Consider the following 53,981-nt stretch of genomic DNA (forward strand, 5'->3'; position numbering starts at 1 on the left):
AATCAAACAAAAAGAACCGTCCCCCTATCTTTCCATGCAAGACAAATGAAACGTCCGAGACCAGTGAAAAAGTCTGATTTTTTAATTTTTTATATCTACAAATCCGCATTTTTGCTGGAGTAATTTTTAAAAATAACAACTTTATCACTGGTCTCGAAACGTACCCCTGTCTTTTAAAAATTCTTCAGATATTCAGCCACGGACCGATTCATCTCCAAAGCAAAATCAGACATATATTTACGATTGCAGAGGTCTTTAATAATTTCATTACTTCCTTGTTTCTTGTACATATCAAGAAGTTCTTGCGATTTCATTTCTCTATAACAATTTTCATGAAGAATGTGGCTTCGATCAAAACGAGGCGGTTTTTTCCTGCTGAGCTGTTGTTCAGTAGGATAACCGTAAACAACTAAGGCTATGGGTACCGTATAAGCCGGCAATTTAAGAAGTTCTCTTATCTGTTCGCAATTTTCAAGAATATCACCTATATAGCAGGAACCCAAACCTAGCGAATGGGCAGCCACAACGGTATTTTGAGCAGCAATCAATGCGTCTGCGCAAGCAAGGAAAAGATCCCCCGCCGACGGTTTTCTTGGAGAGGCATCGGCTGCAATATATGTTTTGTACCATCTTTCACAATCGGCCAAGAAAACAAGCATAAGGGGTGCTTTAGCGATAAAAGGCTGGTTATCGCAAAGTATTGATAATCTGTCTTTAATCTTTGGATCCGTCACGTCAATTATGGTGTAAAACATCATATTGCCGGCAGTGGGAGCTTCAAAAGCCGCCCCAATCACTTCATCCTTAACCGTAGCAGGAATATCCTTCTCCTCAAATATACGTACGGATTTTCTTTCTTTAAGCTGTTTTAAAACTTCATTCATATTCCATACCTCCAATGTACTTAATAATATATTTAAATAATAACATATGAAAACTATAATTGGTAAAATTTTTAAATTAAAATACAAAAAATTAAGAAAAACTTAAGATATTAATAAGTATTTCTTTAAACACCGCTTATTTAGTTCTGTTATATTAAAAATACCAAACAAATGAGCTTTAACATTTTAACAAAGGAGATCAGCAAGATGAAAAGAAGAAGAATAACGGAAATATTTCCGTTTTTATTACCCCTCCGAAGGGCACAGCGAAGGTTCTGTTTTTACATCAAAATGTTTTTCGACAAAAATCATTATGTAAAAACAAAAAATGAAGAACCTCTTCCTTTTTCAATATATGAATCTAAGTCCACCCTTCTAAATGAAAAAACGGGATTCGATATGAAATATCAGGAAAATAAGGTATTCAACCTTCATTTAGCCGCAGAGACTGTCAATAAAATATTGATCAGGCCCGAAGAAACTTTTTCATTTTGGCAGCTTGTAAGATACGCTGAAAAATACGAAAAATATAAGGACGGTCTATGCGTTATAAATGACAATCTTGTCACAGTCCCAGGGGGAGGACTATGTCAGCTTAGCAATATGCTGTTTTGGCTATTTCTTCATACCCCTCTCACAATTATAGAACGCCATCCTCACAAAATAATGACCTTCCCATATCCGGACCCTGATGAGCCAGAGGGTATAGATGCTACGGTAAGTGAAGGCTGGCTGGATTTAAAAGTAAAAAATGAAACCAATATCACATTTCAAATTTTAATATCCTTTGATGATTCATATATCTACGGCCGTATTTTGACTGACATGGATACTGACTATAAGTATGAAATCACCAATCGAGACAAAATATTTTATAAAGAACATGATAAGATTTATGAACAGGTTTCAATATATCAGCAAAAAATTGATAAAAACACGAATGAGATTATAGCGGAATCCAAGCTATATACAAACCTATGCGAAATAGGTTATTCATTACCGAAAGATATCGAAATTATTAACAAAGGAGAATAAGATAATATGAAAAAGAAAAAAGTTTTAGTTTTATTTGGCGGATGTTCTTCAGAATATGATATTTCTCTGCAATCCGCCTATTCTGTTGTCACCAATTTAAATCCAAAAAATTATGAAATAATCCTGATCGGAATCACCCGAGACGGAAATTGGATGAGATACTATGGTCCTTATGAACAAATCGCAGATGATACATGGCTAAACAACGGTCCTTGCGTTCCGGCCATTATTTCACCCAGCCGTGATATTCACGGAATAATTGAATTCCATGGAAACACTATAAAAAATACTAAAATTGATGTGGTATTTCCGGTACTTCATGGGAAAAACGGAGAAGACGGGACAGTACAGGGATTACTTGAACTGGCTTATATTCCTTTTGTGGGATGTAATACTTTGAGTTCTGCTCTATGCATGGATAAAGATATGGCCCACAAAATTGTTGAATCGGCCGGAGTAAAAACCCCTTCTTCCGTAGCAATACAATACGAAATATCAGAAGAGGAAATAATAGACAAAACAAAATTTCTAAACTATCCTTTATTTGTTAAGCCAGCAAAGGCCGGTTCTTCTCTCGGTATCACCAAAATTCTCGGTGAGGATGAGCTCCTCAACGCAATTGCCGCTGCTTTTCAATATGATAACAAAGTAGTTATCGAAGAAGCCATTGAAGGCTCTGAAGTAGGTTGTGCTATTCTCGGCACCAATAATCTGACCGTCGGTGAAGTAGATGAAATAAAACTGTCACAAACCAAAGGTTTTTTCGATTATACCGAAAAATATGCCGGTAAAACATATAAAATTCATATGCCTGCCCCCATTGATAAAGATATCTCCATGGCTATTAAGCAAACTGCCGTTGCCATCTATCGCGCTCTCGGATGTTCCGGCCTTGCAAGAGTCGATATGTTTCTGACCCCAAACAAGGAAATTATCTTCAATGAGGTCAATACCATTCCGGGCTTTACTATCCGCAGCAGATATCCCAATATGCTGAAAGGCATCGGAATGACTTTTGAACAGATTTTAGATTCTCTGATAGAACTTGCAATAAATGTATAAAATGGCGGAAATCTTTTGATAATCTGATCAAAATGTAACAGAATCCATAAACAAAGGAATATGTAACGGATAAAAAGTAAAATATATAAAAAGTATCCCTATTATAATCATAGCCAACAGTCCCACAAAATTTAATTTGCCGGATACATCTTTTTTCATGATACTTAAGCTAATTATTCCTCCAAGAAATACCCCTGTACCATAGAAAATTATATCCGCCCATAATTGAGAACTGCCGAATGCTGTGATAAAAATATAATGTCCTAATCCGAAAATTAAATCCAATATGAGTATCTCAGCAAATTTCCCAATAAAAAATCCATTAGTTTCTTTTTTTATACAGTGGTATTCAATTAATGAAAATAATACAACGCTCCAATAACTTATTTTTAAATATTCCCAAAGGCTTTTATTAATAGGGCTTATAATTCCGACTATCCAACAATTTCCCGACAATTCAAAAGCAAAATAAAGGAGAAAACCCAAAATAATAGTCCATATGATTCCCCATGATTCCCATTTTTTAATCTTTCTTGTATTTTTAAACATCTTCTCGGGATACTCCCTTCCCTCCTCAAAAATTATTTTAATATTAACTTTTGTTTAATAATAGTGGAATTCCATCTAAAAATTTTTATTACCTAACTCTATAATACAACATCCCTATAATAATTACAAAAACATAAATTATACATCAAATCATATAATTTATGTATATTAATTCAGCTCCTATATATCATCCTATGTTAAATGAGTAACATATAAAAAACATAATTAACCCTGTACTTAGGTAAACTATATCATCATATACAAGATATTATTTTACATCATGGACAATACAAAATAAATATTTATGTATTTTTAACAAGCATATTATAACATTATAACTTTAATTCTATAATTATACTTAAAAATAATTCTTAAAAGTAACGTAATAATTAAATAATCCTTGATATCTTGAAGGTATCAAGGATTATTTAATAGACTCTTTCAAAGTATGCCATGAAAGAACAGCACATTTAACTCTTGCAGGCATATTTGAAATATTTTTAAATGCAATTGCATCTTCCAATTTTTCTAATTCTTTTTCATCTGTTATTTCCTTTTTTATCATCTTTATAAACATATCCGCTAACTTTGATGCTTCTTCTTTGGTTTTACCCTTTATAGTATCTATCATTATAGATGTTGAAGCTTGAGATATGGCACATCCGTGACCTGTAAAGGAAGCATCCTCTATTATGTCTCCGTTAAACTTCAATTCCAAAGATATCTCATCTCCGCAACTGGGATTATGTCCTAATTCCACGTGGTCAGGATGATCTAAATGTTTTTTGTTGGGACTATGCTGGTTGTGCTCTATTATGAGTTCCGTATATATGTCATTAAGACTCATATCCAAGCCATCTCCTTACGTCTTTGATACTCCTGATAAATATATCCACATCTTCCTTTGTATTATAGAAATAAAAGCTTATTCTGCAAGTAGCATTAAGATTTAAATAGGTCATTAAAGGCTGGGCACAATGATGTCCTGACCTTAAAGCCACTCCATAATTGCTGTCTACTATAGTTGCCACATCATGAGGATGTACATCCTTAATATTAAATGAGATTACTCCTGCTCTATCCTTCATATTTAAAGGGCCATATACAGTTACATATGGAATCTTCCCCATTTCATCCAGGGCATATTCGGTCAACTGATTTTCAACTTCCCTTATAAAATCAAAGCCTAAATTCTCTATATAATCTATTGCTGCAGAAAGCCCTGCGACTCCCTCTACATATTGAGTACCTGCTTCAAATTTAAAGGGAAGTTCTGCAAAAGTAGCATCCTGCTCCGATACATATTCTATCATATCTCCTCCCAATAAGAAAGGGGGCATCTTTTCCAAAATATTTTCTTTTCCGTACAACACCCCTATGCCCATGGGAGATAACATTTTATGACCTGAAAAAACCATGAAATCCGCATCAAGTTTCTGTACATCTTCAGCCATATGAGGAACACTTTGAGCAGCATCTACCACTACTATTGCACCTTTTTTATGCGCATAATCAATGATTTTTTCTATTGGATATACTACTCCTAAAGTATTTGTAACATGAGCTATAGATACTAACTTGGTTTTTTCCGTAATCTTTGATCTTATTTCCTCATCCGTTAGTCTGCCTTCGTCATCTATATACATATACTTCAATACAGCACCCTTTGTCTTTGCCACTCTTTGCCATGGTATTAAATTACTGTGATGTTCCGATATGGGTATCACTATTTCATCATCTTTATTAATAAAATTCATTCCGTAGGAATTAGCAATTAAATTAAGGGCTTCAGTAGAATTTTTAGTAAAGATTATTTCCTTGGTACTTTTAGCATTAATGAACTTTCTTACTTTTTCTCTTCCGTCTTCATATACCTTTGTCGCTCTTATACTTAAAGCATGGGCACCTCTGTGAGGATTGGCATTAGAAGTATCATAATAATTTTCAACTGCTTTTATAACGCTCTCCGGCCTCTGAGTGGTAGCGGCATTATCCAAATAGACAATCTTTTTCCCATTTATCTTTTGAGAAAAAACTTTAAAATCCTTTCTAATTTTTTCTATCTGTGCATCATCTATTCTATTCATTGGTTAATCTCCTTTGAATTTCATCAAGAATCTTTTCTCTCAAATCATCTTCTACGATTTCATCAATTATAGGTCTGAAAGAAGCCTCTATTATAAGTTTTCTTGCATCCTTTTCATTAAATCCTCTACTCATAATATAAAACAATTTGTTTTCATCTATTCTTCCCGCACTGGCAGCATGAGCCCCGTCGACATCGTCCTCTTGGCACAGTAACAGAGGCGCAGCATCTGCTTTAACTGTCGGATCCAATAATATAGCATATTCCTCTTCCGCTCCCTTTGATTTCGAAGCTCCCTTTTTAAAATCTATTGTAGCTTTAAATGTTTTCTTGGCCCTGTCCTTTAAAACTCCTCTTGTTTCTATATTGCTTCGGCTTCTTCTTCCTCTCTGGTTCATCAAATAATTTATATCTTTTATTTCATCACCTCGCCCCAAATATATGGATTTTATTTGGGACTTGGATTCGGTACCGTTTAAATTATTTACATAATTAGTAATACTTGCTTTTCCTCCTATTTCCACAGAAATATAATTTACCTCTCCGTTATATCCTATGATCGACATATTAGAATCAAAATGGTTGGACTCTTCATTCATATTTTGAACCTTTATTATATTGATTTTAGCTCCATCCTTAGCATAAATTCTTGTGATACCATTATGGAAAGCTCTAACGTTCTTTTCTGTGTTATACTCCATGATTACCGTTATCTCACTGTCTTCTTCTCCGATTATTATATTATTATCAATCAAATTAGGATTTTTATTATCCATCATATGGTAAATTTTAATAGGATCTTTCAGCACTTCTCCTTTAGGCGCATGAATTAAAAGAGAACTGTTATAATGTTTCTTTGCAAAATTAACCAAATCCTCAGATACTCCGTAATCCTTTCCTTCATCTTTCAAAGGACAGAAAGATTCCATATTCTTTATTTCGGTTTTTATCTCTATATTTCCATGGGAAGTTGATTTCAAATAAGGATATTCATATTCCTTTATTTCGGGAATGATTAAATTATCCAAATATAATTCATTGACCTTCACCCATCTCCATGTTATAGACGGAAGTCTATTTACAGCATTTATATATTCAGCCATGAGTTCATCCTCCTATCCTATTGTTCCTTCTAATTCCAGCTTAATCAGATTATTCATCTCAACCGCATATTCCAGCGGAAGTTCTTTTGAAATCGGCTCCACGAATCCTCTTACTATCATCGCTCTTGCTTCTTCCTCGCTTAATCCCCTGCTCATAAGGTAAAAAATCGATTCATCGCTTATTCTTCCTATCTTTGCCTCATGACCTAAATCCACCTCATCATTTAATATATCCATAACAGGTATGGTATCGGATCTTGATATATTATCCAGCATCAAGGACTCACAAGACACCGTGGATTTGGAATGATGGGCCTCCTTATTTATCTTAATTACATCTCTATATATGGCTACTCCTCCACTCTTGGAAATAGATTTGGAGTTAACATTGGAATAAGTATGAGGAGCCGCATGAACGACTTTACATCCTGTATCAAGGTACTGACCCTTTCCGGCAAAAGTAATTCCTGTAAACTCACATTTTGCTCCTTCTCCTTTTAATACACTCATTGGATAAAGCATAGATACTTTCGAACCAAAAGAACCGGTAACCCATTCTATAGTTCCGTTTTTCTCAACTAAAGCACGCTTAGTATTTAAATTATACATATTCTTAGACCAATTTTCTATGGTACTGTACCTTAAAGTAGCTCCCTCTCCTATGAACAGCTCCACACAGCCGGCGTGAAGATTATTTACATTATATTTAGGTGCGGAACATCCTTCTATAAAATGAACCCGTGCACCTTTCTCCACTATTATCAGAGTATGTTCAAACTGTCCTATTCCCGGTGCATTCATCCTGAAATAAGATTGAAGAGGAATATCAACCTGTACTCCTTCTGGAACATATACGAAAGAACCTCCCGACCATACTGCCCCGTGAAGAGCGACAAATTTATGATCAGTCGGCGGAACACATTTCATGAAATGTGCCTTGACTATATCTTCATAATCTCTGACTGCAGTTTCCATATCAGTATATATTACTCCTTGTTTTACCAGCTCTTCTTTTATATTATGGTACACCACTTCAGAATCGTATTGAGCTCCCACTCCGGCAAGAGACTCCTTTTCCGCTTCAGGTATTCCAAGTAAATCAAAAGTACGTTTTATATCTTTCGGCACCTGATCCCAACTGCTTTTCATATCCGTATCAGGCCTTATATAAGTAACTATATTATCCATATCAAGGTCACTTAAATCCGGTCCCCAAGGAGGCAATTCCATATTGTTATATATCTCAAGAGATTTAAGTCTAAAATCTGTCATCCATTTAGGTTCATTCTTTTCTTTTGAAATCTCCCGCACAATTTTTTCCGTCAACCCGTTCTCTACCTTGTAACTGTACCTAACCTTATTTTTTATATCATAAATACCTCTGTCTATATCATCCACATATGTTTTCTTTTTAGTCTCCATCTATACAAACACCACCTCAAAGTTGATAAACTTCTTCTTTATATTTTTCATATCCGTTATTTTCGATATCCTTTGCAATACTCATATCTCCTGTTTTAATTATCTTTCCGTCTATCAAAACATGTACGTAATCCGGATGAAGATATTGCAGTATTTTATTATGATGAGTTATTATAATTATGGATTTTTCCCCATCGGCTAAAAGTTTAACTCCCTCCGATACTACCTTTACCGCATCTACATCAAGACCAGAATCTGTCTCATCAAGGATGGAAAGCTTCGGTTCAAGTATAGCCATTTGAAGAATCTCATTTTTCTTCTTTTCCCCTCCGGAAAATCCTACGTTTAAATATCTCCTAGCATAAGATTTATCAATATCCAAAAGTCTCATGCTTTCCTCCAGCCTTTTTCTAAAGGTCAGTATTTTTAAAGGTTCTCCCGTTAAGGCCATTTTTGCAGTTCTTAAAAAACTCTCTACAGTAACGCCGGCTACTTCCTCGGGATATTGAAATGACAAGAACATTCCTCTTTTTGCCCTTTCGTCTGTCTTTAAATCATTTATCCTTTCTCCTTCAAAATAAATATCTCCTTTAGAAATTTTATATTTAGGATGGTTCATTAAAGTATTGGCAAGAGTGGATTTTCCTCCACCGTTAGGTCCCATTATTACATGAACTTCCCCTTTATTAATATCTAAATTAATCCCTTTAAGTATTTCCTTGCCATCAACTTCTACATGAAGATCTTTTATATTCAATAGTTTTTCCACTATTTTCTCATCTCCTTATATATATTATATCACCTTTTAACATCTATATCATACTATTTTAGTAGGAATTAGTCAACAAATAATCTCAATTTAGATAAAATCATCCCTATATATTTTATACCATCCCTATTATATTTACACTTATTTATTACAATTAAATCAAAATTAAATATAAATAAAAGACAAAAAATAATAAATAGGCAGCAAAGGGAAAACGCCCTGCTGCCTATTTATTACTATCCATATATATACCTTCTTCTGAGCAATTCCGAAATAAGTATTATTGAAATAATGTCTCTTGCTAATCTTCCTCTTCCATAATAAGGTCTCTGAATTCTATATCTTGAAGATCTTATTTTTCGTTCACCTGGATCTTCCTGCATTTCAGGACATTCCTGTATCATTTCTCTATATACTTCTTCTACCATATTATTCAATTGCTCATCTGTCAACTCTGTATCCGCTGAAATTATAGATAAGTTTTTGTTGATAACATCAATTACTTTGGGATATATCCTATAGTAAAGTTCCGGATATAATAGATTATCCATAAAACCCCCCCTTCCACATAATTCATTAACATTATATGTGGAAATAAGTTTTTTTGGAACTTGTACTATTCGGTCATTAAGTCTTTGAATTGAGATTTATACAATTCGGAGTATACTCCTCCTCTATCCAAAAGCTCCTGATGTCTGCCCCTCTCAATAATTCCCTGATTAGTTAAAACTACAATTTCATCTGCATTTTTTATAGTGGAAAGCCTATGAGCTATTATTAAGGTTGTTCTCCCATAAGACAATTTTTTCAGAGATTCTTGTATTGCAATTTCTGTTGCATTGTCTAAAGAGGAAGTAGCCTCATCCAATATCAATATAGGCGGATTTTTTAGGAATACTCTGGCTATGGATATTCTTTGTTTTTGACCACCGGACAATTTAATGCCCTTCTCTCCTATGTAGGTATCATAGTCTTCTGGTAAACTCATAATATAATCATGAATACTTGCATTTCGGGCAGCTTCAATTATTTCCTCTTCCGTTGCTTGAGGATTTCCATAAAGTATATTATCTTTTATAGTTCCTGTGAAAAGAAATACATCTTGCTGAACAAGTCCTATATTTTGTCTTAAAGATTTAAGTTTTATATTCTTTATATCTATATCATCTATTGTTATTTCTCCGCTATTGGTTTCATAAAACCTGGGTATAAGATGACATAAAGTTGTTTTTCCTGCCCCGGAAGGTCCTACAATAGCTATTGTTTCCCCCGGTTCTATTGTCAGATTTATATTGGAAAGAACGGTATTTTCTCCGTTTGTATAACTAAAAGATACGTTATTGAATCTAATTTTTCCCTTTACATTTTTTAAATCAACAGCTCCCTCTCTATCTACTATATCCGGTTTTATATCCATTATTTCCATAAATCTTTTAAACCCTGTCATTCCATCTTCGTATTGCTGAGTAAATTCAGTAAGCCTACGTATAGGCTGAAGAAAAAATCCTATAAATAAAATATATGCCACTAAATCTCCGATATTGATAATTCCTTTGTACACAAATATTCCGCCTAAACTTAGGGCCACAAGATTTAAAATATTCGAAACAAATATAATCCCTGATGAAAAATCTGCCATATATTTAAATGCAGATTCTCTTGAAATCTTAAACTTTTTGTTGCCTCCGTTAAACTTTTCCATTTCATACTGTTCGTTGGTAAAAGATTTAGCAACTCTGATTCCGGAAATGCTGTTTTCCAGCTGAGAATTTACATTGGCAATAGTCATTTTTACATCTTTAAAAGCATTTTCTAATTTTACTCTTTTCTTTATCGCAAACAATATCATAAACGGAACAAAGGCAAATATGACTAAAGTCAGCCTCCACTCAATTCCAAATAAGATAATAAAAGATCCTACTATCATTATAAAAGAAATAAATATATCTTCCGGACCGTGATGAGCCAATTCGGAAATCTCTCTCAAATCATTTATCATTCTTGACATAATATGTCCCGTTTTATTATTATCAAAATAGCTAAAAGATAAAGTTTGCAAATGAGCAAATAAATCCCTTCTCATATCATACTCTATTCTTACACCTACAACATGTCCCCAGTAAGTAACCACATAATTGCATATATATCTTAAAATATATAAAAGGAACAATACAATTGACCATTTGTATAGCAAATGCATCTTCCCGTTAGGAATAATATCGTTGATAAAGTTTCTTGAAACTATGGGGAAAACCAAGTCCAATGCAGAAATAATAAAGGCACATAACATATCTATAAAGAATAGCTTTCTATGAGGCTTATAATAAGAAATAAACTTTTTTATCAATCTAGCAATCACCTCTTCCCTGAATTCAATAAGACACTTTAATATTTAGCCACACGAATATTATATAATTAGTCAAAGTTTTTTTCAACATTGAAAATGAAAAAGAAAACAGCTTCTTTTTCGTATAATCAGAAGCTGCCTTCCTAATATCCTATTTTATTCCCAAAACATTTATGCCATGAATTTGAATGGCCTTAGGTCCCGAAAAATTGTTTTCCTTTTCTATTTCTTTAGACAAAGTTAAATTCTTTTCGACCTCTATAATATTACCGGAAATTGAGCCTCCCGTTACAGGAACAGTATTTTCCCCATCAAAATAAAATCCGAGTCTTATTTCTCCCCCAAAATCTCCTGTCAATCCGTCCATTTGGAAATCAGAAAAACTTATAAGCTCCAAATAGGGCTCTTTTTTCATTTCATCAACAGATTTACTTCCGCCGGCAAAGAATACATTCCCGATATTACCTGTAGGTTCGGCATTAAGATAATAAGAGTGTCTGACATCTCCCCAATATCTTAAAAGCACTCCGTCTTTTATTATATCAATCTTCTCTAACTTAAATCCATCTTCATCGTAGGGAGTACTTTCTGTAGAATTTTCCATAAACGGATTCAATGACATATTAATTAAATCTCCCTTTACTTCATTGCCTTGAACTTTACTTCCCTTTTTAAATGTTGATATACCATCGTATACTCCCTTGGCATTTGATTTCGAATAATAATATCCCAAAAATTCTTTAACCGATTTTCCTGTAAGTAAAATATTTTCTTTATTTAAACTGGGTGTAGGTAAAGCTTTTGCTCTGTCTTCAGATAAAAGCAACTGTTTTCTGATTTCCTCTCTAATCATTTTATCATCATAATCCGCGAATCTGATACTATTGTATAACTCTATTTCACCCTTATCCCCTTCCCAGCTTGTTACCACTTGAACCATACCTTTATATTGGCTGAATGAAACATCAAGACCTTTAGAATTTAAAATTCTCGTACATATCCTGTCTAAAAATAATTCCGAAGAATTTATAAAACCTTTTTCATATATATTTTCCTTATATAATGAATAAGACAATTTTTCTATCCAATCCGAAATATTCCCCTCACAGAAATTACTTTTTGTTTTTGAAAATTTCTCCGCATTTCCTTCTGGTATGGGATAATATTCATTTTTAACAAAACCTGCGGAAAAAGAAGCATCATCTATACAGCTTTTTATTTCTTCCATGCTCATTGTAGGATGGATATTGATTATGGAAGAACCCCTGTATTTTTTGTTATCTTCTTCAAAATCCCTATATAGAGTCACTTTATAATGAAGTACATCTTTCCCTCTGTTCATTTGAATTTTGTCCTTTATAAAAAATACTTCCTTGGAAGAAATTTTATTTTCGACGATCTTCCATTCATTTATTTCTTTTGAACCTTCTAATATCCTCTTTATATTATCTATCATTATCCTAACCTCACTTTTGCTTTAATATATGGACCTCCGTCAGAAACTTTAACAAATTCCCTATATCCTTTGCCGCACATTCCTGTTCCGGAAAGTTCCACCTTATCGGACACCATTGAAATGGACTGAAGCAAATCGGGTACATATCCTGTAAGCACTATTGGAGAAACAATCTTTCCCGTAAATTTCCCATTCCTTATTTCTCTTCCGATAAGAACCATACATTGTATACCCCAATTTTTAGGATCTTCCATGCCGCTCATTCCCACATCTATAAGATATCCATAATCAATAGATGATACCATATCCTCAAGTTTAGAACTTCCCTTCTCAAAAAACGTATTAGTCATTCGGGCATATGCTTTTCTCTCAAAGGACTCTCTTTTGCCGTTTCCCGTAGGCTTAGTGCCCAATTTCAATGCTGAAAGCAAATCGGATATCCCCGTCTTTAATATTCCCTTGTCGATTATTGTTGTATCGCTTCCTATTACTCCTTCGTCATCAAATAAATAAGATGAAACCTCTACCGCACTTGCCGCTCCGTCGTGCATAGTAACTAATTCGGAGGCTACTGGTTTTTTGAGATATTCCACAGCCTTAGCCCTGTTCTTTACAAACATGTCCATTTCAACCCCGTGACCAAAAGCTTCATGAGCTATCAACCCCGAAATCTCAGGAGTACATATTACATCATACTCTCCGGGACGTACCTTGTCGCTATTTAAAAGCTCAATTGTTTCATCAATCAAACTTTTGACCCCTTCATTCATTTCGTTAAGGATTTCCACTCCTTTAAGTCCTGAATATCCTTTGTAGTCAAATTTAGTATTTCCATTTCTTCTTACAATGGCTACAAGTTGTCCGTTAGTCCATATATAAGACTGAACCAGCTTTTTATTGCGGGATAAAAATATTTTTGAAACATGAACTTCTTCATAGCTGACCCTGCAGTCCACCAATTCATCAGAATATTTAAACCCTTCATCCTTTATTCTCTGCAGTCTTTCCACTTTTTCTCTTGAACTCATTTTTTCCGGTAAAATTTCAACTTCTCCCAAAAAACTCTTTTCCGCATTTTCTTCCTGTATTAAGGGATACTCCATAAACTCCAAAGAAGAAGATTTCAGCTTATTCAAATCTTCCTTAGAAATTCCCCTTATTTTCTCAACTATTGGCGATAAATCTTCCGGCAATTCATTAAACGAGTATTCGGAATAGTTGATTCCATTAAATACCCTTATTACAAATCCTCTTTCTGTCCACATGGAATCCCCTATATCTACCCCTGTTTTCTTTACGGAATATGTCTTTCCCTTTACATCTGTCCCAAGAATAGATACATATTTGTAATCCTTCAAAAGCATATCCAACAATTCTTCTAACTTAGTCTTCTTATCTGTTAAAAATTCAGACATTTTAACTTTTTCCATGTTAACACCTCCCGTTATTAACGTAAAATATGTTATAAATCATAAGATCTTATATCTGCATCCATTAGGGATATTAAAAAATAACCCACCATAAATATAGATGAAATAATTCCCGTATCATTTATAAGAAGTGATATAGCTCCGATTACCATAAATATTAAATATTCCTTATATACATCGGGCCTTATATCCTTAATACGGTTTATTTGAATATTATCCTTAAACAAGCTCCTTACAGATAATACTTGACTTACTGCCACTATACACCAAGGAGGAGTAATGGTAAACCAAATCAATTCCTTCAATTTCAATTTAACCATATCCCAAAGTTCTTTACTGCCCAAAAACTCTATTCTATATAATAAATCTCCTGCGTGACTTCTGTCGAAACTGTGTAAATCCAAATATACATTAATAAACATAATCAAAAATCCTACAATAAATAACCCTAAGATACTCTTCCATGTAAGGTTTCTTTCAAATATCTCTTCATATATCATTATTAAAAACAAAATTATGCTGGCTAAAAAGCCTCCGGTATTGGCACCAACTCTTGAAGATAAAGCAATTATGTTTAAAGAAAAATATAAAATCAGAAGTATATTCTTATAAAGCTTATCTTTAATCATATTCTTTACCGAGAAATAACTGATGATAGAACAAGCTAAAAGCACTCCCATTGCACCATTATTAAATCCATAGTATCTAAAGCCGAAAACTATATTGTTAAATCCTACAAAGGAATTATATATAACCTCAGGAAAGAAAATTATACCCAGCACCATAAATAAATATGTAACCGTAGAAAAAAAGAATGCCGTGTTCATTTTTCTTTGCCTGAAAAAATATGATATGGGATAACTAATCATCAGTACTAAAAGGATATATACAATCGGATATCCTTGCATATTAAAAAAACCTAAGAGAAATGAAACAAAAATAATTACCGCAATAAAATCAAAATAAAGGGCAGCATTCTTATATTTATCATATCTCCTCTTTACTATAAAATAAGCAAAATAGCAAAATGTATAATATATAATCCCATGGAAAAAATAAGTACTCCATAGTTGCCCCATTGTATTATCAAATACCTTTTTTACAGCAGCCATAGGCTGTTTTTCAACAGGAGATATATTAAAACTCTTTCCTATAGCAGTCTTACTTTCTAATCCGTAAATGGACAACACATGAGGGAAAATATCCAACAGAGTGACTATTCCTTCTCTTTTCGTTGATAAACTTGTCAATATGCCATTTTCTCCGCCTTCAGATTTATATATTATTAAAGAGAGCCACTTGTTTAACATCCCTTTCATATTATCCGCTACATTTCTTGAAACCAATATTACATTTAAATCCTTATATTCATTTAAATACGACTTCAATATTTCAATTCCGTCATTTTCCTCATATATGTCATAATCCATTATTAAAATATTTTCTTTTTTTAATATATTATTCGTTTTATCTACAAGCCAATCTAAATCATAATTTATATATGTTTCCCCAGATCCAATATTTCCTTTTTTATCACAAGCAATTAATGATGAAGGACCATTGCCAATATAACCTATCCCTTGATTTTTCAATTTTTCTCCAAAAAAATCAACTTCCGAAACAAAATTTGAATACTTATCATTTAACGACTTTACTATCCTATCATAACCCATTACTTTAATGCTTCCATCCCTATTTTTATGCAATCCTTTAAAATTACTTTCATCTATTCCCACTTTTCTTCCTGTTGCTACGCTCAAAGAAAAACTTACAGGATTATATGGAGTTACAGTTTTGGTATTTATAAGACCTCCCGCATAATTTTCTCCCATTATTTTTTCTCCCGCTTCCATAGGCATCTGGTCTACAACTATAAAAATGGTTTTTTCGTAACCTTGAGAATAGCCGCAGGAATTTATTACAGTAAGTATTAAAAAAATTAGAATCAAAGTTTTTTTCATATAATTAACACCCTTTAATAAATAATATAGCTTAATATACTGAATATCCCTAATACAATAGCAAAAATACCTATGAACACCGTATATTTATAATACCCGTCTTTTTCAACCTTATCTTTTTTCTGAACTTGCATTCCTCCATCACTTCTTTTTAAACTATACCTGTTCCGAAATATCATATAAAAGCCTAATATTAATAATAAGATCCCTCCTACTAACATATAAACACCTCTTTATAGATAGATTATCCCATTTATAGTATAGAACAATTATTTAACTTTGTCGATATAACAATTCCCTTAAATAAGGTAATTTAAAATATTTTCTTACCTGTTACATATTCTATAAAAATTACAGTGTTGATAGCAATCTTTATTTCTGCTATATTTTTCTATTTCATCGTTTCCAGAAACAAAATGAATAAAATCCTTTATCTTACCCATATTTTCTTTTAAAGCATTCTCCGATACATCTATATCTTCAAATTCTCCCGATTCCAGTAAAAAGAGCTTTGCTCTTATTACTTCTATATTGTAAATATCGTGAAGGGCCTTGGCATATAATTGAAGCTGAGGCCTATATCTGTCAATCAGAGATATTTTATCTTCTGTCCTGTTCGTTTTAAAATCCCATATTTCCCCCTTACCTCCTATAATATTTATCCTATCGATAATTCCATATATAAAGTTATTCTCCATATTATAATAAAATCTCTTTTCTCTATAAATTTTATCATATTCTTCATTATAATATTTTAAATAATTATCTATATACGGATATAATTCATTAAAAACATTCTTAGACATCCCCACTCCGTAATATTCAGCTATATTACCTATTAATTCGTCGATATCCTTATTCTTTGAATATAATTCACAAAACTTATGGACGATTTCTCCCCTTAACGTAGGACTAATAATGTGCCCGTTTCCAGAATTAATATTGAAATTTCTGTTATTCAGCGGTAATTTTCTGTAATAACTCATATAAAACTTTCTTTTGCATTCCCTGAAGCTTAAATATTGAGAAACAGAATAATAATTGAAAACTCTTTTATCCGAATCCTGAGGAGAAATATAAATATTATCCTGGTTGAGACTTTTCTTTTCAATCACTTCTTCTTCATTCTGATTTTCGTCATTTGTCTCAACAGAACCGTATTTATCATATTGTACTAAATTTAGAAATTCACTAAGAAATCTTTTAAATCCCTCGTTTTTCCCCTGCATCCCCAATATGAGCTTTTTTTCTCCCCGCGTCAGGGCTACATATAATATTCTCTTATTTTCCTCTTCTTCTTTTTTTCTCTCCACCTTTTTCAAATGATCATAAAAAGGTGAAACTTCTTCGTCTTTAATCCCTATTCCATATCTTTTATCAAATAAAATTTTTGAACTATCTTCCATAAACTTTTTAGCCAGCTGCGGAATGACTACCACCTTAAATTCCAACCCTTTTGATTTATGTATGGTAAGCAGTTTAACTTCATTTTCTTCCTGAGATCGAATTTGAGCTTGGGATTCATCCATTCCTCTTTCTTTTAAGTAATCAATATAATCTATAAAATCCTCTAAAGTTCCTTCTTCTTTTTCATAAAATTTCCTCGACATTTCAATAAATTTATATATATTTCCTACTCTTTGTTCTCCCCCTCTTAAAAATTTTAACCCTTCTGCATAATAAGTACTTTTCACTATATCTTCTACCAGAAGATTCAGTTGTACTAAATTTTTCTTTCTAATAAAAGATGACAGAGTACTATAAGCATAATTAATCTTTTCCCTTTCGTCAAAAGAAATATTATTCAAACCATCCTTCATGGCATCTAAAATGGACTTTTTGCCTTGCCTTAAAAGCCAATATATACTTTCATCAGATAAACCAAACATTGGGCTTCTTAGCACTCCTGTTAAAGAAATATTATCAAAAGGATTGCTTATTCCTTTGATACAGTTCATCAGATCAATTATTTCCTTCTGTTTGAAGAATCCTTTACCTCCCAAATTATAGTATGGTATGCCATATTCTCTCAAGGCTTCTTCATATATGTAATCGTCTGTAGTACTTCTGAAAAGTACGGCAAAGTCTCCGTAAGTATATTTTCCGCTTTTAACCAATTCCTTTATTCTTTTACTTATAATTCTGCTTTCATATACTTTATTATAATAGGAATCCGACTCTCCCAACGGGATTTCCAAATCTTCACATTCAAGAATTTCTACATCTACTTGATTTTCAGATATATGGGTAAAATTTAGTTCATTATATTTATCTCCCATAATATTTTTGAACATCTCATTTATAAATTTCAAAATCGTATTCACAGTTCTGTAATTTTCTTTTAATACAATAGGCTCAATCTCCGATACTCTTTTTATATCTTCCATTGCATCATAAAATACCTGAACGTCAGCTCCCCTGAATCCATATATGGACTGTTTGGGGTCTCCTACTATAAATAAATTTTGTCTGTCCAAATCGGATTTCTCAGTAGCTAATTTGTATATGATATTTTTCTGAAGTTCATTGACATCCTGAAATTCGTCTACCATAATATATTTATATTTATTTTGATATTTTCTAAGTATGGTTTCCTTGTTAAGGAGGTTTAAAGCCTCTATTTGAAGGTCTTCATAATCAAGAACGCCTTCTTCCTTTTTTCTGCCGGAATATCTGTTGTCTATATCAATTAAACAATCCAGTACAATTTCATAAAGCCATCTTCTGTCCTTTTCTTTTATCATTACTGCTTTGTCCACATTATCCTTCAGCCTTTCGATCCTTTCCTCTTCACCCTTCATATTTCCTATAAATTCTTTAAGATATATCAAAGCATCCGCAATATTTTCGTTTTCCCTTGAAGACTTAAAATTATTCCATACTTCATCATTTTTTAGCTTGGCATATTTGGAATTAGCTCTTCCCTTTTCTATAAGATACAAAAAATCATCCTTAATCTTCTCAATCAAATTTTTGTCCAATGATATTTCGTCAATATTCCTCAAAGTAATTTCCCTTAAATCCTTAAAAGTCATACCGGCATTTCGAACTTCATTATAAATTTTTATAAGAATTTCTGCAATTTCATTAATATTATAGACATTGAATTCTGAGATAAACCTATATACCCTATCATCTTTTTCTACATTTTCTATAAGATAACCGTATACGGTTTCATATAAAAGCCTGTCCTGTCCCTCTTCGTCCAAAATTTCAAAGGAAGGATCAACGGCAGCTTCTACCGGATTCTCCCTCAGCATCTTTGAGCATAAACCATGGATTGTAGATATACTTCCCCTTTCCAAGTCTCTGTACAGCCTCCTCCATTTTTCGCCTTGAGAAAATCTCTCTTTAATCAGCCCCCTTATTCTTTCTTTCATCTCTCCGGCTGCTTTTTTGGTAAATGTAATAGCAAGGATAGATTCTATTTCTTTTCCCTCTTCCAGATCTCCATTCTCAAGTATATAAACATATCTTTCGGTAAGAACTTTGGTCTTCCCTGAACCAGCCCCTGCATTTACGGAGACATTTCTGCCTATGGTTTCCACCGCTTTCTTCTGAGCTTCATTCAAGCCCATTTTTTCACCTTCTCTCAATATCTGCATATTTCCCTGTATGGACAGTAATCATCACATTCCCTTGGATTTATAGAAAAATCCCCTTCCTCCATATTATTTAAATAATTATTCATATTTTCAATTTCCGTATTCATAATACTTGTCCACTCTTCCGGTTTTAAAATTCCACTCCTCCTTTTCGGACCAAATAATTTTCTCCCCTCTTCCTTAACTATTTGAAATCTCACGTTTCCATTGGATATAATTATATAAGCTCCCGCCACAATATTTTTGTTTTTCTGACTCATAATATAAACGGGTAATTGAAAAGAAATGCCTTTCGTTATATCATCAATATTTCTAATTCCATAAGAGCTGGTCTTATAATCGTATATGACATACTTTTCATCTCCGTAAAATTTATCCAGCCTATCTATTTTCCCCATTATATTGATTATTCTGTCTTTTAAATTCAAAGGAAAATCATAATCCTTACCAAATTCCACTTCAAAATCATAAGGAAGAAGCTTTTCCCCTCCCTGAACAATTCTTTTCAAATCCGAATCGATCAATTTAATAATAGAGTCAGCAATGGAATTTATTCTGATCTGCCAAACTTTATTTATATTTTTAACTCCGTTACTTTTTAAAATACTTACAACTCTTTTTTCTATCTCCGATGGAATACTGTTCATGTCAAATGCCTTTTCTCCCGATACATGTTTCTCAAAATCCTTTTTATGGGAAATATAATATTCCTTCAATACCTGATGAAAAATATTCCCCTTGTCCAATGGGGTAAATTCTTTTATATCCCTTTCCATTCCCTGAATATTTAAAATATAGTCCATCAGAAATCTATAAGGGCATTTTCCATAGGTTTCAAAAAAGGTAACGGAATACTTTTTATTTCTGAGAAATCCCTCAATATCATTTTGGATTTCATTACTATCGATAAAACCATTGTATTCATTAAATTTACCTTTCTCCCTTTCAATTTCACATTTTATATTCTTTCCGATTCTTCCTTCATCAGCCGTACATCCTCCAAAGGGCAGTTCAAATAAATAATTCATATCTACAGAAATTATATTTATTTTTTCTTCTATTTTGTCTCCTTTAAATAAATTCAAAAATTCATCCAAAAATATGGATGGAATACTCCCTTCATCTTCCGAACTTTCACAATAGCTTAAATACAGTCTTTCTCTGCATCTTGTAATCCCAAGTACAAATAAAAAGCCTTCCTTGTCCATTTTCTCATTATAATTTTTAACATCTATTCCTATATCTTTTAAATTCCAATAATTTTCCTCGGAAAAGAAAAAATTTTCATCTCTTAAATCGGGATAATTTTCTTGGGAAAGGCCGGCCATAAATACCGTATTATAATCAGTTCCTTCTAAAGTCAGCGGAGTAAGTATATTTATCCCATCCTTATCTCCAATAGTTTCAACTATGTTTTCATCGTCTAAATAATTTTTGAATATCCGAAAAAATTTTTCAAAAGAAATGTTCTCATAAACCATGGGGATATTCTCTTTCATTTTCATAAGAATATCTGCCATTTTCGAATAGGAAATAAAATCTCTGTAGAATATATCATAATCTCCCGTTTCATTATAAATATCAAGTATTTTTTCTTCTAATCCATATTTTTCTATTATCTCCATGACAGAACATATCATTTCATCTATATTTCCCTGATCAGGAATGGAATCTGCCTCTTTTCTCATCCCAATTATGGCTTCATATAAAATCCCTATCTCCTTGAAGTTGTCCTTCATATCATCTCTACCTTTTTTGATAAAATCGGAAAATATATTTTTTTCTTCTTCAATGGCCAAAATCAAATCGTCAATATCTTTAAATTTAAATTTTCTTAACAAAAATTCTCCTTTGCTTCCTTCTTCCGCAAGATTAAAATAATAACTTTTTATTCTGTTGATGATGCTTTTTCTGTCAAATTTATTTATCTTTAAAATAAGTATATTAAGAATATCCCTTATTAGAGGAATTTCGGAAAGCTTTCTTTCTTCATTAATTGAAAATTTGATTTTTTCCTCTTTAAATACCTTAAAAACCACATTTAAATATTCATTTGAACACAATATCAATCCTATGTCATTCAATTTTATTCCTTTATCAGCCGTTTTTTTGATTTCATAAGCGATTCTTTTTATCTCAGCATAGTTGTCGGAAGCTTTAATCAGTTTTATATTATCGTTTTTAACAAAGATTTCTCTTTCTTCCCCAAATAACTTATTTCCTATAATTTCAAAATGATTTCTTTCTTTATAATCCTTAAAATCTGTGATAAATCCTATGCTTTCCAAATCCTCTACGGTTTTTCCGACCGTGTTATAATATCTGTCAGTTTTAAACGGCATATTTATATATATGTCCAGGTTCACTTCCGTCATCAATTTAAGTATTTGAAATTCCTGAGGCCTGAAATCAAAAAATTGATCTATTATTATAAAGTCTAAATTTTCAAAGATTCCTTTAGCCTTATTTTCGTCTTCCAATAAATTAAAAAAAGTTTCTTCTCTGTCTGCAATATTTTTTTTATTTAAAAAACGTTCATATTCCTGATATATAAGCCCTATTTCCTTATAATATTGAGTATCCGGGCATCTCTTTAAAAAATCTTCCGGAGAAATTAAGGACTGTTTAATCTTTCCTATTATTTTCGAAATATCGTTTATAAATCCCTTGGTAAAGGCAATATCATCATAATAATTGATTTTTCCCTCATTCTTTAATTCCTTCATTATATTATTTAATATGGATTTTTTTATCTCCGAATCAATATATTTTTTATTTTTTAAATTCATCATATTATTTGCAATGTCATCAAATGTAATTATATTTATATCAAATCCTCCGGGCATTCCTTCAAGAAACATCTTTCTGTATTCAAAAATTAGATTTCCGCTGGGAAGTATATAGTAGAACCTATCCCCTTTATTTTCTCTTATATATCTCCTTCCCTTTTTAAGTAATTCATCTTTCATAACATTGTTCAACTCACTAAAATATACAACCCTCTTTGGCATACTCACACACCTCATCAATCCAATTCTTTCACTAAAATTTACTCTTCAGAAAAAATCCTATCTGTCATATGATAAGATATCTCTGGTTTTTCTGTTTATATCTTCTATATTAACTTCATTTATCCTTTCATCATTAACATATTTTTCTTTTAGCTTTAAAATTCTATATAATTTTTTATCAATATCTTCTTCTTTAATATCCCCCGATTCTACTGCTTCTTTTATTGTGTCAAGTACTTTATGTTCATTTTCATATCCATGACATACAAGTATTATGTCGCTTCCCGCTTTCAAAGATTTTACAGAAGCTTCCCCTATATCATAATTATTCATCACTGCACCCATAGTCATGTCATCGGTAATTATAACTCCCTTATAATTAAGCTTTTCTCTTAATATATCGTTTATTACGGTATATGAAAAGCTTGCAGGATTTTCCCCATCAATTTTAGGAAATAAAATATGAGCTACCATTATCCCGTCAACTCCCTCTTCAATAGATTTCTTGAAAGGAAGCAACTCAAAATTATCTATTTCTTCAAAAGTTTTGTCTACTATGGGAAGTTTTTTATGAGAATCAACTCTTGTGTCTCCATGTCCTGGGAAATGTTTCACTACGGATATGACACCTGTGGATTTAATTCCGTTCATTACCTGTGTTCCTTGTTCTATGACTATTTCGGGATTATCTCCAAAGGATCTGTCCCCAATAACAGGGTTCTTATAATTAGAATTTATATCCATTACAGGAGCAAAATCTATATTAAAACCTAAACTTTTAACTCTCATTCCCAAGGCTTCTCCTATTCTAAAGGAATAATCTTTATCATCTTCATTTCCTACTTCCTGCATAGAAGGAATTTTGACAAACTCTTTGGAAAGTCTGGTCACTCTCCCCCCTTCTTCATCTAACCCTAAGAATAAAGGTATATTTCCCCTGTTTAAATCCTTTAAATTATTAAGTAACTCTAAGGTTTGGTCTGCGCTCTTTATATTACCGGAAAATAAAATAATGCCCCCTGCATGTCGGTTTTCTATCATTTCCTTTATATTTTCATCAACCTTTTCTCCTTCAATTCCTATCATAACAAGTTGACCAATTTTTTCTTCAATAGTCATGGATTTTATTTTTTCAGCTATTTCATCTGGTTTTTCCACATGTTCTGAATTTTTCTCATCATTAGGGTCAGGTATATCTATATCCCTTCCTCTGCAGCCAAGAAGAAAAATCAATAAACAGGCTAAAATCACGATAATCATTTTTTTCATCATATTCACCTATTTCTATTTTCTATTTTAAGATTTATAGTATACCAAAATTATACTATAAATACTCAAAAACTACAAAAATCTCTTCTGAATCAGCCTGTTTGAAAACTTTTATATTCATAATATTTATATCAACCTGCAAATACAACAATAATATCCCCGATTTTCACATCATCTGTAGGGATAATCTCCTCTTTTCCATTTCTTTTGACCCTTGCAGTTTTTGGTGTGAGGTCTATAAGTTTTTCAATGCCTTTACGTGCTTTGCTGGCAGTGGCATCCTCAAGCAATGTTCCGATGGCCATAATCAGGGCCACTTCACCTGCGGCAAAATATTCGCCGATACATATGGAGGCAACCAACGCAATGGAAACCAACACATCTGCCTTAATATCATGTTCCCTAATAAGGGCGGTTACAGAGCCAATTACGATGGGGATACCACAAAGTACAATAGCAACCCATGCAATATCAAAAGGTAATACATTCTCCAATACACCCGTTAAACTTAAAATCAATGTAACCGCCGAAATTATCGTAAAAAGGATATTTCTTCGGCTTTTCTCCCACATAAATTTACCCCCTTTCTTATTTATTTCAGAAACTTAGCAACCGCATTATTCAGATCATCAAGAACTTTTTTATCCCCGTTTTTTACAGCATCTACAACACAATGGGTAATGTGATCCTGTAAAACGATACGGCTAATACTGTTAATAGCAGAACGAACGGCAGAAAGCTGAATTAAGATCTCGCTGCAATCCCGCCCCTCTTCTACCATTTTTTTAACCCCTTCCATTTGATGAGTAATCATGATTATGGTGACATTGAATTCATCTCTTATTTTTTTATTTACAAAAAGAAAAACTCAGGTATAATCCTTACGGCAATACCTGAGCTTATAAATAAAAAGAATCCCACAAGACCATGTATAGCCGTTAAAGTTATACATGAGTCTCGTTATTTAAGACAAGCCAGACTGTTATCAGTCAGCATGTTGACTTATCACGCACACATTTTATGCGCTAACTACTCCCTCATGAGTATTTTCAAATTGTTTATTTATGATATCACTAATCTCCAAAAATGTCAATTACATAATAATTATCCAATCAAATAACTGTTTTTGCTTTTTGTAAACATGGTTATCTCAGGATAATGGATTATTAAAATATCGTTCCGACTTCTTTTATATCTGCAAGATCCTCTCTATAATTTTCATCTTCAGCATTAAGACTATTTATAACAACTCCACTGGACTTTCCCGTAGAATGAATATATTTTTCATCTCCTATATACATCGCCACATGACCAGGCCAGTAAAGCATATCTCCCAATTTCATATCTTTCCTTTTTATTCTTCTCATATTAAACTCTTCTTTTATCTGGGCATCCCTATAAATTATTATTCCGTTAATTAAATATGATATGGCACATAAGCCGGAGCAATCTATTCCCAATGGAGATTTTCCTCCCCATTTATATTGAGTTCCCATATAAGAAAGAGCCGTATTTACTATTTTTCTTCTTATATCCTCTTCTCGATATACAGACCCTATGTTCACCTTCTCTTTTACAAAATCCTTTCTAATCCAGCCCTTATCTCCTTGAGGGAATTCCATCTGAACCCATTGTTCCTCTTCCTTCCCCGTCAATTTAATTATAGCACCTCTTGTAAGCCGAATCAGAGGATATGACTGGAACTTAGGTTCCGCCATTACATCTACGATATTCCAGCAAACAGTATGGTTTGCATTTTCCATCCAATTCTTTGTTTTCTTATCATTTACATATATATAATCTTTATTTACATATCCTTTATACCTATAGTCAGTCTCAACATAATACCAGTTATTGTCTGCATTTTCTAATATTTTGATTTTCCTTCCAAATAAAGATTCATCCACCATTTCCGTTCCAAATTCGGGACTTTTTTTCAATGGGCACAATGTTTTAATTATAATTCCATGAGTAAAATCGTCTTTTATATTCATATTCTTAAATCACTCCTTAACTACAAATTTAATCTCAGTTAAACTCTTTTAATACTTTCTTATATTGTTCCTGCTCCCTCTTATTTGCCAAAACAAAATGATTTCTCCCTATTTCAACCCATTCCGGTTTATCCTTATCATAATCATGGCATTTCGGATCATACACCTTCAGTATCTTATGCTTTTCCTTCACAGGATCAGGCAGCGGTATTGCAGAAAGAAGTCCTTGAGTATAAGGGTGAAGAGGATGCTGAAACAGCTCTTCTGTTTCCGAAAGTTCAACTATCTTTCCCTTCCTGATTACTCCTATCCTATCTGATATGAACCTTACGACAGACAGGTCATGAGCTATAAACAAATAAGTCAGCCCTTTTTTCTTTTGAAGATTAGACAAAAGATTTAAAACTTGGGCCCGTATTGAAACATCAAGAGCAGATATGGGTTCGTCTGCTATAATAAATTCCGGTTCCATTACTAAAGCTCTTGCAATTCCTATTCTTTGTCTCTGCCCTCCCGAAAATTCATGGGGAAACCTACTGGCAAACTCCGGAATAAGCCCTACGTCTAAAAGAGCATTTTCAACTTTTTCTTTTCTCTCCTTTTCATTCTTATAATTTTTTATGTTATATAATCCTTCCGATACTATATAATCCACTTTTGCTCTTTCATTAAGAGATGCCATAGGATCTTGGAATATCATCTGAATTTCTTTGGTTAATTCCTTATCCATTTCTTTACCGATCTTGCCATTAATACGGTGACCTTTAAAAATTATATCCCCTTTAGATGTTTCATTTAATCTCATAATTGCTCTCCCTATAGTGGTCTTCCCAGAGCCGGATTCTCCTACAAGTCCAAAAGTCTCACCTTTATAAATCTCAAAAGTCACATTATCAACGGCTCTAAATCTGTTTTTCTTTTTTCTTCCGAATTCTATGCATAAATTGTTAACTTCCAATAGTACTTCTCTCTTATTATATTCCATTATTATTCACCTTCCATTGCGACCTCAACATCTTTATGGACTCCGGCGGCTCTACCTTTGGAGCACGGGGATCCAAAAGCCAAGTTTTAGCTTTGTGAGTAGGACTTACTGAAAAATAAGGAGGCTTTTTAATAAAATCTATTTTTAATGCTCTCGGATTACGAGGAGCAAATGCATCTCCCTTTATCTCATTAAACAAATTGGGAGGAGTTCCTTTAATAGTATACAACTCCTTGCCTTTAATCCCCAACTGAGGAAGGGATGACAAAAGTGCCCAGGTATAAGGGTGCTGAGGATTATAAAAAACCTCTTCACAAGTACCTATTTCAACAACATCACCGGCATACATAACGGCAATTCTGTCTGCCACATTAGCTACTACTCCCAAATCATGAGTAATATATATAATGGTGAGGCTATATTTTCTTTTTAAGTTTTTTAAAAGTTCCAATATCTGCGCTTGTATAGTCACATCCAGGGCAGTAGTAGGTTCATCACATATAAGAATATTGGGTCTGCAGGCAATAGCAATCGCTATAACAACCCTCTGTCTCATGCCTCCTGAAAACTCATGAGGGTATTGGGAATATCTTTTCGCCGGTTCAGGAATTCCTACATCCCTGAGAATATCCACCGCTGCTTTTCTAGCATTTTCCCCTCTTAACCCTTGATGAAGAATTATAGTCTCTTCAACTTGTTTTCCAATGGTTTTAAGAGGATTTAAAGAAGTCATGGGTTCTTGAAATACCATTGCTATTTCTTTCCCTCTAATTTTTATCCAATCATTTTCAGTTTTATATTTTGTTATATCTTTACCCTTATATTCTATGCTTCCGAAGTCCACCCATCCGTTCTTATCCAAAAGCCCCATAAAGGTCTTAGTAAAAACTGATTTGCCTGATCCTGATTCTCCTACTATTGCTAAGCTTTCGCCCTCATATGCATCCAAAGATATCCCTCTTATAGCCGTTAAAATCCTCCCTCTTAATTTAAATTTAACTACAAGGTCTTTTACGGATAATATAACATTCTCTTCCATCATATCATCCCCTCCTATATGTGATTTCTTGGATCAGCCGCATCGGCAAATACATTTCCGATTACATAAAAAGATATTGTTATAATTGATATAACTATTGCAGGAAATATTAGCTGATAACGCAACGATGAGACCATCATAACAACTCTACCCTCATTTATCAGATTCCCTAAGGATGGAATACTTATTGGCAACCCGAGGCCTATATAAGTCAAGAATACTTCGGAACCTATGGCTTCCGGAATAGCTAAAGCCATTCTCAGCATAATAACGGAAACTAAATAGGGAAGAAGGTTCCTGGTTATAATTCTTCGAGTTGGAGTTCCGAGACATTTAGATGCTAAATTATATTCTCTGTCCCTTATAATTACTATTTGATTACGGACAAACAATGCCATTCCGCGCCATCCGGTTATGCACATTGCAAAAACTAATGTCCCTATGCTGGGACGCATTATATAGGTCAGCAATATCAAAATTATAGTTGTAGGTATATTATCAATGACATTATAAGCCTCAGTAATAAAACGATCAAGACTTCTGACATAGCCCCACAATGCCCCTATGGTAATTCCCGCTATAGCTTGCCATATAGCTACTAAAAGTCCAATCATTAAAGAGGTACGGGTTCCGCTCCATATACGGGCCCAGAGATCTTGACCTATGGAATTTGTCCCAAATATAAATTCCGAATCGGGAGGATGATTCATAAGCTGCATATTGGTAGCCGGATCAATATAAATTTGAGTAGGTGACTTTTGATTGGGAAGTATAGGCTGAATAAATGTAAAAACTAAAAGAGCGATCATTATGATTAAAAAAAATAACGCGGCTCTATTTTTTATAAACACATAAAATGTGGACCTCCAGTAAGAGTAATTGGAATATCCTGTACGTTCTGCCAAGGAATCATCATATTCCTCAAAATCAAACAAGGCTTCATCCGTTTTAATAGATTCGTTGATCCCTTCAGCGAGCTTAGTTATTTTTTTGTTTCCTATTCCCATTATCTCGCACCTCCCTTGCCTTCTAATTTAATACGGGGATCAAAGGATGCCATAAGTATATCTCCAAGGAAAAGGCCAATTATGCCTATTGAAGAATAAATAAGAACAAGTGACTGAACCAAAGGATTATCCTGCCTTTGAATAGCCGTTACAAGAAGACCTCCCATTCCGGGTATTGAATATAAGGATTCTATATATATGGAACCGGATATGGTATACAAAAGGGAAGCAGGTAAATATTGTGCCATAGGCACAAAGGCATTTCTCAAAACATGCTTCACCATGACTTTTTTATCTTTAAATCCCTTAGCCCTTGCTAATTTTACATAATCCCTATTTAATTCATCTACCATGTATCTTCTCATCCACATGGCATAAGAAGCCGTGCTTCCTAAGGACATGGAAATAACGGGAAGTATCCAGCTAAGGTGATCACTTTGTTTAAAAAGAATCGGAAGCTTAAAAATATCAGTGGCATAAAGTTGAATAAATAAATAATAAACTGCCGCGGGAACAGCATTTATAATTACAATATATCCCGTTCCGATTTTATCCCAAACTTTATTTTTACTTCGTGCCATCAGTATTCCCATAGACACTCCACAAATCAACGAAATTGCCATAGCAGACAACCCAAACTCAAGAGAATATGGGATTTTACTCTTGAGTATTTCTATTACAGGCACTTTAGGCCTATATATGGTCGATGTTCCTAAATCTCCCGATAAAATGTTTTTATAAAAATTTACTAATTGTACGTGCAGAGGGTCTCTAAGTCCCATGCCAGTTAATATTGCTTCCTTTTGTGCTTCATCAAGTTTTTCATAACTATCTCCAAAATATCCCTCTTCCGGCATCAGACGCAATAAGAAAAAAACTATTGTTATAACAATTAATAGCGTAACCATAGATTGAAATAATCTTTTTAACGAATATTTTAACATGTTTCTCCTTCCTTTCCGATTATCATCCGATAATTATGCTTTCAAAGGATCGCAATATAAGTTAATTTTAATGCAAGGACTATGGCTATAGCCCTTGCATTAATTTCATTCACCTCTTATTCTATTGACCTGCTTCTTTTAATGCCTTAGTACGGTTCTCCTCCCATTGTTTCAATTGTTTATCATATTCTTCCGAATTCATTGACTTCTCCATAACCTTTTGTCCTTTAAACCTTAAAGAAGAAACGCCGAAGGGTGAATAAGGAGATTCAAAGGGGTTCAATTTAGAAGCCGAATATCCGCCGCCGCCAATTGCATAAGGAATAACAAAAGCCTCATCTATAAAGAAACTTTCTGCCTCTGCAAATAATGTATATCTCTTTTTAATATCTAATACTTCATTTCTTGCTGCCACTATCATATTTTCATATTTATTTTTACCGTTAGATTCTTTATAACCTTCTGCTAATTCAGGCCAGTTATATGTTCCTTCCTCCATAAAAGGCCCTGTATACGTTTCCGGATCGGCATAGTCCGGTCCCCAATTACATTCAAGAATTGCATATTTTCCTGCACGCCTCACTTCTCCCAAAAATCCTGTAGGTGGTTTTGGGTCTATTATTACATCAATATAATCTTTGCCAAGCAAGCCTTCAAGTTGTTGTTCCACTACTTGAGCACGATTAGCCCATTCTGTACTATTTGTATTGTAAGGCATTAATATCTTTATCGGCAATGTTGCTCCTGCCTCTTTAAGCTCCGTTACCGCTTTTTCTTTATATTTCAAAGTCAAATCCTTATTGAAAGAATCGGTATTTGAAATCTCGGCCAAACCATCCAATTGAGTGTAATCAACTCCATCTACACTTACAAAATTTTTAGGCGTTATTGTGTTACTTATCCGCTTTTCGGGATCATAAGGCTCTTCAGTGAGCATAGCTGCTTTTCTGTCTAAAGCATGAAATATTGATTTGCGGAAATTTACATTATTAACTGCAATTTTCCAATTCTGTGGTTCATATTCTTCTGAAAATTTAGGGTCAAAATTGAATGCATAAAAATAAGTAAAGAAACTGGTTCTATTGGGACGAATTTGAGCTTCTTTTTCAGAATCCTTCATCCATTCATCAAGAGCCGAAGAAGGAATATCGGCATAGCTTACTTCTCCTCGAAGGAACAGTTCCGGCGATAAAGTAGATGATTCCTTATTATATATATAGTTTATATTCGCAATAAAGATATTGTCTTTATCCCAGTAATTTTCATTTTTAACAAGAATCCTTCTGATCTGAGGCTCAAAGGTTTCCAGTATATAAGCGCCATTGTATAAAATATTCGTATTGTCCGTACCGAATCTATCTCCCTTTTCGGCTAAAAACTTTCCGTTAACAGGGAAGAAACACGAATAATTAAGCATTGACAAAAAATAAGGTGTAGGCTTTTCAAGAGTATATTGAAGAGTATATTTATCTACCGCTTTTACTCCCACTTCTTCAAAATCCGTAATCTCTTGATTATAATATTTTTCCGCATTTTTGATAACGCCATAAACTACATTAGCCGTTTGGGATTCGTTTTTGGAATCCAAAATATACTTCATAGCATCTACAAAATCCTGTGCCGTAGCCTCTGCATATTCTTTGCCTTCATTAGTTACCCATTTAACTCCTTCACGAATTTTAAACGTCCATGTCAAATTATCGTCGGATAATTTCCATTCAGTTGCCAAACAAGGCACTATCACTCCATATCTGTCATAATCAACTAAAGTATCTACCAGATTAGCCGCCAGCCCATATTCTACTTCCGATGCGGTAACCAGATAATTTAAAGTCTCTATTTCCTGCGCATAAGCTGTCGTGTACTCCTGAGGTGCTTCGTCGTCCCCTTCTTTGCTTGATCCGCAGCCAACCAAAAAAATCAGTAATGCCATAGTTAAAGCCATTATTCTTTTCATACCGTATCATCCCCCCTCTAATATTTTAATCGCAGCCCTATATTTTTTGATACCTCCTTAATTAATTATTCATAGTAAAACAATATAAGAATTTTCTGAAATTTCTTTTATGTTAATTTAAGCAATTAATATGCCAATTCTGATATCCATTACATACTCCTATTTTTAATATAAAAAAAGCTTCTATCAAATCTTAATATACTAAGGATACATTCCTTGAAACCCATTTTAGTTCAACCATATATTAAGGAGATCATGACTTTCCTATGGGTTATAAAAAAGGCATTCTCAAAATATTATTTTCCGAATTTTCGTAATAAAAAAATCAAATTAATTCAATAGCTATTGGAATTTTTTCATTATATCAACATTAAAATTTTTTCCTAAAAAAAGTACATATTCCTTATTTCCGCATTAATTAATTGAATATTTTCTCAGCTTCTCATAAAAAGTAGTTTTGCTTACGTCTAAAGCATTCATTGCTTTTTTCTTATCCCCATTAAAATATTTAAGAGCATTTTCTATTGATTTCTTTTCATAATATTTTACAATATCCCTTAAGGGAACTATCCTATCCCCGTTAAAATTATCCTGTTCTTTTATATTTATGGTCAAATTCTTGGACAAAATGGTACTACCCTCTGATAAATTTATTGCCCTTTCAAGAATATTTTCCAATTCTCTTACATTCCCGGGCCATTGGTATTTTAAAAGCATATTGAATGCTTCCCCAGACATCCTTTTATCTTCACTTCCAATTCTCTTACAAATATTTGGAAGCATTGAATTTACTAATGGGTATATATCATTTTTTCTTTCTCTTAAAGGAGGTATATATATGGGAAATACATTTATCCTGTAATATAGATCTTCCCTAAATCTTCCTCTAAGCATTTCTTCCTCTAAATTTTTATTTGTAGCAGCTATTATTCTGGTTTCAATTTTAATCTTCCTTGTTCCTCCAACACGATAAAAACTCTTATCTTGAAGAAATTGGAGAAGTTTTACTTGTAAGCTCAAGGGTATTTCTCCAATTTCATCTAAAAATATGGTTCCTCCTTCAGCGATTTCAAAGAATCCCTTTTTGCCCTCGTTTTTTGCTCCGGTAAAAGCTCCCCCTTCATATCCGAACAATTCTGTTTCAAGAAGGCTTTCTGCTATTACACCACAATTAACGTGAACAAAAGGGTTATTTTTATTTTTGCTGTTATCATGAATAGCTTTTGCTAAAAGAGTTTTTCCTGTTCCGCTTTCTCCCATTATCAATACGGTGGAATTAGTTCTTGATGCCTTAATAGCAAGATTCTTTACATATTCCATCTCTTTGCTTTCACTGATTATTTCAGGAAAATATTTCTGTCGGCTTTTTCCTTCAAGTAATTTCTTTTCAGCTTCTTCCAGACTTTGAAGAGCCTCATCTCTCTCCTTTATTACTCTCTTGATTTCAGAAATATCTTCAACAATTAATGCAGCTCCTATTCTTTTACCATTCTTATCAACAGGTAAAAGAGTACACATCGTAGGAATACCATTGATTTCCTTGAACTCATCAGAATAACTTAAATCTTTGCCTTTAGCTACTTCCAAAAATTCCTTGATCGTCGAACTTCCTTTGTGTATTTCAAATATATCCTTTCCTATTATATTAAGTATTTCAAAATTTTCTCCTTTGGCCCTATAGATTTCTCCCTTCAATATATCATTTATGCTTTCTCTTCTTGCTGTATATCCGGGAGACTGATAAAATTTCATTTTTTTTGTTTTACCATCTAATATAACTATATGTCCTACAGCATTTATATAATTCATAGTATATTTTTCTCCGTCAATTTCGATGGTTATAATTTTATTTGTAAAGTCAATAACTACGCTGATATTCATATCAATGAAATTTGTTTTAAACTTTAGCGTCTCCTGATGTTTGTCTTTCTTTTTATGCAAATATACGGGCTTTACTCCGCAAACATCATAAACGCCCACAGCTATTAATGCATCTCCCGTGTCTATTCCCTTATCTTCTATTCCTATGCATTTCAATGAAGAATAAGTAAGGTTTCCGTCATCCCGAGATAATGAATTGTCTCCGATTATTACAATATCTCCCTTTTTAATAGCTCCTCTTTCATGGCTTATATGTTGATTATATATTATTCCAAATATCTCTTTGGCTTTTTTATTATATACTTGTATTTTACCTTCGTTGTCTATAACTATAAAACCTTCCGACATCATATCCGTAAACACATTCACATATTCATTGTCACTGAACATATAGGCCCACCCTTTACTTAAAATTTTATTCAATAATTTCTAATTATTCCAATAAATAATTTATATTTTTATCACATAGATTATAGCACTTATAGTTATCAAAATAAAGCAACAAACATATAGAGGAAATATATTGCAACTTTTTTAAAATATGCTTAAGTTTAATTCTGCTGATAAGCCTTCAAGTATCCCCCAGGCTCCTACAGAATTCCCTTTATTGTCAAGGGAAGGTCCATAAGCTCCTATTCCCATTTTATGAGGAACTGAGGCCATTATTCCTCCTCCTACTCCACTTTTAGCTGGAATTCCCACTTCTATGGCAAATTCTCCGCTGGCATCATACATACCACACGTCACCATAAAAGTCTTTATAATTCTGGCAATACGTTTACTGGCTATTTCCTCTCCTGTAAAAGGCAGTCTCCCTTCATTGGCAAGAAGAAGACCAATTTTGGCTATATCTACACAACTAACCTCAATTGAACACTGTTTGAAATACACATTTAGAATTTCTTCCGGATTTTCTTCTAAAATACCCATATCCTTAAGTAAATAAGCCATAGCCCTATTCTTGTTCCCCGTCTCTCTTTCTGATCTGTATACTTCTTCATTTACTTTAAGCTCTTTATTGCCGGTTATCTTTTTAAAAAGATTCAATAGCCTCTCAAATTTTTCCTCCCCATTTCTGCCTTTAATTAAAGAACAAACAGCTATGGCTCCCGCATTGATCATGGGATTTAAAGGTTTGGATACGTCTGCTGTTTCCAGCTTGTATATAGAATTAAACCTATCTCCCGTTGCTTCCATTCCCACTTTTGTAAAAACCTTTTCCTCGCCTGTATCCAGAAGTGCAAGCATAAAGGAAATAGTTTTAGAAATGCTCTGTATGGTAAATAAAGTTCTATAATCTCCGGAAGCATATGAGTTTCCGGACATATCTATTACACAAACTCCAAGATTGTCTATATCTGCTCTTGCCAAAGCAGGAATATAATTTGCCACTTTTCCCTTATGAGTTAAGGGCAGATTAATTTTAACCAGGTTGTCCAATAATTCTTGCATTTTTGTCCCCCTTTAATTTAATTATTATATTATAATTATATAATATATATCAAAAATAGACTATACAAAAATGTTTCTGTGCCATCTACCAGCTAAGCTGACGACTTTTCTCAGCTATCCATTTTAACCCCATAAAACTTAATCTCTAAAGATAAGTCATAATCTAAAAAATCCTATATTATATTTTGTATAATATAGGATTTACATTTATCAATATTGACAAACCAACTACTATGTGATACTATATAGTAGTAGTCAGTATCACTTCATATCAGTCATACAAAATAGCAATGGGGGAGATTGTTCTGGAAAACCTAACGGAAATGCTCAAAGGCGTGCTTGAGGGCTGCGTCCTTGAAATAATAAGCCGCAAAGAAACCTACGGTTACGAAATCACGCGGCAGCTGAACGCCATCGGCTTCACAGATGTTGTGGAGGGAACGGTGTACACCATTCTGATCCGGCTTGAAAAAAACAAACTGGTAGACATCACCAAAAAGCCCTCCGACATGGGACCGCCGCGAAAATTTTTCGCGCTCAATGACGCGGGGCGTGAGGAATTGCGGAAGTTCTGGGAAAAATGGGAGTTCGTATCATCAAAAATTAGCGAGTTAAAGGAGGAAAAGCAATGAATTTTTGGGATAAAATTACAGGCAACGATATGACTAAAGAATTGAAAGCTTTTGATTCGCGAGTAAAAAAGCTTCCGGCAGATTATCAAGAGGCATGGGACAAAATCGGTTTGAATCTTTGGGCGTACGCAGATTTCACCGGCCGCAACCTCATGCCGATTCTCGATGGCGTGCTTGGCCTGCTTGAAGAATCGGCAGCAGACGGTCAAAGTGTGGAAGAGGTTTTGGGTGACGATATCAAAGGTTTCTGTTCAGCTCTGGCCGGCGAAGAAGGGGCAAAGTCTATTCGTGACAAGTGGCGCGAACAACTCAACAATAATATTGCTAAAAAATTAGGTAAATAGGAGGATAAAATGAGAATACAAGATATCATCGAAGGCAAAAAAGAGTGGCGGGCGCATATGACGCGTGTCAAAGCACTCCCGCAGGATTATCAGATTGTTTATAAAGAGATTCAAAAATATCTCTTTAAGGTCGGCCCTGTTGAGCTGACCGAGGGGACGGGCTTGCTCTCAGGGATTGTAGATCTTTTTGAGGAGGGCGCGGCCTCGGGGAAGGGCGTTCTCGAAGTGACGGGCAGTGACGTGGCGGCTTTCTGCGATAATCTGATCAAAGATTCAAAAACTTACGCTGACATCTATCAGAAATCTGTTAACCAAGAAGTTTACAAGGCCATAAAAAAGGATACGGATAAAACAAAGTAAAAGGGGGATATTATTGAGATGGAAAAAGCAATTCAAGTGAAAGGGCTGCAAAAGTCCTACAAGAAACTTCATGTTCTAAAGAGCGTGGATTTTGAGGTGGAAAAAGGCAGTATTTTCGCTCTGCTCGGCTCCAACGGCGCAGGCAAGACAACAATTGTCAAGATACTCACTACTCTGCTGAAGCTGGATGGAGGCACCGCCACCGTAAACGGCTTCGATGTTGTGTCAAAGCCCGACAGTGTGAGGCAGTCCATTAGCCTGACCGGGCAGTTTGCCGCTGTGGACGAAATTTTGACCGGGCGGGAAAATTTAATCATGATTGCTAAACTAAGGCACCTGAAAAATCCGCATCAGGTGGCGGAAGATCTGCTAAACCGTTTCAGTCTGGCCGCAGCCGCCGGCCGCAGGGTTTCCACCTATTCGGGCGGTATGCGCCGCAGGCTCGACATCGCAATGAGCCTTATAGGAAAACCGCAAGTTATTTTTCTCGACGAGCCGACCACCGGACTTGATCCCGAAGCACGTATTGAGGTCTGGAAGGCAGTCAAAAAGCTTGCTAATAATGGCACGACGGTGTTTCTGACCACGCAATATTTAGAGGAAGCCGAACAACTGGCAGATCAAATTGCCATTCTGCATGAGGGCAGGATTATCGCCAACGGTACGCTGGCGGAATTGAAAAAGCTGTTCCCGCCTGCAAAGGTGGAGTATGTTGAGAAACAGCCGACCTTGGAGGAGATATTCCTCGCAATCATCAGCAAAAAGGAGGAAAAATAAATGGAAACGATTAAGAAACACTTTTTCAGTGACCTGGGCGTCATGCTTGGACGTTCCATGCGCCATATTTTTCGCAGCATGGATACCATAATCACAGTTACCATCATGCCTATTGCGATGATGATGCTGTTCGTCTATGTATTTGGCGGCGCAATCCAAACCAGCACGGATAACTATGTGAATTACCTGCTGCCCGGCATTATGCTGATCGCGATTGCAAGCGGCATATCCTATACGTCTTACCGTCTGTTTATCGATAAGCAACGGGGCATATTTGAACGGTTTCATTCCATGCCGATAGCACGTTCAGCCGTGCTGTGGGGGCATGTGCTGACCTCGTTGGTATCCAACGCAATCTCGGTTGTCGTCATCATTCTAGTAGCGCTGATTATGGGCTTTCGTTCGTCGGCTGGAATACTGTCATGGCTTGCAGTAGCTGGTATACTTACGCTGTTTACGCTGGCTTTAACTTGGGTCGCGGCGATTGCCGGACTGTCCGCAAAATCAGTGGACGGTGCAAGCGCCTTTTCCTATCCGCTTATCTTCCTGCCATTTATCAGTTCAGCCTTTGTACCGACTAAAACGATGCAGCCGGTTGTTCGCGCCTTTGCCGAAAATCAACCAGTAACCTCGATAGTGGAAACCATCCGTGCAATATTGTCAGGCCAGCCCGTTGGCAATAACATTTGGATTGCGCTCGCATGGTGTCTTGGTATTCTTGTAGTTGCACATTTACTTGCAATGAGGGCTTACAGGCGTAACGCAGCTTAATGTTTGCAGATATTAAAATGATAGTGGTTTGCCATTTTTCATAGATACTACTTAGCTATCAGTCCATAGTTAAATGCACACTTTTAAGGGTCCTCCATGGAAATTATGCGCTCGAAGGGCTCTTTATGCGCCGAAATTATTTGTATTCGCTTCTATAGCATTAAATAATTTTATATTTTGAATTGAGCAACCATTTTTTTTAATTTTACAGAACTTGACTTAGATGCTTCGGCTTGTTTAACAATTTCATTTACTTTCGAAGCAACATCTTCTGTTTTCTGTGCGATAAGTGTAGTACTGTTTGCACCTTCCGAAGTAGTTGATGCAATTTCATCCATAGCTGTAGTCACATTTTTGACGGATACCAGGAGTTTTTCAGTTGTAGCATTAAAATCTTCTGCAAGTTCGTTAAAATTAACAGCATCTTGGCTATATTGATCGCCGACTTTCACCATTTTTTTATAATCCATTATTACCTGTTTATCTATAAATTCCATCACTTGCTTTGAACTGTCTACAAGGTTTTGGACGGAGTCAATTGCTGGTTTTGTTATATCTTGTATTAAGTTTACCGTAGTTCTTGAACTTTCCGCAAGTTTTCTGATTTCATCGGCAACAACCGTAAACCCTTTACCGGCCTCACCTGCTCTTGCCGCCTCAATAGAAGCATTTAATGCAAGTAGATTTGTTTGTGACGTTATGGCCAAAATTGAATCAGACAATATATTTATCTTTTCAACTTCTTTGCACTTTTTAATAGCATCTTTCATTTTTTCTTGTGTAATGGAATAAATATTATGTGCATTTGTCTCGGAAGATGATGCTACTTTCATTATTTCAACGGCCCTTTTACTGATTTGATTAGAAGTAATCGCGCCTTGCTCCGCCTTTTTTGCAATATGTTCTATAGCTGCTTCCAAATCAATAGAGGTAGCATTTACTTCCTCAGTCGATGCTGAGGTTTCTTCCATGCCTGCAGATAACTGCTGCGTAGCTGCAGAAACATCCTCAATCTGTAAATTCAAGCTGTTAATATGTTTATCAATAGTAATTGCAGAATCATCGACAATGTCTGATTCCACCATAACTCCGGCAACTATTTCCTTTATTGACTGCTGCATTTTATTCATTGACTTGGCTAAGTCCCCAATTTCATCTGTTAACTTTATGATATTTTGAGGTATTGGCTCAGTAAAATCCTTATCGCCCATTTTCTTCACATATCCTGAGAGAACCAAAATAGGTTTTGCTATTTTAAATCTGGAAAACCACCCAATTAATATGGCCATTAATACTAAGGTCCCCATTAAAATAATGAAATAATTTGTCCTAAAAACGGATAATTCGTTATAAAATAATCTTTCAGGCGCAGATACGGCAAGTACCCAGTTTGAATTTACCAATTTCTCAAAAGCAATAATTTTGTTTTCATTCCCAAATTTAATAGTAATTATGCCGGAATCTTTTGATAACAAAGTTTTGAACATTCCTTGTAAATCCTTTAAATTTAATCCTTCCGCTTCTACTGTGTCTTTAACTTTCGATTCCTGACCGCCGGGATTCAAAATATTAATTCCTTCCAATTCCTTTACGGGATATGAAATAAATGACCCTGAAGTCTCATTGCCATAAATCAAAAATCTATTAGTAAAATGTTAAGAAAAGGTTAAGAGGAGGTTAAGAGGGCAGTAAAAAAGGCTTTCTTAATATATTAATGATTCAATGAAAGCCTTTTTTTATATAGTTTTACATCTCAGGTCTTGCTGGCTCCGATATATTTGATAAAGCGTCTCCTGCTTTATCAGCGACATGGTCTGATACTGCTATGTCTCCTAAGGCAAGGATTCCTACCAGCCTTCCGTTATCAGTTACAGGTAACCTCCTAATTTGATGATGACTCATAACATTAGTTGCCTCTTCAATACTTGTTTCAGGACTAACAGTAATAGGATTTTTAGTCATTACGGATTCCACCGTTGCTCCGTTGTTGTGCCCTTGGGATATTCCCTTGACTACAATATCTCTGTCTGTTACAATTCCCATAAGATTATTGGAATCGTCACAAACAGGAATACTTCCTACATTAAGTCTTTTCATCTCATCAGCAACTTCTCCAAGAGTACTGTTAACTCTTACTGATTTCGCAGGAGATGTCATAATATCATTAACTTTCAATATATCACCCTCCTTAAATTTAAAATCAGTAATATGATATGTAGTTTTTCTTTTTTTAAACATTAAACGTTTAAATTTAACGTCTCATTAACTCTTTTGAACCCTATTCTATTATAAAATCTAATTGCCCTGATATTTTCCGAATTTACATTTAATCTTACATTAGAAATTCCATTTCTTCTAAACCACCTTATAGCTCGGTTCATTAGAGACTCAGCAACTTTACTTCCTCTAAATCTCTGACAGACAAATATATCACTTATATAACCTGATTTGGGAACGATAAAAATATTGCTTAAAGCAATTCTCACTTCTCCTCTTAAGAATCCTATTCTTTCGTTATTTTCTTCTGCAATTAGAAATATTCTATTGGCATCATTTAAATCTTCGCTATATAGGTTTTTTATATTTTCCTCCCAATTTTCAGTAAGATGCATATAATCCAAAAAATTTCTATGATAGTCGGATAACTCTTTCCACATTTTGACAATATCATCTATATCCTCTTTTTTCGCATCCCTAATATTCACATTTCCACTCCCTTTCAATTTTTTCAAGAACTTTTCCGCCCTTTGCTGTAAATTCCTTCCCATTTAAATATTCCAAAGGGTGAGAAAGTCCATTAAATATAATTTTATGTGCATAAAGAAATTGGCTGTTAAGTCCATACTCTTCTCTGAATCGTTTGTTCACACTATTTAATCCATATTTTGTATCTCCCACCAAAGGATATCCTATAGATGAAAGATGGGCTCTTATCTGATGAGTCCTCCCTGTAATCAATTGGATCTCAAGAAAAGAATATCCTTTTTTCTTTTCTATCAGCTTTATATCCGTTATTATCTCTTTAGAACCTTCCACTTTGTTTTTATATACTTCTACTTTGTTTTTTTCCTCATCCTTAATCAGGTATCCCTTTAAAAGAAAATCTCCCTTTACTTCTCCTTTCACCATACATATATAGAACTTTTTTATATCTCCATTTTTAATTGATTCATTTATAATCTGAAGAGAAGAAAAATTTTTAGCTCCGATTATTATCCCACTCGTATTTCTGTCAAGTCTATTACATATAGAAGGAGTAAAAGTTGTTTCCAAGTTAGGGTTATATTCTCCTTTTTTGTGAAGATATCCTATTATTTCATCAACAATATTATCCTCATATCCTTTTTTATCCGAATGAGAAAGAACCCCCTTTGGCTTATTCACTAAGATAATATTATTGTCTTCATAAATTATTCTCGGAATTATAGGTAATTTTATCTCTTCCTTATCAATTAAAAACTTTTCAATGGTTTCTTCCGAAAAAAAGAGTTGAATTATATCACCCTCTCTAATAATATCTTCGGGATTTACTCTTTTGTTATTTAATTTAATATTTTTCTTTCTGATCATTTTATATATAAATCCTTGAGAAGCTTTTGCCAAATATTTTTTCAGAAATCTATCAATTCTTTGATTACTTTCATTTTTCTTGATTTTTATTTCTCTCAAATTTGTCTCACCTTTTTCTCTATGTTATGTTATAATCATATTATATATAAAAACTCAATAAAACCATAATCTTTTTAAAAAAAGAGGTGGAAAATTTGAAAAAATTTGGCGAACGTATGAAGGACTTTATGTATGATGCCGTTGATTACATACTGATTATATTAACAATAGTTGTAGTAGCCGGAGTTATAACTTGGAGATTAAATATTATGTTCAAAAAAAATACGGCAGATAAAAGTCCCGCAACTAATGAAACTATTTCTTCCGATAAATCCCAACCTTCAGATAAAGATAACAAATCAGATAACAGCAAAGAAGCAAATATTGTAAATGTCAAGGTAGTAATTCCTCAAGGATCTCCTTGCCCCGATATTGCGAATATTTTGCTTGAAAAGGGACTTATAAAAGATAAAGACGAATTTCTCGCCAAAGCGAAGGAAATGAATTTGGATACAAAACTTAAATCCGGAGAATATGAAATCAAATCAAACAGTACAATTGAAGAGATATTAAGTATGATGAGCAAATAATTAAAATAAAAAAGCGGGGAAAATTCTCCCCGTTAATATTTTTCATTTATATAGCCGTCAATTAATGAAACTTTCTCCTCATCCAAAAAAACTCCCTCTTTCTTAAGAGCCTCCATCAACCACCTGCTCTTCGAATGGAATATGGCATCCTTATGATCTATAAGAACTATTTCATAAAGTTTATTTTTGAGATATTTTGATTCCACTTTTATAAAATAAGCTACCACTTTTTCATAATTTAAATATTTAAGAAGCTGAAATGTAGCTCTATCCTTTTCATGATAATAATAATCTCCCTTGTTTATATAATAGACATAATACTTTTCATTTTTTCCGCTTTTTTTAATTTCCTTAGCAAGCATAGTATAATATTTTGCTAATACATTATAATATTGGTAATTATACATCCCCTTTTCATAACTGTCTATTTTAGAAAAAGGTTTGACATTCATGTTCTGGACAAACTCAAAATTTCCCTCTAAAAATTCTCTTTTACTTATATCTCCATTTTTATACTGAATGATAAGAGAATTCCTGTTGCTAAAAAATGTATCAAAAATGCTTTCTTTTTTATGGTACGTCGACAATTTAAAACACCCTATCTAATGTCTTAATTATTTATATTATATTATTTAAAATAAATCCATATGTTATGTTAAAAAATAAAATTAAATTTTTCCCTTTATTTAAGTATATCACTTTTATATATAAGTTCAAATATTCTTTTGTAATAAAAACTTTTCCACTATTTTTTAGAATACTTTATTTAAAAAAGTACAAAATAATTATAGCTACTAAAAATATAAGAAAAGAGGTATTGTATGAAAGCAAATAAGAACAATTCACCTATTGAAGGAGTTAAATGTGTAGTAAACACTTGTTCATATCATATGACTGGGGACTATTGTACTGCAGAAAAAATTGAAATACAACACAGGAATGCATCATCTTCTCAAGAAACTGATTGTGCAACATTTTATCCCAATACAAAAGGATAGACTAAAAGGCAGGAAATATTTCCTGCTTTTAGTCTCCCGCTACTTCTATAATATATTCAGATGACTTATAAGGAATTTGTTTAAGTTTATAATCTGAACCTACTCCCAAGCCAATATAAAAATCAACTCCAAATTTCTCACTCAACAAATTTAATTTCTCTATTAAATAATCTATATCCTTTTTCTCAATTTTAATCAGCTTATATATACCATCTACATAAACTTTATCCAAATCGTAATCCATGCTTAAAATTCCACATAAAAAGCCATAGAATGATTCAATATCTTCAATATTGAATTCCATGGCATTTATAAGCCTCACAAGATAGTCAAGGCTAAATATGTGATTATGGTCTGTTGCTACAAAAACAATGTTTCCGTTTCCGGCTTTTATGTCTGCATTTGACATCTCTATCAGTTTTTTTGTCTTTCCGCTGCCCTTTTCTCCGCAAATAAACTTAACCATTTTAACCACCTCCACATTGATAATTACATATTATTATTTTATTCTACATCAGACTCTCTTTTCCCTTTATTTTATTTTATATTTTTAAAATTTTTTAATGCCTTTCCTGCAAGATAATGGCATTTCTTCCCCTGATAGGTATTTCTTTTTTCCATTTCTTTTGTTATCTCATCTCTTATCTTCCACCAGCTTTCATTCCAATTAACAAACAAAGAACCTTCTTCCGGTGCTCTTCCTATAATTCTCTGTATTACGATGTCATCCTTTAACCATTCCAAAAACGTAATTACACGTTCAATATATTCATCCTTTGAAATCAATTGAATTTTCCCGGACTTATACATGTCTCCGAGAACAGTCCCATTTAAGATATAAAGCGCATGAAGTTTTACTTCATTTACATCCAAAGCAGAAAGTATTTTAGCAGCTTCCACTACATCATCCATAGTATCCCAAGGTAAGTTCAATATGAGATGTACACAGGTCCTAATACTGTATTTTTTACACATTAATATGCTGTCAATAAATTCAGCCAGAGTATGCCCTCTGTTTATTATCTTAAGGGTATGATAGTTGACTGTCTGAAGTCCTATTTCCAAAGTAATTTCTAAATCCTTTTTTTTGCTTAAATCCGACAGATACTCTAAGTATTCTTCCCCTATACAATCGGGTCTGGTAGATAAGGATATTCCTACTATATCATCATCTATTGAATTTGCTATCATCTCTCTAAAATAATTCATGGGAACATAAGTATTTGTAAATTTTTGAAAATAGCTTATAAATTTATTCGCTTTATAATTTTTCCTTATATAATCTTTATTCTTCAATATCTGTTCTCTTATCGTTAAATAATTAGGAAGGTTTTCAAAAGAACCTCCCTCTTCCCCACAAAAGATACATCCTCCATAGGACAGCACTCCGTCTCTGTTCGGACACGTAAGGGGAAGATTGATAGGAAGTTTATATACCTTTTCTCCGAATCTTTCCTTCAGATATTGAGAATAAGAATTGTATCTCAATTTGTGCTCCACCAAATCACCTTCAAGAATTTTATTGTTTATATTACAACCTTAATACTTTCTTTAAAGTAAGCCCTGCTCCATCTTGATTATTATCAGTCTCAGTAATTATATCTGCAGATTTTTTTACAGACTCTGTCCCATTTTTCATAGCAATTCCCAGCCCTGATTTTTCAATCATCTCTATATCATTATCATCATCTCCTATAGAGATAATTTTATCGGGAAATATCCCTTTACCCATTGCATATTCTCTAATGCTCAACCATTTGGAGCCTAAGGGATTCATCACCTCGAGAAAACCCTGTACAGACATGTTCTCCATCATATGAAATCTATATTTATGAGGATATAAACTATCCATCTCAAATTTAAATTTCCTAAGTTTATCTTTATTTCCCATATAAACCACAGTGAGTACCTTTTCAATATTGCCATACAAAAAATCATTGACTTGAACGCATCTGCTTTCATTTTTCTCAATATAATTATAATATCTGCTGTCATCTTTGTTTAATTCAATAAATAAATCCACTCCTTTATCATATCCGTTTGCATGAACAATAGAAAATAGGTCTCTCTTTCTGCCTTCTCTAATAAGAGTATGAAAATCTTTAATATTTAAGTACTTTTCTATAAGCACCTTATCATCCTTTGTATTCCTTACAATATTTCCATTGTTAGCAAAAATAACAACATCCTCTTTTAAATCCCTTATCAAGTTCTTTGCCGAATAATATCTTCTTCCTGTAGCTATTATCAACTCATACCCTTGATTTATGGCGGATTTAAGAACCTTTAAATCTTCCTTGGAAATTTTTTTGTCATCTGTAAGCAAAGTTCCGTCCAGATCGATAGCTATCATTTTGAACTTCATATTTTCTCAACCTTTTAAGCTATATTTTATATAGTTCCTTAAAAACTTTATACATATAATAATGGTCGTAAACTCCTCCCAGTTCTTTTATGGAATGCATGGCAAGAATCGGATTGCCCACATCAACGGAAGAAATGCCCAGATGAGTTGAAGAAATAGGACCTATAGTTGAACCTCCCCTCATATCTGATCTGTTCACGAATATCTGCACAGGAACTCCTGCTCCATTGCATAAAGATTGAAATACAGTGCTGCTTACGCTGTCAGAAGTATAAGATTGATTGGCGCTTATTTTTATGGCCGGTCCTTTGTTAATAATGGGTCTGTTTGTCGGATCTTGCTTTTCGGGATAATTAGGATGTAGAGCATGAGTCATATCTGCCGAAATTAAAAAAGAATTATTAAATGCTCTGAAAAAATCCTCCCTGTCCTTTTTTAAAGAAATACATATTCTTTCCAAAAGGTTTTCAAGCATAGGGCTGTCCGCCCCTTGTTTTGTGGAACTCCCTACTTCTTCGTTATCAAATAAAACCAATACATTTGTTTCATTACTCGGTTCGCTATCAATCAACGCTTCAAGTCCTCCATGAACCATAGCCAAATCATCCAACTTCCCACAAGAAATAAATTCATCATTAAGTCCCGCTATACACCCTTTTTCATATTCGTATAAAAATAAGTCGAAATCCCCGACTGATTCAGGATCTACTCCTATATTTTCACTTATAAGGTCCAGCAAAGCATTATCTTTTTCAAATTTTTCATTAATAACAGACAAAATGGGGAGTGTTTCTTTTTGAGTATTTAATTTGATACCATCATTTACCTGTCTATTCATGTGTATAGCCAGATTAGGTATTACGGCTATAGGTTTATCTATACTCAGCAAAAAGGTTTCCGGGTTAAGAAAATTTTTCTCTTTTACAGAAATTCTTCCTGCGATGGAAAGAGGCCTGTCCAACCATGTATTTATAATGGGCCCGCCATACACTTCTGTATTTAACTTCAGATATTGATTTTCTGTTTTTATTTCACTATGGGGTTTTATTCTAAAGGTAGGAGAATCCGTGTGTGCTCCGATTAGTTTAAAACCATATTTCCCCAGTTCTCCTTTTCCTACAACAAATGCTATAAGAGCAGAATCATTTTTAGTAACAAAATATTTTCCTTCTTTTTCTAAAACCCATCTTTCCCCCGAATTCAACTCTTTAAATCCATTTTTTAATAATACACTTTTTACATTATTGACTACATGGAATGAGCTTGGACTGTTATTTACAAAATCTAAAAGTTTGTAAGAAAAATCCAATTCTTTTTTCAATTAAATCACCCTTTCTTTTTATAAAAATTTAATTAAAAGTACTTCAGTTTTTAACTGAAGTACTTTTAATTAATAATCATTCATCATAATCCTCATCGTCCTCGTCGTCTTCATCTTCATCATCATCTTCGTCATATTCGCCGTAATCCTCATAGTCCCCTTCTTCATCAGCATAGAACGTATAGAAAGCCTCCGAAACCGATTCAAATTCATCTTCATCTTCAATTGAAGAAAGTCCAAAGCCATCCTCATTTTCTTCATAATTGTACAAAAGAACTTGATCATCGTCAATAGAAAGGAGAGCGATATATTCCTTTCCATCAACTTCAAAAATTCTTATAATGCTACATTCTATCTCACTTCCATCATCCAATGTTATATAAATTATATCCGTATCATCGTCATGTTCACATCCGCAATCATGGGAATGTTCAGGATGGTCACATCCGCAATTTTCTTCATCAAATTTTTTATTCATAATCATTCTCCTTTTCATTATATTTTGTATTAATTATATGCATATAATACCCTATTTTAATCTATGAGTATATAAAAAAATGAAATTATTTGATTTTTTTTAAAACCTCTGTTAGCAATTCCCAAGTTCTTTTAGTGGAAGAGATACTTAATCTCTCCTCAGGAGTGTGTACCCCAACCATATCTGGTCCTAAGGATACCATATCCATGTCTTCAAATTTTTCTTTAAAAAGTCCACATTCAAGACCTGCATGAATAGCCTCAATTTTTATATCCTTTCCATAAATATCTTTATAGGTATTTTTAAATAAATCCCTTATATATGAGTTGGGATTATATTCCCATGCAGGATAAGAAGAATAGCTCTCCCATCTTCCTCCGGAAACTTCTCCTGCTATTTTTGTTATTCTTGATATATATTTTTGCAGACTCTTTTTTGAACTTCTTATAGACGATTCAAAAATTACTTCTTTTTCTGTAGAATGTACTATTCCAATGTTGGAAGAACTTTCTACAAGTCCTAAAATTTCTCCGCTCATAGTTTTCACTCCATTTGGAGTAAGCATCAAAAAATTTATTATATTATCCGATGTACTTTTGGAATATATTTTGTTAATCTCCTCTGTATCTAAATTTAACGTTATTTTTATATTCTTGTCCGTACATCTCAACTCATTTTTTAATTCATCCTCAATAACACTGATTTCTTTTTTTAATATTCCTGCTTTACCCTTTTCTATAACAATTCCTGCTTCTGCAGTACGAGGGATAGCATTGGTCTTAGCTCCACCGGATATTCTGTACAAATTAATCCTTAATTTTTCATTAATTGAATTAAGTATCCTTCCCAATATCTTATTTGAATTTCCCCTTCCCTTATTAATTTCTGCTCCCGAGTGTCCTCCCAGCAATCCTTCGGTTTTAATAATATAGCCTTCCATTTCCTTTTTATTTTCTTCCCATATTATAGGAATCGTTACCTTGTTTCTTTCTCCTCCCGCACAACTGACAAGAAGAATCCCTTCTTCTTCGGAATCTAAATTTATCAATATTCTTCCTCTTATAAATTCAGGGTTTAAACTCATGGCACCATTCATCCCTGTTTCTTCATTAGTAGTAATAAGTACCTCTAAAGGAGGATGGGGAATATCTTTAGATTCGAGTATAGCCAAAGACATCGCCACAGCAATTCCATCATCGGCTCCGAGAGTTGTTTCTTTTGCTTTTATAAAATCGCCTTCTATAAATATTTCAATGGAATCTTTTGAAAAATCATGATCAGCTCCTTCATTTTTTTCTCCTACCATATCCATATGTCCCTGTAAAACTACTACCGGAGAGTTCTCATAACCTAAAGTTCCTTTTTTCTTAATAATTACATTTAAGGCTTCATCCTGTATAACTTCCAATTTGTTCTTTTTGGCAAAATCTACTAAGTAATCACTTATCTTTTTCTCTTCCCCCGAACATCTTGGTATTTTAGTTATTTCCTCAAAATAATAAAATACTCTTTCCGGATCTAATTTTTTCAAAATTCTTTCCATGCCCTCGCTCCTTTCATTTTTAAAATAAAATCAATTGTATATTATAAATTGATTATTTTAATTTTTTCATTTCCAAATACATCTATCAATTGTACCGCTATATTCCTTTTTTTTAAGTTTTTCTCCAATTTTAATAGTATATTCTTATTAAAAGAACCTCTCTTATTTCCATAAGTCCTATAGTGCTCCTGCTTAAAAGAGAAAAAATCTCCCTTATAGTCTGTATCCACTGCGACATATTCCACAAATTCAAAAGAGTCTTTCTCTAAAATATCCTTTATCTTTAACCAATATTTCCTATCAACAGGAAGTTTTGATATGTCTTTTATTTCATAATCCTCTATTTCTATTTCCAAACATTCATTAAAAAAATCGCAGGGACATCTTTTTTTTATTTTAATTTTGAAGTCAATACTGTCGTCTTCCTCGTGAGGTATTCTATATAAATTAAATCTATTTGCCCTTTCTTCAATAAGTCTCTCCTTCATCACTGCAATAGATGTCGCTCCCAGATCTGACATTATCCATTTTCTTTTAAGTTTCTCTGCCACAACTCCGGTAGTACCGCTGCCTGCAAAAAAATCTGCCACAATGGAATTTTCATCTGTAGAAGATAAAATAATTCTCTCAAGGAGTTTCCTCGGTTTTTGAGTATCATAACCCACCCTTTCTTTTGATGTTCTTCCTATCATGTCTATATTCCAAACATCCTTTGTGTTTACATATGTATACCAGCCAATATCGTCCTTAAATTCTTTTACTCCCTTAAATCTATAAGGTTTTAATTCTCTGTTATAGGATTTTTCTTTCTGAACATTAAATATATAATTTTTAGTCTTTGAATAAAATAAAATAGTATCGTGTTTCTTAGAAAAATGTCTTTTACCTACTCCTCCTGATTTATAACTCCATATTATCTCATTAACAAAATTTTCTCTTCCAAATATTTCATCCATTAATACCTTTATATAATGAACTATATGCCAATCCAAATGAACATATATACTGCCCTTAGAGCTTAAAAGATCCCTCATCAAATATAATTTTACGGTCAACTCTTCAAGATAATTTTTTATTCCTTTTCTCCATCTGTCTTCATAAGCAAAATGTTTGATGAAAATATCTTTCTCTCCATCATTTAGTATAATTCTCCTGTTATAATTTGTTTCAGAAAAAAAAGGAGGATCTATATATATTAAATCAATTTTCCCTTTGTAACCATTCTTTAAGAGGAATTCCATTACTTTTATATTATCGGCATAAAAAATTTTATTTTGCCAATTGTCTGTACTATGTTCGCTTTTCCTTACTTTGTCTTCTTCAAAGGCAGTTACTTTTTCATATAAAGAAAAATTTATGTTTTCAGAGGAATTTAGTATCTTATCTCTTTCTCTTTTCCCATAAGATATGATTTCCTGTAATTCATTTATTATAGATACTTTGTTCATATTTACCTCCACATAGAATATATTCCCATATGATATTCTATATATACTTCTAAAAACCTTCTAAAAATAAAATTCTTTTTCTTTATAAAGTATAATATCTGTTATATAATCAAGTTAAACATCAACAGCGGAGGGATGATTATGAATAAATTAAAATTTCTTACGGTAGATCTGCCGGAAGATTTAAAGAACACCGTTTATTTTGGAGATTTCCAAAAATCTCAGGAACTTATCGACGTTTATTTAAAAAGAAATATTCCCGACATTTTAAAACAACGACTAATCTTTGAAAGGGACAGAATCGAAAGATTAAAAGAAGATTATGATTTTACTTACGAATCTGCCTTAAATTACGCCCAATCAAAGATTAAAAATTTTACAAAGGAAGACCTTGAGTTTTTAAAGGATGAAAGATATGCCGATTGGATATATATAAATGGTAAAATAATGTTTCATCACAGATTCTTGGAGAATATTGTTAAAGTAAATTCTGACTTTAAGTCAAGATTAATACAAAAAGAAGAAAATTCCTCAGGAAGTTCTCTCTTAAATAAAACAGTAAAGGAAATAATTGAAAAAGGAGAGAAGAAATATTTCATTCAGGTCATGGCAGGAATTAAATTGGATAAGGAATTATCAAGAATAGGAGAAACTGTAAATGTCCATCTTCCTATACCCCGGGCAGCAAGGCAGATTAAAGATATAAAAATATTGAGTACCTCTCATAAAGCAAAATATATCTCACCCCTTCAATACCCTCAAAGAACTATTTTCTTTGAAGAAAAAGTTAAGGGAGGGGATACATTTTTCGTAGAATATTCATATGAAAATCATATAAAATACGTTAATCCGGATCCATCAAAGGTATCGGCATATCAGCCTAATTTCTGTACCGAAGAATGGCCGCCTCATATAAGATTCACTCCGTTTCTTGTATCTTTAGCGAAGGAAATAGTAGGAAAAGAAACCAATCCTCTGTTAAGGGCAAGGCGTATATATGATTATATTACCGAAAATATACAATATTCATATATGAGACAATATGCAGCAATTACAAATATACCCGAATATTGTGCATATAATCAAAAGGGAGATTGCGGAGTACAGGCCATACTATTTATTACATTATGCCGGATAATCGGTATCCCTGCCAAATGGCAATCCGGACTTCATGTGGATCCTTACTCAGCGGGATGTCATGATTGGGCTGAATTTTATGTTGAACCTTACGGTTGGCTGTTTGCCGATCCATCCTTTGGAGGAGGAGCTTTAAGAAATAATGATAAGGAAAGATGGAATTTTTATTTTGGAAATCTTGACCCCTTTAGAATGGTTGCTAACTCAGATTTTCATTATGATTTCTATCCGGAAAGAAAATTTTTAAGGCATGACCCTTACGATAATCAGGTCGGAGAAATAGAATACTCCGACAGGCCCTTGAAATCCAATGAATATAAGACCTTTGTTAAATCCGTTGAAGTTCACGAAATATAACAACCACTCAAATATAATTATCTCAGTGGGAAAATTTTCTTCTCACTGAGATAATATTTAAGGAGAATAGGAGAATATATGAAAATAACGAAAATAGAATCTCAAAAAAATAAAGAACGGGTAAATATCTATATAGATGATAGTTTTGCCTTCGGCTTGTCTTCGGAGATATCATATAAATATGACTTAAAAGAAGATATGACGGTTTCTCAGGAATGGGTAGAAAATGTTTTAAAGTCTGAAGAATTGAATAAAGGAAAAAATTATGCTTTAAATCTTCTTTCCTACAGATGGAAAACAGAAAAGGAAATTATAGACAGGATGTCCGAAAAAGGATATGAAAAAGAAATAATTGAAAATACTGTCCTATATTTAAAAGACCAAAATTTAATTAATGATAGAAGATTTGCAGAAATATATTTTGAAGAAAAAAGTAAACTTAATGGATTGGGAATTAAAAGAATTAGATATGAATTATCTATGAAGGGAATATCAAAAGAAATATTGGAAGAAGTAGTTAATGAAGAATCTGATGAGGAATTTGAAAGAGCCTTGGAATTGGCAAATAAAAAGATATCGTCCTATAAAAATGACTCAAAGGAAAAAATATACAGAAAATTAGGAGGATATCTTCAAAGAAAGGGATATTCATATGATTGCATAAGAAATGTTTTAAATAAAATTCTCTTCTAAACTGTTTCCCAATCCACATGATCAATTAATATCGTTACAAATTTCAAAAAATATTTTTCTTCCAATTCAGTAAACCTGCTTTTTTCAGGGCTGTCCAAATCCAGTACTCCGTAAACTCTGCCTTTTTTAATTATTGGAAGAACAAGTTCCGACTGAGAAGCACTGTCGCAGGCAATATGGCCGGAAAACTGGTGTACATCATCTACTCTCAATACTCTTTTTTCCTCAACTGCTGTTCCGCATACTCCACTTCCTATCTCAATTCTATTACATGCGGGAAGCCCTTGAAACGGTCCTAAAACCAAAACTCCGTTCCTCATTATATAAAACCCAGACCAATTAAGCCTGTCGACACAGGACATGATAATTGCAGAAGCATTTGAAAGAATTGCTATGCTGTCTTTTTCCGAACTAACTTGTCCCTTAAGCAAAATATTCATATATTCTAATTTTCCCTCATCGTTCATGCCATTAACCGTTTCCAGTTTAAACATATCATTTCCTCCCCCTTAAATAAGGTATAGCTGTCTATTCCTATTCCTCATATTTTACTTAATTCATCTAAAATTTAATATGACAATATCCATTCGGATTCTTTTTCAAATATTTTTGGTGGTATTCTTCCGCGTCGTAGAAACATTTTAATGGCTCTATTTCCGTGACTATGGGTTTTTCATATTTATTTTTCTCTTCTTCCAAGGTTTTAAGTATAATCGGCAAATCCTTCTCATCAATGTAATAAATTCCTGTTCTGTATTGCTCTCCTGTATCTCCAGCTTGCCTATTCACCAATGTAGGGTCAATTATTTTCCAAAACCTGTGAAGAAGTTCCTCAAGGGTGATTTTATTTTCATCAAACTTTACATAGCATGATTCGGCGTGACCTGTTGTCCCAGTACATACTTCCTCATAAGAAGGATTAGCTTTGATACCGTTAGCATAACCGACCTTTGTATCTACAACTCCTTCTATTCTCGACATATATTCTTCCACTCCCCAAAAACATCCTCCTGCAAAAACTATATCTTTCATTTCTTTCCCTCCTCATTTTTATACCTAAAGCTCAAGATCAATTAATATATCTCTTAGCCTTTTTAATTCATCTCTTGTAAAAGTGACTCCTTTACCCATCTTTTCATGACTTGAATCCCAGTCTCTGATATCATATTTAGGCTCTCTGCCATTCCAGCTTATTAAGTTCAATTCCTTCTGCCACTTTTTATCCACGCCTGAAATCACCCCTATTTTTTCGATAACTTCATATTTGATTTCATTTGACATTGCTATTCTCTCCTTCTATATTAGAAAAT

52 protein-coding genes are annotated in these 53,981 nt (G+C 33.5%); 11 read left to right on the top strand and 41 right to left on the bottom strand.

From position 1 onward, the window contains the following. Positions 1 to 173: 173 nt before the first annotated feature. Positions 174 to 884 (bottom strand): nitroreductase family protein, encoded by a 711-nt coding sequence (locus PP176A_RS12135; protein WP_071140751.1) that lies wholly within the window; start codon positions 882 to 884, stop codon positions 174 to 176. Between the two features lie 207 nt (positions 885 to 1,091). Here PP176A_RS12135 and vanW point away from each other — a divergent pair, with 207 nt between their 5' ends. Both vanW and vanG read left to right on the top strand, forming a co-directional pair. Then, on the top strand, positions 1,092 to 1,919 hold the full coding sequence (vanW, locus tag PP176A_RS12140) for a glycopeptide resistance accessory protein VanW (RefSeq protein WP_071140752.1): 828 nt from the start codon (positions 1,092 to 1,094) through the stop codon (positions 1,917 to 1,919). 6 nt (positions 1,920 to 1,925) lie between these two features. Further along, positions 1,926 to 2,981, top strand: coding sequence for a D-alanine--D-serine ligase VanG (gene vanG, locus PP176A_RS12145; protein WP_071140753.1), 1,056 nt, complete (start codon positions 1,926 to 1,928; stop codon positions 2,979 to 2,981). 27 nt (positions 2,982 to 3,008) lie between these two features. Here the strand turns inward: vanG and PP176A_RS12150 are convergent, their stop codons facing one another. From PP176A_RS12150 to glsA, 25 genes are all read right to left on the bottom strand, one after another. Next, a complete protein-coding gene (locus PP176A_RS12150) occupies positions 3,009 to 3,530 on the bottom strand; it encodes a DUF6512 family protein (protein ID WP_071140754.1) in 522 nt (173 codons plus the stop codon). Positions 3,531 to 3,954: 424 nt separating this feature from the next. Next, on the bottom strand, positions 3,955 to 4,377 hold the full coding sequence (gene sufU / locus PP176A_RS12155; protein WP_071140755.1) for a Fe-S cluster assembly sulfur transfer protein SufU: 423 nt from the start codon (positions 4,375 to 4,377) through the stop codon (positions 3,955 to 3,957). Beyond that, the gene (locus PP176A_RS12160) at positions 4,367 to 5,617 is read right to left on the bottom strand and encodes a cysteine desulfurase (protein WP_071140756.1); all 1,251 of its coding nucleotides are present in this window, start codon (positions 5,615 to 5,617) and stop codon (positions 4,367 to 4,369) included. The genes sufU and PP176A_RS12160 overlap by 11 nt, the downstream gene beginning before the upstream one ends. Further along, the gene (sufD, locus tag PP176A_RS12165) at positions 5,610 to 6,719 is read right to left on the bottom strand and encodes a Fe-S cluster assembly protein SufD (RefSeq protein WP_071140757.1); all 1,110 of its coding nucleotides are present in this window, start codon (positions 6,717 to 6,719) and stop codon (positions 5,610 to 5,612) included. The genes PP176A_RS12160 and sufD overlap by 8 nt, the downstream gene beginning before the upstream one ends. A 12-nt stretch (positions 6,720 to 6,731) precedes the next feature. After that, complete coding sequence (sufB, locus tag PP176A_RS12170; protein WP_071140758.1) at positions 6,732 to 8,141, bottom strand: Fe-S cluster assembly protein SufB; 1,410 nt, start codon at positions 8,139 to 8,141, stop codon at positions 6,732 to 6,734. 16 nt (positions 8,142 to 8,157) lie between these two features. Beyond that, positions 8,158 to 8,913, bottom strand: a complete 756-nt coding sequence (sufC, locus tag PP176A_RS12175) for a Fe-S cluster assembly ATPase SufC (protein ID WP_071140759.1) — start codon at positions 8,911 to 8,913, stop codon at positions 8,158 to 8,160. Positions 8,914 to 9,146: 233 nt separating this feature from the next. After that, positions 9,147 to 9,461: a hypothetical protein gene (locus PP176A_RS12180; RefSeq protein WP_071140760.1), complete on the bottom strand. Its 315-nt coding sequence runs from the start codon at positions 9,459 to 9,461 to the stop codon at positions 9,147 to 9,149. 65 nt (positions 9,462 to 9,526) lie between these two features. Next, positions 9,527 to 11,257, bottom strand: a complete 1,731-nt coding sequence (locus tag PP176A_RS12185; protein WP_071140761.1) for an ABC transporter ATP-binding protein — start codon at positions 11,255 to 11,257, stop codon at positions 9,527 to 9,529. A 151-nt stretch (positions 11,258 to 11,408) separates the two neighbouring features. After that, complete coding sequence (locus PP176A_RS12190; protein ID WP_071140762.1) at positions 11,409 to 12,713, bottom strand: metallopeptidase TldD-related protein; 1,305 nt, start codon at positions 12,711 to 12,713, stop codon at positions 11,409 to 11,411. Continuing rightward, positions 12,713 to 14,143: a TldD/PmbA family protein gene (locus PP176A_RS12195; RefSeq protein WP_071140763.1), complete on the bottom strand. Its 1,431-nt coding sequence runs from the start codon at positions 14,141 to 14,143 to the stop codon at positions 12,713 to 12,715. The genes PP176A_RS12190 and PP176A_RS12195 overlap by 1 nt, the downstream gene beginning before the upstream one ends. Before the next feature lie 32 nt (positions 14,144 to 14,175). Next, the gene (locus PP176A_RS12200; protein WP_071140764.1) at positions 14,176 to 16,104 is read right to left on the bottom strand and encodes a hypothetical protein; all 1,929 of its coding nucleotides are present in this window, start codon (positions 16,102 to 16,104) and stop codon (positions 14,176 to 14,178) included. Positions 16,105 to 16,118: 14 nt separating this feature from the next. After that, a complete protein-coding gene (locus tag PP176A_RS12205) occupies positions 16,119 to 16,325 on the bottom strand; it encodes a hypothetical protein (protein WP_071140765.1) in 207 nt (68 codons plus the stop codon). 105 nt (positions 16,326 to 16,430) lie between these two features. Next, entirely contained in the window at positions 16,431 to 19,682 is a 3,252-nt protein-coding gene (locus PP176A_RS12210) for a UvrD-helicase domain-containing protein (protein ID WP_159429066.1), read from the bottom strand. Positions 19,683 to 19,696: 14 nt separating this feature from the next. Beyond that, positions 19,697 to 22,720, bottom strand: coding sequence for a PD-(D/E)XK nuclease family protein (locus PP176A_RS12215; protein ID WP_071140767.1), 3,024 nt, complete (start codon positions 22,718 to 22,720; stop codon positions 19,697 to 19,699). A gap of 57 nt (positions 22,721 to 22,777) precedes the next feature. Next, positions 22,778 to 23,989 carry a beta-N-acetylhexosaminidase gene (gene nagZ, locus PP176A_RS12220; RefSeq protein ID WP_234958929.1) on the bottom strand — a complete coding sequence of 404 codons (1,212 nt, stop codon included), beginning with the start codon at positions 23,987 to 23,989 and terminating at the stop codon, positions 22,778 to 22,780. Positions 23,990 to 24,120: 131 nt separating this feature from the next. Then, positions 24,121 to 24,561 (bottom strand): hypothetical protein, encoded by a 441-nt coding sequence (locus PP176A_RS12225; protein ID WP_071140769.1) that lies wholly within the window; start codon positions 24,559 to 24,561, stop codon positions 24,121 to 24,123. Positions 24,562 to 24,581: 20 nt separating this feature from the next. Continuing rightward, entirely contained in the window at positions 24,582 to 24,803 is a 222-nt protein-coding gene (locus PP176A_RS12230) for a metal-sensing transcriptional repressor (RefSeq protein WP_083381949.1), read from the bottom strand. Positions 24,804 to 25,155: 352 nt separating this feature from the next. Then, the gene (locus tag PP176A_RS12235) at positions 25,156 to 25,983 is read right to left on the bottom strand and encodes an NlpC/P60 family protein (RefSeq protein ID WP_071140771.1); all 828 of its coding nucleotides are present in this window, start codon (positions 25,981 to 25,983) and stop codon (positions 25,156 to 25,158) included. A 34-nt stretch (positions 25,984 to 26,017) separates the two neighbouring features. Further along, complete coding sequence (locus tag PP176A_RS12240) at positions 26,018 to 26,968, bottom strand: ATP-binding cassette domain-containing protein (protein WP_071140772.1); 951 nt, start codon at positions 26,966 to 26,968, stop codon at positions 26,018 to 26,020. Beyond that, on the bottom strand, positions 26,958 to 28,010 hold the full coding sequence (locus tag PP176A_RS12245) for an ABC transporter ATP-binding protein (protein ID WP_071140773.1): 1,053 nt from the start codon (positions 28,008 to 28,010) through the stop codon (positions 26,958 to 26,960). The genes PP176A_RS12240 and PP176A_RS12245 overlap by 11 nt, the downstream gene beginning before the upstream one ends. 11 nt (positions 28,011 to 28,021) lie before the next feature. Next, positions 28,022 to 29,014, bottom strand: coding sequence for an ABC transporter permease (locus tag PP176A_RS12250; RefSeq protein WP_071140774.1), 993 nt, complete (start codon positions 29,012 to 29,014; stop codon positions 28,022 to 28,024). After that, complete coding sequence (locus PP176A_RS12255; RefSeq protein ID WP_071140775.1) at positions 29,014 to 29,958, bottom strand: ABC transporter permease; 945 nt, start codon at positions 29,956 to 29,958, stop codon at positions 29,014 to 29,016. Before PP176A_RS12255 ends, PP176A_RS12250 begins: the two co-directional genes overlap by 1 nt. A gap of 121 nt (positions 29,959 to 30,079) precedes the next feature. Continuing rightward, complete coding sequence (locus PP176A_RS12260; protein WP_071140776.1) at positions 30,080 to 31,915, bottom strand: peptide ABC transporter substrate-binding protein; 1,836 nt, start codon at positions 31,913 to 31,915, stop codon at positions 30,080 to 30,082. A gap of 414 nt (positions 31,916 to 32,329) precedes the next feature. After that, a complete protein-coding gene (locus PP176A_RS12265) occupies positions 32,330 to 34,186 on the bottom strand; it encodes a sigma-54 interaction domain-containing protein (RefSeq protein ID WP_071140777.1) in 1,857 nt (618 codons plus the stop codon). A 144-nt stretch (positions 34,187 to 34,330) separates the two neighbouring features. Beyond that, the gene (gene glsA / locus PP176A_RS12270) at positions 34,331 to 35,248 is read right to left on the bottom strand and encodes a glutaminase A (protein WP_071140778.1); all 918 of its coding nucleotides are present in this window, start codon (positions 35,246 to 35,248) and stop codon (positions 34,331 to 34,333) included. Between the two features lie 290 nt (positions 35,249 to 35,538). Between glsA and PP176A_RS12275 the strand changes: the two genes are divergently transcribed. From PP176A_RS12275 to PP176A_RS12295, 5 genes are read left to right on the top strand one after another with little or no spacing between them, the layout of a single operon-like run. Further along, entirely contained in the window at positions 35,539 to 35,880 is a 342-nt protein-coding gene (locus tag PP176A_RS12275) for a PadR family transcriptional regulator (protein ID WP_083381950.1), read from the top strand. Beyond that, positions 35,877 to 36,224 (top strand): DUF1048 domain-containing protein, encoded by a 348-nt coding sequence (locus PP176A_RS12280; RefSeq protein ID WP_071140780.1) that lies wholly within the window; start codon positions 35,877 to 35,879, stop codon positions 36,222 to 36,224. Before PP176A_RS12275 ends, PP176A_RS12280 begins: the two co-directional genes overlap by 4 nt. Before the next feature lie 9 nt (positions 36,225 to 36,233). Next, positions 36,234 to 36,584 (top strand): DUF1048 domain-containing protein, encoded by a 351-nt coding sequence (locus tag PP176A_RS12285; RefSeq protein ID WP_071140781.1) that lies wholly within the window; start codon positions 36,234 to 36,236, stop codon positions 36,582 to 36,584. Positions 36,585 to 36,602: 18 nt separating this feature from the next. Beyond that, positions 36,603 to 37,361, top strand: coding sequence for an ABC transporter ATP-binding protein (locus PP176A_RS12290; RefSeq protein ID WP_071140782.1), 759 nt, complete (start codon positions 36,603 to 36,605; stop codon positions 37,359 to 37,361). Beyond that, a complete protein-coding gene (locus tag PP176A_RS12295) occupies positions 37,362 to 38,132 on the top strand; it encodes an ABC transporter permease (protein ID WP_071140783.1) in 771 nt (256 codons plus the stop codon). It begins immediately after the preceding gene. Positions 38,133 to 38,302: 170 nt separating this feature from the next. Here PP176A_RS12295 and PP176A_RS12300 read toward each other — a convergent pair whose 3' ends face one another. From PP176A_RS12300 to PP176A_RS12315, 4 genes are all read right to left on the bottom strand, one after another. Further along, entirely contained in the window at positions 38,303 to 39,697 is a 1,395-nt protein-coding gene (locus PP176A_RS12300) for a methyl-accepting chemotaxis protein (protein ID WP_071140784.1), read from the bottom strand. A 181-nt stretch (positions 39,698 to 39,878) separates the two neighbouring features. Next, positions 39,879 to 40,307 carry a CBS domain-containing protein gene (locus PP176A_RS12305; protein ID WP_083381951.1) on the bottom strand — a complete coding sequence of 143 codons (429 nt, stop codon included), beginning with the start codon at positions 40,305 to 40,307 and terminating at the stop codon, positions 39,879 to 39,881. Positions 40,308 to 40,369: 62 nt separating this feature from the next. Continuing rightward, a complete protein-coding gene (locus PP176A_RS12310) occupies positions 40,370 to 40,864 on the bottom strand; it encodes a GNAT family N-acetyltransferase (RefSeq protein WP_071140785.1) in 495 nt (164 codons plus the stop codon). Further along, positions 40,827 to 41,801, bottom strand: a complete 975-nt coding sequence (locus tag PP176A_RS12315; RefSeq protein WP_071140786.1) for an RluA family pseudouridine synthase — start codon at positions 41,799 to 41,801, stop codon at positions 40,827 to 40,829. Before PP176A_RS12315 ends, PP176A_RS12310 begins: the two co-directional genes overlap by 38 nt. A 95-nt stretch (positions 41,802 to 41,896) precedes the next feature. On the opposite strand from PP176A_RS12315, the gene PP176A_RS12320 reads away from it, so the two are divergent. Then, positions 41,897 to 42,331, top strand: a complete 435-nt coding sequence (locus tag PP176A_RS12320; protein ID WP_071140787.1) for an endolytic transglycosylase MltG — start codon at positions 41,897 to 41,899, stop codon at positions 42,329 to 42,331. A gap of 32 nt (positions 42,332 to 42,363) precedes the next feature. On the opposite strand, the gene PP176A_RS12325 is transcribed toward PP176A_RS12320, so the two are convergent. Next, a complete protein-coding gene (locus tag PP176A_RS12325) occupies positions 42,364 to 42,918 on the bottom strand; it encodes a DUF6648 family protein (RefSeq protein ID WP_200796150.1) in 555 nt (184 codons plus the stop codon). A gap of 234 nt (positions 42,919 to 43,152) precedes the next feature. Here PP176A_RS12325 and PP176A_RS12330 point away from each other — a divergent pair, with 234 nt between their 5' ends. Further along, positions 43,153 to 43,329, top strand: a complete 177-nt coding sequence (locus PP176A_RS12330) for a DUF1540 domain-containing protein (protein ID WP_071140788.1) — start codon at positions 43,153 to 43,155, stop codon at positions 43,327 to 43,329. A gap of 28 nt (positions 43,330 to 43,357) precedes the next feature. Here PP176A_RS12330 and PP176A_RS12335 read toward each other — a convergent pair whose 3' ends face one another. The 7 genes from PP176A_RS12335 to PP176A_RS12365 form a co-directional block, all read right to left on the bottom strand. Continuing rightward, a complete protein-coding gene (locus PP176A_RS12335) occupies positions 43,358 to 43,795 on the bottom strand; it encodes a hypothetical protein (protein ID WP_071140789.1) in 438 nt (145 codons plus the stop codon). 71 nt (positions 43,796 to 43,866) lie between these two features. Continuing rightward, on the bottom strand, positions 43,867 to 44,817 hold the full coding sequence (locus PP176A_RS12340) for a TIGR01212 family radical SAM protein (protein ID WP_071140790.1): 951 nt from the start codon (positions 44,815 to 44,817) through the stop codon (positions 43,867 to 43,869). Between the two features lie 43 nt (positions 44,818 to 44,860). Beyond that, positions 44,861 to 45,694, bottom strand: a complete 834-nt coding sequence (locus PP176A_RS12345; protein ID WP_071140791.1) for an HAD family hydrolase — start codon at positions 45,692 to 45,694, stop codon at positions 44,861 to 44,863. Positions 45,695 to 45,713: 19 nt separating this feature from the next. Beyond that, a complete protein-coding gene (locus PP176A_RS12350) occupies positions 45,714 to 47,015 on the bottom strand; it encodes a M18 family aminopeptidase (protein ID WP_071140792.1) in 1,302 nt (433 codons plus the stop codon). Positions 47,016 to 47,091: 76 nt separating this feature from the next. Continuing rightward, positions 47,092 to 47,493, bottom strand: a complete 402-nt coding sequence (locus PP176A_RS12355) for a DUF1292 domain-containing protein (RefSeq protein WP_071140793.1) — start codon at positions 47,491 to 47,493, stop codon at positions 47,092 to 47,094. A gap of 85 nt (positions 47,494 to 47,578) precedes the next feature. After that, positions 47,579 to 49,036 carry an aminoacyl-histidine dipeptidase gene (locus PP176A_RS12360; protein ID WP_071140794.1) on the bottom strand — a complete coding sequence of 486 codons (1,458 nt, stop codon included), beginning with the start codon at positions 49,034 to 49,036 and terminating at the stop codon, positions 47,579 to 47,581. A 41-nt stretch (positions 49,037 to 49,077) separates the two neighbouring features. Further along, a complete protein-coding gene (locus tag PP176A_RS12365; RefSeq protein ID WP_071140795.1) occupies positions 49,078 to 50,484 on the bottom strand; it encodes a DNA methyltransferase in 1,407 nt (468 codons plus the stop codon). Positions 50,485 to 50,625: 141 nt separating this feature from the next. Here PP176A_RS12365 and PP176A_RS12370 point away from each other — a divergent pair, with 141 nt between their 5' ends. Next, positions 50,626 to 51,978 carry a transglutaminase-like domain-containing protein gene (locus PP176A_RS12370; protein ID WP_083381953.1) on the top strand — a complete coding sequence of 451 codons (1,353 nt, stop codon included), beginning with the start codon at positions 50,626 to 50,628 and terminating at the stop codon, positions 51,976 to 51,978. Positions 51,979 to 52,056: 78 nt separating this feature from the next. Next, complete coding sequence (locus PP176A_RS12375; protein ID WP_071140797.1) at positions 52,057 to 52,671, top strand: regulatory protein RecX; 615 nt, start codon at positions 52,057 to 52,059, stop codon at positions 52,669 to 52,671. Here PP176A_RS12375 and PP176A_RS12380 read toward each other — a convergent pair. From PP176A_RS12380 to PP176A_RS12390, 3 genes are all read right to left on the bottom strand, one after another. Beyond that, positions 52,668 to 53,165 (bottom strand): GAF domain-containing protein, encoded by a 498-nt coding sequence (locus PP176A_RS12380; protein ID WP_071140798.1) that lies wholly within the window; start codon positions 53,163 to 53,165, stop codon positions 52,668 to 52,670. The genes PP176A_RS12375 and PP176A_RS12380 overlap by 4 nt on opposite strands. A 67-nt stretch (positions 53,166 to 53,232) precedes the next feature. Then, the gene (msrA, locus tag PP176A_RS12385; RefSeq protein WP_071140799.1) at positions 53,233 to 53,703 is read right to left on the bottom strand and encodes a peptide-methionine (S)-S-oxide reductase MsrA; all 471 of its coding nucleotides are present in this window, start codon (positions 53,701 to 53,703) and stop codon (positions 53,233 to 53,235) included. A 24-nt stretch (positions 53,704 to 53,727) separates the two neighbouring features. Further along, positions 53,728 to 53,952, bottom strand: coding sequence for a YdbC family protein (locus PP176A_RS12390; protein WP_071140800.1), 225 nt, complete (start codon positions 53,950 to 53,952; stop codon positions 53,728 to 53,730). Between the last annotated feature and the right edge of the window lie 29 nt (positions 53,953 to 53,981).

This window comes from Sporanaerobacter sp. PP17-6a, assembly GCF_900095615.1.
Classification (GTDB): domain Bacteria; phylum Bacillota; class Clostridia; order Tissierellales; family Acidilutibacteraceae; genus Acidilutibacter; species Acidilutibacter cellobiosedens.

Excerpts from the sequence above, each read along its gene's own strand:
- sufD (WP_071140757.1), bottom strand. The coding sequence starts at position 6,719 with ATGGCTGAATATATAAATGCTGTAAATAGACTTCCGTCTATAACATGG.
- nagZ (WP_234958929.1), bottom strand. The coding sequence starts at position 23,989 with ATGAAAAAAATGATTATCGTGATTTTAGCCTGTTTATTGATTTTTCTT.
- PP176A_RS12345 (WP_071140791.1), bottom strand. The coding sequence starts at position 45,694 with ATGAAGTTCAAAATGATAGCTATCGATCTGGACGGAACTTTGCTTACA.
- PP176A_RS12380 (WP_071140798.1), bottom strand. The coding sequence starts at position 53,165 with ATGTTTAAACTGGAAACGGTTAATGGCATGAACGATGAGGGAAAATTA.
- PP176A_RS12210 (WP_159429066.1), bottom strand. The coding sequence starts at position 19,682 with ATGGGCTTGAATGAAGCTCAGAAGAAAGCGGTGGAAACCATAGGCAGA.
- PP176A_RS12225 (WP_071140769.1), bottom strand. The coding sequence starts at position 24,561 with ATGTGGGAGAAAAGCCGAAGAAATATCCTTTTTACGATAATTTCGGCG.
- PP176A_RS12360 (WP_071140794.1), bottom strand. The coding sequence starts at position 49,036 with ATGGAAAGAATTTTGAAAAAATTAGATCCGGAAAGAGTATTTTATTAT.
- PP176A_RS12230 (WP_083381949.1), bottom strand. The coding sequence starts at position 24,803 with ATGATTACTCATCAAATGGAAGGGGTTAAAAAAATGGTAGAAGAGGGG.
- sufU (WP_071140755.1), bottom strand. The coding sequence starts at position 4,377 with ATGAGTCTTAATGACATATATACGGAACTCATAATAGAGCACAACCAG.
- PP176A_RS12180 (WP_071140760.1), bottom strand. The coding sequence starts at position 9,461 with ATGGATAATCTATTATATCCGGAACTTTACTATAGGATATATCCCAAA.
- msrA (WP_071140799.1), bottom strand. The coding sequence starts at position 53,703 with ATGAAAGATATAGTTTTTGCAGGAGGATGTTTTTGGGGAGTGGAAGAA.
- PP176A_RS12245 (WP_071140773.1), bottom strand. The coding sequence starts at position 28,010 with ATGATGGAAGAGAATGTTATATTATCCGTAAAAGACCTTGTAGTTAAA.
- PP176A_RS12205 (WP_071140765.1), bottom strand. The coding sequence starts at position 16,325 with ATGTTAGTAGGAGGGATCTTATTATTAATATTAGGCTTTTATATGATA.
- PP176A_RS12265 (WP_071140777.1), bottom strand. The coding sequence starts at position 34,186 with ATGTTCAGTGACAATGAATATGTGAATGTGTTTACGGATATGATGTCG.
- PP176A_RS12285 (WP_071140781.1), top strand. The coding sequence starts at position 36,234 with ATGAGAATACAAGATATCATCGAAGGCAAAAAAGAGTGGCGGGCGCAT.
- vanG (WP_071140753.1), top strand. The coding sequence starts at position 1,926 with ATGAAAAAGAAAAAAGTTTTAGTTTTATTTGGCGGATGTTCTTCAGAA.
- PP176A_RS12235 (WP_071140771.1), bottom strand. The coding sequence starts at position 25,983 with ATGAATATAAAAGACGATTTTACTCATGGAATTATAATTAAAACATTG.
- PP176A_RS12190 (WP_071140762.1), bottom strand. The coding sequence starts at position 12,713 with ATGATAGATAATATAAAGAGGATATTAGAAGGTTCAAAAGAAATAAAT.
- PP176A_RS12240 (WP_071140772.1), bottom strand. The coding sequence starts at position 26,968 with ATGGAATATAATAAGAGAGAAGTACTATTGGAAGTTAACAATTTATGC.
- PP176A_RS12375 (WP_071140797.1), top strand. The coding sequence starts at position 52,057 with ATGAAAATAACGAAAATAGAATCTCAAAAAAATAAAGAACGGGTAAAT.
- PP176A_RS12290 (WP_071140782.1), top strand. The coding sequence starts at position 36,603 with ATGGAAAAAGCAATTCAAGTGAAAGGGCTGCAAAAGTCCTACAAGAAA.
- PP176A_RS12255 (WP_071140775.1), bottom strand. The coding sequence starts at position 29,958 with ATGTTAAAATATTCGTTAAAAAGATTATTTCAATCTATGGTTACGCTA.
- PP176A_RS12150 (WP_071140754.1), bottom strand. The coding sequence starts at position 3,530 with ATGTTTAAAAATACAAGAAAGATTAAAAAATGGGAATCATGGGGAATC.
- PP176A_RS12200 (WP_071140764.1), bottom strand. The coding sequence starts at position 16,104 with ATGAAAAAAACTTTGATTCTAATTTTTTTAATACTTACTGTAATAAAT.
- PP176A_RS12355 (WP_071140793.1), bottom strand. The coding sequence starts at position 47,493 with ATGAATAAAAAATTTGATGAAGAAAATTGCGGATGTGACCATCCTGAA.
- PP176A_RS12260 (WP_071140776.1), bottom strand. The coding sequence starts at position 31,915 with ATGAAAAGAATAATGGCTTTAACTATGGCATTACTGATTTTTTTGGTT.
- PP176A_RS12160 (WP_071140756.1), bottom strand. The coding sequence starts at position 5,617 with ATGAATAGAATAGATGATGCACAGATAGAAAAAATTAGAAAGGATTTT.
- sufB (WP_071140758.1), bottom strand. The coding sequence starts at position 8,141 with ATGGAGACTAAAAAGAAAACATATGTGGATGATATAGACAGAGGTATT.
- PP176A_RS12390 (WP_071140800.1), bottom strand. The coding sequence starts at position 53,952 with ATGTCAAATGAAATCAAATATGAAGTTATCGAAAAAATAGGGGTGATT.
- PP176A_RS12250 (WP_071140774.1), bottom strand. The coding sequence starts at position 29,014 with ATGGGAATAGGAAACAAAAAAATAACTAAGCTCGCTGAAGGGATCAAC.
- PP176A_RS12280 (WP_071140780.1), top strand. The coding sequence starts at position 35,877 with ATGAATTTTTGGGATAAAATTACAGGCAACGATATGACTAAAGAATTG.
- PP176A_RS12135 (WP_071140751.1), bottom strand. The coding sequence starts at position 884 with ATGAATGAAGTTTTAAAACAGCTTAAAGAAAGAAAATCCGTACGTATA.
- PP176A_RS12195 (WP_071140763.1), bottom strand. The coding sequence starts at position 14,143 with ATGGAAAAAGTTAAAATGTCTGAATTTTTAACAGATAAGAAGACTAAG.
- vanW (WP_071140752.1), top strand. The coding sequence starts at position 1,092 with ATGAAAAGAAGAAGAATAACGGAAATATTTCCGTTTTTATTACCCCTC.
- PP176A_RS12330 (WP_071140788.1), top strand. The coding sequence starts at position 43,153 with ATGAAAGCAAATAAGAACAATTCACCTATTGAAGGAGTTAAATGTGTA.
- PP176A_RS12275 (WP_083381950.1), top strand. The coding sequence starts at position 35,539 with ATGGGGGAGATTGTTCTGGAAAACCTAACGGAAATGCTCAAAGGCGTG.
- PP176A_RS12295 (WP_071140783.1), top strand. The coding sequence starts at position 37,362 with ATGGAAACGATTAAGAAACACTTTTTCAGTGACCTGGGCGTCATGCTT.
- PP176A_RS12365 (WP_071140795.1), bottom strand. The coding sequence starts at position 50,484 with ATGAACAAAGTATCTATAATAAATGAATTACAGGAAATCATATCTTAT.
- glsA (WP_071140778.1), bottom strand. The coding sequence starts at position 35,248 with ATGCAAGAATTATTGGACAACCTGGTTAAAATTAATCTGCCCTTAACT.
- PP176A_RS12215 (WP_071140767.1), bottom strand. The coding sequence starts at position 22,720 with ATGCCAAAGAGGGTTGTATATTTTAGTGAGTTGAACAATGTTATGAAA.
- PP176A_RS12335 (WP_071140789.1), bottom strand. The coding sequence starts at position 43,795 with ATGGTTAAGTTTATTTGCGGAGAAAAGGGCAGCGGAAAGACAAAAAAA.
- PP176A_RS12370 (WP_083381953.1), top strand. The coding sequence starts at position 50,626 with ATGAATAAATTAAAATTTCTTACGGTAGATCTGCCGGAAGATTTAAAG.